This is a genomic window from Hafnia sp., from assembly GCF_036648275.1.
In the GTDB taxonomy this organism is placed as follows: Bacteria; Pseudomonadota; Gammaproteobacteria; order Enterobacterales; family Enterobacteriaceae; genus Hafnia; species Hafnia alvei.
The window spans coordinates 1-56,757 of the sequence record NZ_JAVXIQ010000007.1 but is presented as its reverse complement, the minus strand read 5'-3'; the positions used below and the strand labels follow the sequence as shown (position 1 = coordinate 56,757).

60 protein-coding genes and 1 pseudogene (1 of these 61 only partly in view) are annotated in these 56,757 nt (G+C 49.8%); 26 read left to right on the top strand and 35 right to left on the bottom strand.

Annotation, left to right across the window (positions count from 1 at the left end; translation table 11 throughout):
* Both putA and RSC70_RS08745 read left to right on the top strand, forming a co-directional pair.
* On the top strand, positions 1-1,063 hold the final stretch of the coding sequence (gene putA / locus RSC70_RS08750) for a trifunctional transcriptional regulator/proline dehydrogenase/L-glutamate gamma-semialdehyde dehydrogenase (protein ID WP_332542243.1). It extends 2,912 nt beyond the left edge of the window; the window shows 1,063 of its 3,975 coding nt (coding positions 2,913-3,975); its start codon lies off the left edge, out of view; the stop codon is at positions 1,061-1,063.
* Positions 1,064-1,470: 407 nt separating this feature from the next.
* Positions 1,471-1,620, top strand: a complete 150-nt coding sequence (locus RSC70_RS08745; RefSeq protein WP_332542242.1) for a hypothetical protein — start codon at positions 1,471-1,473, stop codon at positions 1,618-1,620.
* A gap of 24 nt (positions 1,621-1,644) precedes the next feature.
* On the opposite strand, the gene tcyN is transcribed toward RSC70_RS08745, so the two are convergent.
* The 4 genes from tcyN to RSC70_RS08725 all read right to left on the bottom strand — a co-directional run bounded on the left by tcyN (position 1,645) and on the right by RSC70_RS08725 (position 5,398).
* On the bottom strand, positions 1,645-2,427 hold the full coding sequence (tcyN, locus tag RSC70_RS08740) for an L-cystine ABC transporter ATP-binding protein TcyN (RefSeq protein WP_332542241.1): 783 nt from the start codon (positions 2,425-2,427) through the stop codon (positions 1,645-1,647).
* A 203-nt stretch (positions 2,428-2,630) separates the two neighbouring features.
* Positions 2,631-3,146, bottom strand: coding sequence for a flagella biosynthesis regulatory protein FliZ (gene fliZ / locus RSC70_RS08735; RefSeq protein WP_025796587.1), 516 nt, complete (start codon positions 3,144-3,146; stop codon positions 2,631-2,633).
* Positions 3,147-3,190: 44 nt separating this feature from the next.
* Positions 3,191-3,913 (bottom strand): RNA polymerase sigma factor FliA, encoded by a 723-nt coding sequence (locus RSC70_RS08730; protein ID WP_332542240.1) that lies wholly within the window; start codon positions 3,911-3,913, stop codon positions 3,191-3,193.
* Positions 3,914-4,114: 201 nt separating this feature from the next.
* Positions 4,115-5,398, bottom strand: coding sequence for a FliC/FljB family flagellin (locus RSC70_RS08725; protein ID WP_332542239.1), 1,284 nt, complete (start codon positions 5,396-5,398; stop codon positions 4,115-4,117).
* 291 nt (positions 5,399-5,689) lie between these two features.
* Here RSC70_RS08725 and fliD point away from each other — a divergent pair, with 291 nt between their 5' ends.
* The 3 genes from fliD to fliT are packed head-to-tail and all read left to right on the top strand — an operon-like array spanning position 5,690 to position 7,899.
* Positions 5,690-7,108, top strand: a complete 1,419-nt coding sequence (gene fliD, locus RSC70_RS08720) for a flagellar filament capping protein FliD (RefSeq protein ID WP_282807214.1) — start codon at positions 5,690-5,692, stop codon at positions 7,106-7,108.
* A 15-nt stretch (positions 7,109-7,123) separates the two neighbouring features.
* A complete protein-coding gene (fliS, locus tag RSC70_RS08715) occupies positions 7,124-7,537 on the top strand; it encodes a flagellar export chaperone FliS (protein ID WP_025796593.1) in 414 nt (137 codons plus the stop codon).
* Entirely contained in the window at positions 7,537-7,899 is a 363-nt protein-coding gene (gene fliT, locus RSC70_RS08710; protein WP_332542238.1) for a flagella biosynthesis regulatory protein FliT, read from the top strand. Before fliS ends, fliT begins: the two co-directional genes overlap by 1 nt.
* A gap of 205 nt (positions 7,900-8,104) precedes the next feature.
* Here fliT and RSC70_RS08705 read toward each other — a convergent pair whose 3' ends face one another.
* Entirely contained in the window at positions 8,105-8,365 is a 261-nt protein-coding gene (locus tag RSC70_RS08705) for a putative hemolysin (RefSeq protein WP_130999260.1), read from the bottom strand.
* A gap of 271 nt (positions 8,366-8,636) precedes the next feature.
* Between RSC70_RS08705 and RSC70_RS08700 the strand changes: the two genes are divergently transcribed.
* Positions 8,637-9,299, top strand: a complete 663-nt coding sequence (locus tag RSC70_RS08700) for a DUF3313 domain-containing protein (protein ID WP_130999066.1) — start codon at positions 8,637-8,639, stop codon at positions 9,297-9,299.
* A gap of 264 nt (positions 9,300-9,563) precedes the next feature.
* On the opposite strand, the gene RSC70_RS08695 is transcribed toward RSC70_RS08700, so the two are convergent.
* The 5 genes from RSC70_RS08695 to fliE all read right to left on the bottom strand — a co-directional run bounded on the left by RSC70_RS08695 (position 9,564) and on the right by fliE (position 12,437).
* The gene (locus RSC70_RS08695; RefSeq protein WP_040046489.1) at positions 9,564-9,881 is read right to left on the bottom strand and encodes a hypothetical protein; all 318 of its coding nucleotides are present in this window, start codon (positions 9,879-9,881) and stop codon (positions 9,564-9,566) included.
* Positions 9,882-10,005: 124 nt separating this feature from the next.
* Positions 10,006-10,218: a hypothetical protein gene (locus RSC70_RS08690; protein WP_040046488.1), complete on the bottom strand. Its 213-nt coding sequence runs from the start codon at positions 10,216-10,218 to the stop codon at positions 10,006-10,008.
* Positions 10,219-10,425: 207 nt separating this feature from the next.
* A complete protein-coding gene (locus tag RSC70_RS08685; RefSeq protein WP_043493747.1) occupies positions 10,426-10,776 on the bottom strand; it encodes a DUF1869 domain-containing protein in 351 nt (116 codons plus the stop codon).
* Between the two features lie 12 nt (positions 10,777-10,788).
* A complete protein-coding gene (locus RSC70_RS08680) occupies positions 10,789-11,121 on the bottom strand; it encodes a DUF1971 domain-containing protein (RefSeq protein ID WP_040046486.1) in 333 nt (110 codons plus the stop codon).
* 1,001 nt (positions 11,122-12,122) lie between these two features.
* Positions 12,123-12,437, bottom strand: coding sequence for a flagellar hook-basal body complex protein FliE (gene fliE, locus RSC70_RS08675; RefSeq protein WP_025796725.1), 315 nt, complete (start codon positions 12,435-12,437; stop codon positions 12,123-12,125).
* A 296-nt stretch (positions 12,438-12,733) separates the two neighbouring features.
* On the opposite strand from fliE, the gene fliF reads away from it, so the two are divergent.
* From fliF to fliR, 13 genes are all read left to right on the top strand, one after another.
* On the top strand, positions 12,734-14,458 hold the full coding sequence (fliF, locus tag RSC70_RS08670) for a flagellar basal-body MS-ring/collar protein FliF (protein WP_025796727.1): 1,725 nt from the start codon (positions 12,734-12,736) through the stop codon (positions 14,456-14,458).
* Positions 14,455-15,447, top strand: coding sequence for a flagellar motor switch protein FliG (gene fliG, locus RSC70_RS08665; RefSeq protein WP_025796729.1), 993 nt, complete (start codon positions 14,455-14,457; stop codon positions 15,445-15,447). Before fliF ends, fliG begins: the two co-directional genes overlap by 4 nt.
* Positions 15,440-16,201 carry a flagellar assembly protein FliH gene (gene fliH, locus RSC70_RS08660; RefSeq protein WP_332542237.1) on the top strand — a complete coding sequence of 254 codons (762 nt, stop codon included), beginning with the start codon at positions 15,440-15,442 and terminating at the stop codon, positions 16,199-16,201. The genes fliG and fliH overlap by 8 nt, the downstream gene beginning before the upstream one ends.
* Entirely contained in the window at positions 16,198-17,559 is a 1,362-nt protein-coding gene (gene fliI, locus RSC70_RS08655; RefSeq protein WP_332542236.1) for a flagellar protein export ATPase FliI, read from the top strand. The genes fliH and fliI overlap by 4 nt, the downstream gene beginning before the upstream one ends.
* A 66-nt stretch (positions 17,560-17,625) precedes the next feature.
* Complete coding sequence (gene fliJ, locus RSC70_RS08650; RefSeq protein WP_040046484.1) at positions 17,626-18,066, top strand: flagellar export protein FliJ; 441 nt, start codon at positions 17,626-17,628, stop codon at positions 18,064-18,066.
* Positions 18,063-19,412 (top strand): flagellar hook-length control protein FliK, encoded by a 1,350-nt coding sequence (locus RSC70_RS08645; RefSeq protein WP_332542235.1) that lies wholly within the window; start codon positions 18,063-18,065, stop codon positions 19,410-19,412. The genes fliJ and RSC70_RS08645 overlap by 4 nt, the downstream gene beginning before the upstream one ends.
* A 796-nt stretch (positions 19,413-20,208) precedes the next feature.
* Positions 20,209-20,688, top strand: a complete 480-nt coding sequence (gene fliL, locus RSC70_RS08640) for a flagellar basal body-associated protein FliL (protein WP_025802264.1) — start codon at positions 20,209-20,211, stop codon at positions 20,686-20,688.
* A gap of 5 nt (positions 20,689-20,693) precedes the next feature.
* On the top strand, positions 20,694-21,707 hold the full coding sequence (gene fliM, locus RSC70_RS08635; RefSeq protein ID WP_025802266.1) for a flagellar motor switch protein FliM: 1,014 nt from the start codon (positions 20,694-20,696) through the stop codon (positions 21,705-21,707).
* Positions 21,700-22,125, top strand: a complete 426-nt coding sequence (gene fliN, locus RSC70_RS08630; RefSeq protein ID WP_025802268.1) for a flagellar motor switch protein FliN — start codon at positions 21,700-21,702, stop codon at positions 22,123-22,125. Before fliM ends, fliN begins: the two co-directional genes overlap by 8 nt.
* Positions 22,125-22,523: a flagellar biosynthetic protein FliO gene (gene fliO / locus RSC70_RS08625; protein ID WP_332542234.1), complete on the top strand. Its 399-nt coding sequence runs from the start codon at positions 22,125-22,127 to the stop codon at positions 22,521-22,523. The genes fliN and fliO overlap by 1 nt, the downstream gene beginning before the upstream one ends.
* Positions 22,523-23,269 (top strand): flagellar type III secretion system pore protein FliP, encoded by a 747-nt coding sequence (gene fliP / locus RSC70_RS08620; RefSeq protein ID WP_025802272.1) that lies wholly within the window; start codon positions 22,523-22,525, stop codon positions 23,267-23,269. The genes fliO and fliP overlap by 1 nt, the downstream gene beginning before the upstream one ends.
* A gap of 25 nt (positions 23,270-23,294) precedes the next feature.
* Positions 23,295-23,564, top strand: a complete 270-nt coding sequence (gene fliQ, locus RSC70_RS08615; protein WP_008813840.1) for a flagellar biosynthesis protein FliQ — start codon at positions 23,295-23,297, stop codon at positions 23,562-23,564.
* Positions 23,565-23,572: 8 nt separating this feature from the next.
* Complete coding sequence (fliR, locus tag RSC70_RS08610) at positions 23,573-24,358, top strand: flagellar biosynthetic protein FliR (protein ID WP_043493767.1); 786 nt, start codon at positions 23,573-23,575, stop codon at positions 24,356-24,358.
* An 87-nt stretch (positions 24,359-24,445) separates the two neighbouring features.
* Here fliR and flgL read toward each other — a convergent pair whose 3' ends face one another.
* From flgL to flgB, 11 genes are all read right to left on the bottom strand, one after another.
* Positions 24,446-25,426 (bottom strand): flagellar hook-associated protein FlgL, encoded by a 981-nt coding sequence (flgL, locus tag RSC70_RS08605; protein WP_040046479.1) that lies wholly within the window; start codon positions 25,424-25,426, stop codon positions 24,446-24,448.
* A gap of 15 nt (positions 25,427-25,441) precedes the next feature.
* The gene (flgK, locus tag RSC70_RS08600; protein WP_282807220.1) at positions 25,442-27,127 is read right to left on the bottom strand and encodes a flagellar hook-associated protein FlgK; all 1,686 of its coding nucleotides are present in this window, start codon (positions 27,125-27,127) and stop codon (positions 25,442-25,444) included.
* A gap of 321 nt (positions 27,128-27,448) precedes the next feature.
* Positions 27,449-28,387: a flagellar assembly peptidoglycan hydrolase FlgJ gene (flgJ, locus tag RSC70_RS08595; RefSeq protein ID WP_063586877.1), complete on the bottom strand. Its 939-nt coding sequence runs from the start codon at positions 28,385-28,387 to the stop codon at positions 27,449-27,451.
* On the bottom strand, positions 28,387-29,508 hold the full coding sequence (locus RSC70_RS08590; RefSeq protein WP_234619291.1) for a flagellar basal body P-ring protein FlgI: 1,122 nt from the start codon (positions 29,506-29,508) through the stop codon (positions 28,387-28,389). The genes flgJ and RSC70_RS08590 overlap by 1 nt, the downstream gene beginning before the upstream one ends.
* Positions 29,509-29,573: 65 nt before the next feature.
* A complete protein-coding gene (gene flgH, locus RSC70_RS08585; RefSeq protein ID WP_234619278.1) occupies positions 29,574-30,377 on the bottom strand; it encodes a flagellar basal body L-ring protein FlgH in 804 nt (267 codons plus the stop codon).
* A gap of 14 nt (positions 30,378-30,391) precedes the next feature.
* On the bottom strand, positions 30,392-31,174 hold the full coding sequence (gene flgG, locus RSC70_RS08580) for a flagellar basal-body rod protein FlgG (RefSeq protein WP_004092136.1): 783 nt from the start codon (positions 31,172-31,174) through the stop codon (positions 30,392-30,394).
* Between the two features lie 39 nt (positions 31,175-31,213).
* Complete coding sequence (locus tag RSC70_RS08575; protein ID WP_332542233.1) at positions 31,214-31,969, bottom strand: flagellar basal body rod protein FlgF; 756 nt, start codon at positions 31,967-31,969, stop codon at positions 31,214-31,216.
* A 68-nt stretch (positions 31,970-32,037) separates the two neighbouring features.
* A complete protein-coding gene (gene flgE, locus RSC70_RS08570; protein ID WP_332542232.1) occupies positions 32,038-33,282 on the bottom strand; it encodes a flagellar hook protein FlgE in 1,245 nt (414 codons plus the stop codon).
* 53 nt (positions 33,283-33,335) lie between these two features.
* Positions 33,336-34,037: a flagellar hook assembly protein FlgD gene (gene flgD / locus RSC70_RS08565; protein WP_025802292.1), complete on the bottom strand. Its 702-nt coding sequence runs from the start codon at positions 34,035-34,037 to the stop codon at positions 33,336-33,338.
* 11 nt (positions 34,038-34,048) lie between these two features.
* Entirely contained in the window at positions 34,049-34,453 is a 405-nt protein-coding gene (gene flgC / locus RSC70_RS08560; RefSeq protein ID WP_025802294.1) for a flagellar basal body rod protein FlgC, read from the bottom strand.
* A 5-nt stretch (positions 34,454-34,458) separates the two neighbouring features.
* The gene (gene flgB, locus RSC70_RS08555; RefSeq protein ID WP_025802296.1) at positions 34,459-34,872 is read right to left on the bottom strand and encodes a flagellar basal body rod protein FlgB; all 414 of its coding nucleotides are present in this window, start codon (positions 34,870-34,872) and stop codon (positions 34,459-34,461) included.
* Positions 34,873-35,099: 227 nt separating this feature from the next.
* Here flgB and flgA point away from each other — a divergent pair, with 227 nt between their 5' ends.
* The 3 genes from flgA to RSC70_RS08540 all read left to right on the top strand — a co-directional run bounded on the left by flgA (position 35,100) and on the right by RSC70_RS08540 (position 36,705).
* Positions 35,100-35,780, top strand: a complete 681-nt coding sequence (gene flgA / locus RSC70_RS08550) for a flagellar basal body P-ring formation chaperone FlgA (protein WP_332542231.1) — start codon at positions 35,100-35,102, stop codon at positions 35,778-35,780.
* Between the two features lie 186 nt (positions 35,781-35,966).
* Complete coding sequence (flgM, locus tag RSC70_RS08545) at positions 35,967-36,266, top strand: flagellar biosynthesis anti-sigma factor FlgM (protein WP_040044575.1); 300 nt, start codon at positions 35,967-35,969, stop codon at positions 36,264-36,266.
* Between the two features lie 13 nt (positions 36,267-36,279).
* On the top strand, positions 36,280-36,705 hold the full coding sequence (locus RSC70_RS08540) for a flagella synthesis protein FlgN (RefSeq protein WP_332542230.1): 426 nt from the start codon (positions 36,280-36,282) through the stop codon (positions 36,703-36,705).
* A gap of 248 nt (positions 36,706-36,953) precedes the next feature.
* Here RSC70_RS08540 and RSC70_RS08535 read toward each other — a convergent pair whose 3' ends face one another.
* From RSC70_RS08535 to efeU, 9 genes and pseudogenes are all read right to left on the bottom strand, one after another.
* Positions 36,954-37,358: a flagellar protein FlhE gene (locus tag RSC70_RS08535; protein WP_040044577.1), complete on the bottom strand. Its 405-nt coding sequence runs from the start codon at positions 37,356-37,358 to the stop codon at positions 36,954-36,956.
* Positions 37,358-39,478: pseudogene (gene flhA / locus RSC70_RS08530) on the bottom strand (flagellar biosynthesis protein FlhA); the annotation flags it as partial. The gene RSC70_RS08535 and the pseudogene flhA, both read right to left, overlap by 1 nt.
* The gene (flhB, locus tag RSC70_RS08525; protein ID WP_332542228.1) at positions 39,426-40,577 is read right to left on the bottom strand and encodes a flagellar biosynthesis protein FlhB; all 1,152 of its coding nucleotides are present in this window, start codon (positions 40,575-40,577) and stop codon (positions 39,426-39,428) included. The gene flhB and the pseudogene flhA, both read right to left, overlap by 53 nt.
* Positions 40,578-40,757: 180 nt before the next feature.
* Positions 40,758-41,102: a DUF1971 domain-containing protein gene (locus RSC70_RS08520; RefSeq protein WP_040044580.1), complete on the bottom strand. Its 345-nt coding sequence runs from the start codon at positions 41,100-41,102 to the stop codon at positions 40,758-40,760.
* 18 nt (positions 41,103-41,120) lie between these two features.
* Entirely contained in the window at positions 41,121-42,263 is a 1,143-nt protein-coding gene (norW, locus tag RSC70_RS08515; protein ID WP_332542227.1) for an NADH:flavorubredoxin reductase NorW, read from the bottom strand.
* A 10-nt stretch (positions 42,264-42,273) separates the two neighbouring features.
* The gene (norV, locus tag RSC70_RS08510; protein WP_025802316.1) at positions 42,274-43,671 is read right to left on the bottom strand and encodes an anaerobic nitric oxide reductase flavorubredoxin; all 1,398 of its coding nucleotides are present in this window, start codon (positions 43,669-43,671) and stop codon (positions 42,274-42,276) included.
* Between the two features lie 221 nt (positions 43,672-43,892).
* On the bottom strand, positions 43,893-45,191 hold the full coding sequence (gene efeB / locus RSC70_RS08505; protein WP_332542226.1) for an iron uptake transporter deferrochelatase/peroxidase subunit: 1,299 nt from the start codon (positions 45,189-45,191) through the stop codon (positions 43,893-43,895).
* A gap of 65 nt (positions 45,192-45,256) precedes the next feature.
* The gene (gene efeO / locus RSC70_RS08500) at positions 45,257-46,381 is read right to left on the bottom strand and encodes an iron uptake system protein EfeO (protein WP_304186963.1); all 1,125 of its coding nucleotides are present in this window, start codon (positions 46,379-46,381) and stop codon (positions 45,257-45,259) included.
* Positions 46,382-46,425: 44 nt separating this feature from the next.
* Positions 46,426-47,271, bottom strand: coding sequence for an iron uptake transporter permease EfeU (gene efeU / locus RSC70_RS08495; protein WP_304186964.1), 846 nt, complete (start codon positions 47,269-47,271; stop codon positions 46,426-46,428).
* A 428-nt stretch (positions 47,272-47,699) separates the two neighbouring features.
* On the opposite strand from efeU, the gene RSC70_RS08490 reads away from it, so the two are divergent.
* The 4 genes from RSC70_RS08490 to mtfA all read left to right on the top strand — a co-directional run bounded on the left by RSC70_RS08490 (position 47,700) and on the right by mtfA (position 53,371).
* Positions 47,700-47,882 (top strand): YodC family protein, encoded by a 183-nt coding sequence (locus RSC70_RS08490; RefSeq protein ID WP_040044585.1) that lies wholly within the window; start codon positions 47,700-47,702, stop codon positions 47,880-47,882.
* Between the two features lie 275 nt (positions 47,883-48,157).
* The gene (locus RSC70_RS08485; protein WP_282807225.1) at positions 48,158-49,792 is read left to right on the top strand and encodes a phosphoethanolamine transferase; all 1,635 of its coding nucleotides are present in this window, start codon (positions 48,158-48,160) and stop codon (positions 49,790-49,792) included.
* Positions 49,793-50,221: 429 nt separating this feature from the next.
* Positions 50,222-52,414 carry a sensor domain-containing phosphodiesterase gene (locus RSC70_RS08480; RefSeq protein WP_332542225.1) on the top strand — a complete coding sequence of 731 codons (2,193 nt, stop codon included), beginning with the start codon at positions 50,222-50,224 and terminating at the stop codon, positions 52,412-52,414.
* 162 nt (positions 52,415-52,576) lie between these two features.
* The gene (gene mtfA, locus RSC70_RS08475; protein ID WP_115102377.1) at positions 52,577-53,371 is read left to right on the top strand and encodes a DgsA anti-repressor MtfA; all 795 of its coding nucleotides are present in this window, start codon (positions 52,577-52,579) and stop codon (positions 53,369-53,371) included.
* On the opposite strand, the gene RSC70_RS08470 is transcribed toward mtfA, so the two are convergent.
* The 5 genes from RSC70_RS08470 to RSC70_RS08450 are packed head-to-tail and all read right to left on the bottom strand — an operon-like array spanning position 53,364 to position 56,539.
* The gene (locus tag RSC70_RS08470; protein ID WP_332542224.1) at positions 53,364-54,017 is read right to left on the bottom strand and encodes an ABC transporter ATP-binding protein; all 654 of its coding nucleotides are present in this window, start codon (positions 54,015-54,017) and stop codon (positions 53,364-53,366) included. The two genes, mtfA and RSC70_RS08470, sit on opposite strands and share 8 nt — an antisense overlap.
* Positions 54,011-54,823 (bottom strand): energy-coupling factor ABC transporter ATP-binding protein, encoded by an 813-nt coding sequence (locus tag RSC70_RS08465; protein WP_332542223.1) that lies wholly within the window; start codon positions 54,821-54,823, stop codon positions 54,011-54,013. The genes RSC70_RS08470 and RSC70_RS08465 overlap by 7 nt, the downstream gene beginning before the upstream one ends.
* Positions 54,793-55,515 (bottom strand): energy-coupling factor transporter transmembrane component T, encoded by a 723-nt coding sequence (locus tag RSC70_RS08460; protein ID WP_332542222.1) that lies wholly within the window; start codon positions 55,513-55,515, stop codon positions 54,793-54,795. Before RSC70_RS08460 ends, RSC70_RS08465 begins: the two co-directional genes overlap by 31 nt.
* A complete protein-coding gene (locus tag RSC70_RS08455; RefSeq protein ID WP_332542221.1) occupies positions 55,515-56,096 on the bottom strand; it encodes an ECF transporter S component in 582 nt (193 codons plus the stop codon). Before RSC70_RS08455 ends, RSC70_RS08460 begins: the two co-directional genes overlap by 1 nt.
* Complete coding sequence (locus RSC70_RS08450; protein WP_115102372.1) at positions 56,093-56,539, bottom strand: PPC domain-containing DNA-binding protein; 447 nt, start codon at positions 56,537-56,539, stop codon at positions 56,093-56,095. Before RSC70_RS08450 ends, RSC70_RS08455 begins: the two co-directional genes overlap by 4 nt.
* Between the last annotated feature and the right edge of the window lie 218 nt (positions 56,540-56,757).

Here is a 56,757-nt window from a genome sequence, read left to right as displayed (position 1 = left end):
CCGCCATATTCAGGCCATGCGTGCCAAAGGACACGATGTTTATCAGGCTGCCTTTGACCATTCACAAGATAGCCAAGAGTGGCAACGTGGCACCTTCGTTAAACCTACGCTGATTGAGCTTGAAAGCTTTGATGAGCTCGAGCAGGAAGTGTTTGGGCCGGTACTCCACGTGGTTCGCTATAACCGTCAGAATCTTGACGCACTGATCGAGCAAATCAATGCAGCAGGTTATGGCTTAACGTTGGGCATTCATACTCGTATCGATGAAACCATCATTAAAGTCACCGAGCAGGCTAAAGTCGGTAACCAGTACGTCAACCGTAATATGGTCGGCGCGGTAGTCGGTGTGCAACCTTTCGGCGGAGAAGGTCTCTCGGGCACAGGGCCAAAAGCCGGTGGGCCGCTGTATGTTTACCGCCTGCTGTCTAGCCGCCCTAACGACGCCGTATGCCGTACTCTGGCACGCCACGACGGTGAGCAAAACATCGACACCACGCAACGCCAACCGCTATTGACCGCTCATCAAGCACTCTTAACGTGGGCACAGCAAGAGAAAATGACCGAGCTTGCCCAGCATTGCCAAGAGTTCGGTGATTGGTCACAAGGTGGCACGGTTCGTCTGCTACAAGGCCCGACCGGCGAACGCAACACCTATGCACTGCTGCCACGCGAACGCGTACTGTGCCTATTCAGCAATGAACAGGACGCCTTAATTCAGTTAGCCGCCGTACTTGCGGTAGGCAGCCGAGTTCAGTGGATAGACAGCGAGGTTCAACGCACCCTCTATCGCCGCTTGCCAGCACCCATACAGCAGCAGATCAACGTGGCTAAATCATGGGATGCCGACGGTGTTGAGTTTGATGCAGTGATCTATCACGGTGACTCCGATCAGCTACGTAGCCTGTGTGAACAAATCGCTGAACGCCCAGGCGCGATTGTATCGGTACAAGGCTTCTCACACGGTGAAACAGGCATTCTGCTTGAGCGTTTGTTGTTAGAACGTTCGCTGAGCGTGAATACCGCCGCCGCGGGAGGAAATGCGAGTTTAATGACTATAGGATAATGATGGTGAGTTCGGTGTAAGGTTTTATCCGGTGTTAAGTTACGTCCGCCTAATGCACTATTTCTCACATAGGCATTGTGCCGGCGTCCGTGCAAGAGGGCTCAATCGCCGCCCTCTTGCATCTCGGCTTGGCACCGTTCTTCAGCCTGCTTCGCAGGTCCCCTCATCTCGTCATTCCGGCTTTAACGGAGCGAGCGACAATCGGCATCCATGCCTCCGTCGCTCTTTTGCCGACGTCCAGTCGGCAAATCCTAGCCTGCATTCCTCTATTCGGCTGAAGAACAACGTGCCGGATAAGGTCAAAGACAAAAGACAAAAATTTTATCTGTTTTTTAGTCCAAGTCTTGGCAGAAAGAGCAACGCTAACAGGATGTTAGCGTTAGAGGAGGAGGCGCCATGGATGGCGCATGCCGACTCGGCGCGGAGATGGCCTCTCGGATAAAAGCGCGAGAGTGCAGAGACCACGCGCTGGTGGTCTCTGCCCGTATGCCTTCACCGATGCGGCATTGAAACTCGATATGGACAGGCAGGCGGAATCTTTAACCGTTGTGACATAAGCGTCTGACGAACGAAACCATCACTCAAATATAACTCAACGGCTCATCCGCTAACTTCTTCCCTAAAAACTTCTCCAAAAATAGTTTGGTTCTTGGGTGTTGAGGATTGGCAAACAGCTCTTTCGCCGCGCCTTGCTCTACGATCCGGCCTTCGTCCATAAAAATAGCTCGGTTGGCCACATCACGGGCAAAACTCATTTCGTGGGTCACGATCACCATAGTGCGGTTTTCTTCTGCCAGCGCGCGGATAGTGCTTAACACTTCGCCCACCAGCTCAGGATCTAGCGCCGATGTTGGCTCATCAAACAGGATAACTTCCGGCTGCATGGCTAACGCACGGGCTATCGCAACACGCTGCTGCTGCCCGCCCGATAAGCGTTTAGGAAACGCATCTTCTTTGCCCTTCAAACCGACTTTCGCCAGCAATTCACGCGCTCGCGTAACCACTAGGTCGCGCTTTTCTCCCTTCACCACCACCGGCCCTTCAATGATATTTTCCAATACCGTGCGGTGCGGGAACAGGTTGAAGTTTTGGAATACAAATCCTACTTCTTGGCGCAGTTTGCGAATTGCGGCTTTCTGACGCCCCAACGGCTGATCGCCATGGATGGTAACGTCGCCCACTTGAATCGTGCCGCCGTCAGGCTCTTCTAATAAATTAATGCTACGTAACAGGGTCGTTTTGCCTGAGCCGCTTGGCCCAATAATCGTAACCACCTCACCCTTTTCAACCGTCAGATCAACACCGTGCAGCACGGTGTTTCCGTTAAAGGATTTTGTCAGATTTTTTACTTCAATAGTGCTCACTGTAGCTCCTAAACGGATAGGCCTAAAATTAATACTTTCGGGGAGGGATAAGACCAGATTTGCCGCATTCACCCGATATAACCGCAACTGTAGCAACTCATCGCGATGAATAAAAAATTTTGCCGGAATAAGGTTAGATTGATATGGAATAAAAAACAAAAAAGCCACCGCATAACGATGGCTTTTTTATTCTGACAACGAGGCTAGCAGACCGCTTCTTTTTGCCAGTTTAGATACTGATCGTACTTACGTAGCGCAATGCGATAGTTATTTTGATTCGCATCGGCAATATGTTCAATCATATCCCATTGCTTTTCACTGCCGCAGAACTTCTCTGCGGGGAAATCACTGGCACGAAGCATATCGTCCAAGCGACGCAAACGCACAATATACTCGCGAATTGAGCTGTGGCTCATTTCCGTTTGCTCAAACAAATATTGTTTAAAATCGAGAATATCAAAATAGTCTGCGTGGCAATGGCAATAGACATCGCTGCAGAAACGGCACAATGCGGTGAGTTCCTGCTCGAGTTCTTGCCAAACTCGGTCATCAATCAGTTGATCCATACCTGCAAGCACTTCACGATCGAGAATTTTCCCGCGAAATACCAAAGACATACGATCGAGCGATTTACCACAATGAGAGCAATCGCACTGACTATGTTTAAAATCTTTCAAATAGCGACTCAAAGGTCGTCTTTTTTGTAGGGATGCCGTCATGACAACATTTTCCATTTCATTGAATAACTGTTGGCGTTGGCGTATTAGCTTTGGCTAGCCAGCTTAGTGCGCAAGCGTTTGATCGCTTGGCTGTGTAGCTGACTGACGCGAGACTCTCCGACCTCAAGCACCGCACCGATTTCCTTTAGGTTCAGCTCTTCTTGGTAGTAAAGCGTAAGAACCAGTTTTTCACGTTCCGGCAAGGCTTCAATCGCAGTAATCACGTGCTGGCGCAGATCCCCTTCTAACAGCTGTTTAAGAGGATTGGCATCCTCATGCTGTTGGAAAACAGGTTCGGCACTGTCGCCATGCTCTTCTCGCCACTCATCATAAGAAAAAAGATGGCTGGTGTTGGTATCCAACAAAATCTGCTGGTACTCCACCAAAGGCATATCCAATTCTTGCGCTATTTCGGTTTCTGTTGGTGCGCGATGCAGACGCTGCTCGGCACGCTGCATAGCCGCTGAAACTTCACGGGCATTTCGACGCACGCTGCGCGGAACCCAATCACGACTGCGAAGCTCATCGAGCATCGCACCGCGAATGCGCTGAACCGCATAGGTGGTAAAGGCCGTCCCCTGCATGGCATCGTAGCGTTCGACCGCGTGCAACAGCCCAATACCTCCGGCTTGAAGCAGGTCGTCCAGTTCAACGCTTGCGGGCAGGCGAACCTGCAAACGCAGCGCTTCATGGCGCACTAGCGGAGCGTAGCGCTGCCACAGGGAATTTTTGTCGATCACGCCGTCGGCGGTATACAATTCACTCACGTTGACAGAACCCGGGTTGATGGATGCCCGGCTATTATCTAACCCTCACGCGCAAGCCAATGGCGCGATTAGTCAGCAAAAATGCCCCCTTTTCTCACGTTGCCTTTCCGAGAAGACGAAATTGCTCAGTTATTCATCACGTCGTTGATGTGAAAAACCCCGCATACCGCGGGGTTTGATTTATTCAATGCTGGCGAATTATTAACGCAGCAGAGTCAGAACGTTCTGAGTAGACTGGTTAGCCTGAGCCAACACAGAAGTACCTGCCTGCTGCAGAATGTTTGCACGGCTCATGTTAGACACTTCGGTCGCGTAGTCAGCATCCTGAATACGAGACTGGGAAGCAGTCAGGTTGTTAACGGTGCTGTTCAGGTTGTTGATAACAGAATCGAAACGGTTCTGTACCGCACCCAGAGATGAACGCAGGCCATCAACCTGAGACAGAGCATCATCAAGCTGTTTCAATGGATTAATAACATTTGTGTTTTCAGTTGTAGCAGTAACTTTACCGTCAGCAGCAACAGTTGCATCTTTATAAATTGTTTTTCCTGCGGTATCTGTGGTCTTAACGATATATTTATCAGTACCACTGCCATCGTTAAATTTGTGCAGTTCTTCGCCAGAAGCTAGTCCTTTAACAGTAACCGCATCTCCTGCAGGCTTGTTAATTACAGCTGCAGTACTGAAGTCACTATCGGCTTTACCCGTTATTTTTGTCGCAGAGTCATAATCGATATTAGCTTTACCTGAGGCATCTAATGTCACATCATAGTAAGTATTGGTACCAGCATTATCATTTTTAACAGCATATTTGGTGTTACCGCCACCTGCATCATACTGAACAAGAGTGTTTGTACCTGTAGGAGTAGTACCTGACTGAGTGCCCATTGTCGGTGTTATGGTTGTTGCCGCACCAGGGATGCTAGTAACTTTAGCTCCAACTTTATTCAAAGTATCGCTGACATCAAAGTCACCTAACTTCAATGTATCTTTATTCACATTTTTTAAATCAATACTGATAGTTTCACCATCGTTAGCCCCAACCTGAATAGTCAACGACTGGTCTTTACTCAGCACTTTCACGCCGTTGAAATCTGTTTGCGACGAGATACGGTCAATTTCAGATAAACGCTGGGTAATTTCGTCCTGGATGGATTTCAGGTCACTACCAGAGTTAGAACCGTTTTGTGCCTGTACAGCTAAACGACGAATATTTTGCAGGTTGTCGTTCACTTCGTTCAGAGCACCTTCGGTGGTCTGCGCCAGAGAGATACCGTCGTTGGCGTTACGAGAAGCCTGAGTCAGGCCTTTGATGTTCGCTGTGAAGCGGTTAGAAATCGCCTGACCCGCAGCATCGTCTTTCGCGCTGTTGATACGCAGACCAGAAGACAGACGCTCAATAGCGGTACCCAGTGAAGACTGAGATTTGTTCAGGTTGTTCTGAGCCATCAAAGACAGGCTGTTGGTGTTAATTACTTGTGCCATAGTGAGCTTTCCTTACGAATCATCTGCGATAATCGCATCTTAGTTAATGGGTCGGGCCTGATTGCCCTACGGCGTCAGCCACCGTCCACTCAGGTATCGGCGCTCCCCCATTAACCTTTAGGAAATTTTTAAATTATTTTTTTGCGTAATTCCGCTGCTTCGACAATCGCTTAAATAAGGCCCACTTTTCGTCTTCTATCGTCCCATCACTTTTTCATATTATTTTGTAAACTTTTTTCCTACTGAGCCGATAACGCGTATAGCGCATGAAAATATATAAGGAAAATACTGATGGCTTCTATTTCTTCTTTAGGGATCGGCTCAGGTCTCGACTTAAACGGGCTGCTCGACAAACTGTCCACGGCAGAACAGCAACGCTTAACGCCCTATACCACGCAGCAAACCAGCTATAAAGCACAGCTGACGGCGTATGGCACGTTAAAAAGCTCGTTGGAAAAATTCGATAACCTAAGTAAAGATTTGGCCAAAGCCGATTTCTTTAATACCACCAAAGCATCGACTCACGATCAGTTTACTGTGACGACGAATGCTAAAGCGGTTGCCGGTAACTACAGCGTCGAAGTTTTGCAATTAGCACAAGCGCAAAGCTTAACTACGCAACAGACTGTAACTGATCAAGCGGCACAGTTAGGCACATCAGGCGCTAGTGGTCGTTCCATTGAACTAACCCAAGGTACACCGCCGAAAACCACCACCATTCCTTTAGGTGATGGACAGACTTCACTGCTAGAAATGCGTGATGCTATTAATGGTGCAAAAGCGGGAGTTACTGCCAGTATCGTTCGCGTCGGCGATAACAGCTATCAGTTGGCGTTAACCTCTTCATCGACTGGCTCAGCCAATCAGATGACGGTAAAAGTGAATGGCGATAGCAAACTGGGCGATCTGCTTGATTTTGATCCTAGCGCACCATCAACCTCACCAACGGCCATAAAGCAAACGGTAGAGGCTAAAAACGCCGTTATCACCATGAACGGCACCAAAATTGAGCGTAGCAGCAATACCATTACCGATGCCCCACAGGGCACCACCATTGAGTTAAAAGCCAAGACCAAAGTCGGTGAGCCACAAAACCTGATTTTGAGCGCCGATAACTCAGGTGCGATGGACAAAATTAAAAGCTGGGTAGATAGCTATAACTCCCTGCTGGATACCTTTACTTCACTAACTAAATACACGCCGGTAAAAACCGGTGAAGCGCAGTCAAAAACCAACGGTGCGTTATTGGGTGACAACACTTTACGTGGCGTGCAGGCAGCGATTAAAGGTGCTCTGAGTTCAGCTCAGGATAACCCTGAACTCAAAGGTCTCGGTAATTTAGGGATTACCACCGATGGTAAAACCGGCAAATTAACCGTAGACAGCGACAAACTCACTAAAGCCTTTACCGATCATCCAGACCAAGTGGCCAACTTCTTTGCTGGCAACGGAACAGATAGCGGTATGGCAACCAATATTCACAATGAAATTCAAAGTTATATCAAGGCCGGCGGCGTGATCGAATCAACGACAAAAAGTATTAATACCAACTTAGATCGCCTGAGCGTTCGTATCGACAGCGTTAGCGACAGCATTCAGGAAACCATCGACCGCTACAAAGCCCAATTTGTACAGCTGGATACCATGATGTCGAAACTCAACAGCACCAGCTCATATTTAACACAACAGTTCACCGCCATGAACTCATAGCACAGGTAACAACACATGTATAAAGCGACGGGCTCACAAGCATACGCTGAGATTGGTTTGGAGAGTGGCGTGATGAGCGCCAGTCCTCACCAGCTCATCGTAATGTTATTTGACGGGGCGCATAGCGCCCTAGTTCGCGCCCGCCTGCATATGCAGGCGGGACAAACGCAGCTCAAAGGGCAGTCAATCACCAAAGCCATTAACATCATTGATAATGGATTAAAAGCGGGACTTAATCTGGAAAAAGGCGGAGAGCTTGCAGAAAATTTATCAGCGCTGTATGACTATATGGTTAAACGCCTGTTACATGCTAATCTTCATAATGATGAAGTTACAATCCAACATGTCACGGACCTGTTAGATAACATTGCCGATGCGTGGCGTCAGATCGGCCCACAATCTCAACCTACTCAGCAGGACCACTTATAATGTATGGAATACAGCCTTTGTCACACGCGTACCGTCATATCCTTTCGCTCAGCGAAAGCATGCTGGAACTTGCTAAGCGTTCTGAGTGGGACTCGCTCGTTAAACTGGAGATGGAGTATCTGCAAGCGGTGGCAAAAACCACCGAGCTGATGCCAATTTCCGAAGTAGACTCCGCGATGCAGGCGGAGCTGCGCCGCATTTTAGCTAAAATTCTCGATAACGAAGCAGAAATTAAGCGCCTACTTCAGGCGCGCATGGATGAGTTGAGCCAGATAATAGGAAAAACTTCACGCCAACAAGCCGTCACCCACACCTATGGGCAATTTTCTGACAACGAAGGGTATCTTGGCGATTTGCTTTAATTTTTTTATTCAACACCAGTCATTTCCATACTCAGGCATAAATTTTAGTAAAACGCTTTAAACAATAATATTCCAATAAGAAAGACAGCGAATGATTATATCAGCCATATTGCTATGGCATTAATAATCAACATTAATTTTTAGTAAAAAGCGAATACGCTTAACTACATTACTTTTAATAAAAATTATATTCCAGGTGAATTAATTAGGAATGGTCACGTCGGTATAGTGCCCATTCATCTATTCTCTCTCCCGTTGGCAATAAACAGTCCGTGCTCACACCAAGCTCTGTTGTTTTATTAATTTCTTTGCCTCCCAGTTTTAAACAATACACTGAGGCCGGATTTGGCATCCCGATCGCTCCCTTTGCAGGCGTTGCATCTACAGGAGGAACCGTGTTACCTGACACACAACCAGCCAACATAAGGCCGCTCATCCCAACAATTGCCAACATACGTACTTTCATCATTTTGTTAATCATCCTAAGAAAACCAAAAAACATTCTCGTTTTTCTCACCCGCAGAAACAGGTAATTACTCCTGTTCATTATAGGGTTTATCATCAAAAACGTTAACTTTTTATATAAAAAATAAATGAATTATATAATTACATTATTTGAAATAATTTATTGGTTAAAAATAGTGAAACTAACACCACAAAACTAATCAATTTATAGGTAAACCTATGAGATTCTGCTATATCTTAGCTTGCCGCTTCTCTCATTTGGAAAAGGATCTATGGCTACGCTTCGTAATCTTAAAACTGCGCTATTAATCGGCGCATTGGCTCTAACCGGCTGTGCAACCAAAACTGCAACTCCTGAACAGTATTCAGGTTTTTTAAAAGACTATTCAAACCTAACAGAAACTAAGTCATCTTCAGGTTTGCCCGTTATGCGCTGGGTTGATCCAAGCTTTAAATCCAGCCACTACGACAAACTGATTTACAACCCAGTGACCTATTATCCTGAGCCTAAACCTACCACGCAGATTGGTAAAAACGTGTTAGATGGCGTGCTTAACTATACTAATACCAAGCTAAAAGCGGCGGCGGCCCAGCGTTCTACGCTGGTGACACAGCCTGGTCCAAACACGTTGATTTTCCGCGGCGCAATCACCGCGGTTGATACCAGCAAAGAAGGATTACAGTTCTATGAAGTGATCCCAATTGCAATGGTTGTTGCAGGTACACAAGCCGCAACCGGCCACCGCACCATGGATACGAACTTGTTCTTCGAGGGTGAGTTAATTGACTCTCAAACCAACAAAACAGTAATGAAAGTGGTACGTAAAGGTTCAGGCAAACAATTGTCTAACTCAAATCAGCTGCTGACCGTAGATGATTTGAGAACTGTCATTGATAACATGGCAACCGACGCCACGATGTTCGATGTGAAATAATTCATCACAGCGAGCAAAAAAGATATTTCATAGCCAGCCGTAAATCACGGCTGGCTTTTTTTATGCCCTTTTCCGTTGGTAGAACATCGAGGCAAAAAAAATCCCGCACCAAACGGCACGGGAAACCATACTAGAAATTTGAAAACAAACGTTCTGAAGCAATGAGCCATGGGTTTGAGCAATCTGAACGATTCCCCATCGCTGTATACAAGATTATATAGCGAGTGAGTTTAAAGTGCAAACACCCAATGCAAGCTCAATACGTTAGCGTTTTTTTACTGCGTAGGAGCAGGTGTAGGCCATGCGTTTCAGCGTTGGGACAGTGCTTGCTAGCGGAGGAATTTGTGTCGCATTATCAAAGCCATTTTCTTTGCAGTAGCTTAACGCATCGGCGTCCATCGCTGCTTTATTCACTTTTTCAGGATCGTAACGATAGATAACAGCCTGATTGGCTTCATGCTCATCTAATCTCACAAAACCATTTGGTGTACTTACACACCCAACCAAAACGGCAGGTAACAACACGGAGAACAGTGCAGGTAAAGACACGGGTAACAACGGAGAAAGGGTATATTTCTTCATAAGAATCTCACACAAGGTTTGTTCTTATGATAACGGCAAGTTGTTACTTCATAAACCAGATAAATACGAATAACCCGACCAAACTGAAAAAAGACCACTTTCGCGGTCTTTCCACATCACCTGATTACAGTTTAAACAATCCTTTAATCACAATCTTAGCGATGGACGGGTTGTTTTCTTTGGCTCCGTTAATCAAATATTGATTAATCGCGGCCAAAATTTCATGTGGAGAGGGTTCTTCTTTTTCAGCACTGACAAGATGTGAGCCATTCCCCTGATAAATGACTTCGCCATTGATATCTAAACCTTCATAGTAACTAATATAGCTAACCTTCATATCAAATCCCGTATATTTTATCTGATTTATAAATCGCTGTTATGCCTAACAGTACGTTAGGTCATTATTTTATCATCTAAAATTGGGTTAGATATGTAGACTCTCTTACAATTGAATTCAATTTTACAGCACAACAAATATCATATTTTGGTCAGCATAGGTACCGATACGCCAACCACAATATGATATTCTTCCAAACAGATATTGTTACCAACCACACACGTTAGTTTCTTCGTCGGAGTCATAGCCGCGAACGATATTGATGAGATCTTTAAGCGCATCAGATGACGTAGCGGGATCTTTTAAATCTTCAAGCGTTGAAAAATGTTTATCCACTGACACGCCATTATTTTTATTAGTGACTGTCAGTGTAAAACCTGCACCATTATTATTTTTATCATCGAGATTATTAATAAGTTCAATAACCAATCCGGTCGCGACATCTGGAATGTATAATGCCATCGGTTTAAGATACGTTTTCTCTGCGCTATGCTGGCTACTCTCATTAGAGAGAGCAATTGCATAACCTTTATTCTCAACTGTATTTTCAACTGTCATTATACTGCCCTCTTACTCTTCTAATAAAATATTGGGATCAACGTAAAAATCTACGTTAAACACCGTATCATCAGATAAGGCTTCAATCCGGTGCCATTTTTCGGGAGGAAACACGCCAAACTGCCCAGCCTCAATGGTGAGCGTTTCGATAGCTTCAGGGCTGGTTTCGTCTGCATAGCCGTAATAACGAATAGTCCCCTGCATCACACACAGTCGAGGATAGACACCTTGACGAGTGCCCGCGTCTAGATGGCGTTTCCAAATTGAAGCGGGAGCCGTCTCTTTCGTCCACAAGGGCGTCGTGCGTGTATGAACATAGTTGGTTGGTATAATGATGCGTTGCATATTTAAACCTCATATTAACTACCGCTCAGCAAGAATATGGGCAGTACATGTGAATATGATGCATATCATATACCTTTTATTGAACAACGTTAAACGATTAACGTGAAGACATATATTGTTTCAACATTATAAAGCTTATCCTAATACCTCTTTCTATTTACACTAAGAGATAGGCGTCACCCTCTTAAGGGTTATACGCAAGCGCATCACTATTTTTAAAATCCGTGAATAAAATTAAAGTGAGGATAAGAATTATATATTTACAATACTCTGCATGGAATTACATGAATTAAGAATATTCTGAGGTAAATAAAAATTAAACAGAATAGACCTATTGTTCTTTTTTCATACAAACAATCTGAGAAAAACTATCCCACAGTATTAGCATGGTTTTAGAGCAGTCCGTTGCGGACGAAGAATATCGACAGAAAGTGACATCTACGAACCGCTGTGTGCTGGGCGCGTATCGTCGTCTAAACAGTTACAAGGAAGATAAACAGACACTAATCAATGCGATAGCGGATACACCAAAAAGTGAGCCGAGCGCTAATAGCAAATACATCTGTTTGATTTTATAACCCATATTGCCGCCTATGCTTATCTGAAATGAGGCCTACCTAATAGGTTCCGACCATTATCTTCAAATACTAGCCACGCAACGTACACCTTACAATCATACTAATCCGATAATGGTTCCGCTCCCTTTGTTCGGTATAACATTGCAACGCTGTTCATCATTCACACAATACTGACTCAAAGATAAACGCTGTTAACATCAAGTGTAGCTATCAACGACACAACGCCACCTAAACAACTCGATGAGTCGATATAAATAATAATTCGTAAGATTTAAATTGCCTTATTAAATAATCTATACACCCAAAATAATTTAAGTTGCTTAAAGTATGAGGGGGATAAATCACCCAACTTCGCCGCCAGCGTCGCACCAAAGCAAAGTTGAGTGGTTAAGATTAAGCATTACAAACAGATAACTAAGACGATTAGACCTGCATATTCATAATGTCTTGATAGGCCGCAACTAAGCGGTTACGCACCTGAATCCCCATCTGCAGCGAGATCCCTGACTTTTGCAAATCAACCATCACGTCGTTTAACGCTACGCCCGGCACGCCCATTTCAAAGTTTTGCGCCTGAATCTTGGCATTATTCTGCGTATCACTGATACGGTTCACTGCGGCTTTAAGTTCAGCGGCAAACGCCCCCTGTGGGGCCTCACTGTTTTGGCTACGGTTTGCAGCTGATACAGCCGTTGCCTGAAGCTGCTGAAGTACACCTTCAATACCCACTATCGCCACTGCCGATACCCTCTTTGTCTGTGTTTACCAAATGGCTTTTACCCATAAGGCATCACCCTAACATAGAGATCAAAGAGTAAAGCCGCTAAATAGACGCAAAAATAGGGCCTTATTCTCCCATCAAATTCCCTCTCTACGCAGAATAATACCCTGCCTACTTTTGTAAGCCGCAGACCTTCCAAGAAAAGGCTCTGATTGAATACATTTCGCTGATAGCGCGTCAGGGAGTTCGTTTTGCAAGACATCAATTTATTCCGAGATTCTTTCTCGGCCCAACTGAAAGACAAGGTAAGCACATGAACGCTTCAGCCAACGGTAGCGCTGGCACCACAGCAAAAAGCGGGGATGGCGGTTTCGCTAGCATAGTGAATCGTCTGCGTGCTAACCCCAAAATTCCACTGCTCATTGCCGGTGCGATTGCTATCGCCGTTATTGCAGTACTGGCTCTGTGGGCTAAATCGCCTGATTATCGGGTTCTTTATAGCAACATCAGCGATCGGGACGGCGGTGCTATTGTCACCCAACTCACCCAGATGAACATTCCCTATCGCTTCACGGATAATGGCACTGCGCTGTTAATTCCGGCGGAAAAGGTTCACGAGACTCGCCTACGCCTCGCGCAGCAAGGCCTGCCGAAAGGAGGAGCCGTTGGGTTTGAGCTTCTGGATCAAGAAAAATTCGGCATCAGCCAGTTCAGTGAGCAAATCAACTATCAACGCGCGTTGGAAGGCGAACTTTCTCGCACCATCGAAACATTAGGCCCCGTTCAGACAGCGCGCGTCCATTTGGCACTACCAAAACCTTCACTCTTTGTTCGAGAACAAAAACAGCCTTCAGCATCCGTTACCTTAAATCTGCAACCAGGCCGCGCTTTAGATGAAGGACAAATCAACGCCATTGTCTATATGGTCTCCAGCAGCGTTGCAGGCTTACCCGCGGGGAATGTCACCGTGGTCGATCAAGGCGGACACCTGCTGACTCAGTCAGACGGTACTGGCCGCGATCTCAACGCCACACAGTTGAAATACGCGAATGAAGTCGAAAGCCGAATTCAGCGCCGCATCGAGGCTATCTTGCAGCCGATGGTCGGCAACGGCAACGTGCATGCGCAGGTTACCGCGCAAATTGATAACGCGGTTCGTGAACAGACCGACGAAGAGTACAAACCGAATCAGGGCACTAATCAGGCTGCGGTTCGCAGCCAACAGCTGAGCGACAGCTCCCAGTCCGGCGGTCAACTTTCTGGCGGCGTTCCTGGTGCATTGACCAATCAGCCTGCACCGCCTCCGACGGGGAATATCACGAATCCTCCGCAGGCTGGCGCAAATGCCAACGCGGCCAATGCGGCGAATACTCAGCGCCCTGCTTCCACCATTGACACCAACGGTCGCCGGAGTAGCTCAGCATCCAATGCACGCCGTGATGAAACCATCAACTATGAAGTGGATCGTACGATTCGCCACACCCAGCAAAAAGCGGGCAACATCGATCGTCTGTCGGTGGCCGTCGTCGTTAACTATGGCACTAACGCTAGCGGTAAAAGCATTCCGTTAACACCACAGCAAATTGAGCAGGTCACGTCGCTGGTCCGCGAAGCCATGGGCTTCTCCGCAACACGCGGCGACACGTTAAACGTGGTCAATACGCCGTTTACCGCCGATGTTGAAGACAACAGCGCTGTTCCGTTCTGGCAACAAGCAAGCTTCTTTGATCTGCTGATGACGATCGGGCGCTATCTGTTGGTTCTGATTGTAGCCTTCATTCTGTGGCGCAAACTGGTGAAACCGCTGTTGAACAAACAGCTAGCTAACGCGCAGCCTGCTCGTCGGGTTGAGCCAACGCCAATTGTCACCACGCCGGTTCAACCAGCTAAACCAAGCAATGAAGAAGTGCAGAATCGTCGTAAAACACAGCAACGTGCCACTGCTGAACAGCAGGCACAGCGTGTCCGTGATATGGCTGAGCAAGACCCTCGCGTGGTTGCGCTGGTCATTCGCCAATGGATGAGTAACGAGCAATGACCATGACCCCAACTGAAAAAAGCGCCATTTTATTGATGACCATCGGTGAAGACCGCGCGGCAGAGGTGTTCAAGCACCTCTCTACCCGCGAGGTGCAGCATCTCAGCACCACGATGGCGACCATGAGTCAGGTTTCTCACCAGCAGTTAGGCGAAGTGCTCAACGAGTTTCAAGACGAAGCCGAGCAGTACGAAGCGCTCAGCGTCAACGCCAGTGACTATCTGCGTTCAGTATTGGTTAAAGCGTTAGGTGAAGAGCGTGCTTCTAGCCTGTTGGAAGACATTCTGGAATCACGCGAAACCGCCAGCGGCATCGAAACGCTCAACTTTATGGAGCCTCAGGCCGCAGCCGATATTATTCGCGATGAACATCCTCAGATTATCGCCACTATTTTGGTGCACCTGAAACGCGCTCAGGCCGCTGATATTCTGGCTCAGTTTGACGAACGCCAGCGCAACGACGTGGTACTGCGTATCGCAACCTTCGGTGGCGTTCAGCCGACGGCACTCCAAGAGCTGACCGAAGTCCTTAACGGTTTGTTAGATGGTCAAAACCTCAAGCGCAGCAAAATGGGCGGTATTCGCACGGCGGCAGAGATTATCAACCTGATGAAAACCCAGCAGGAAGAGTCTGTCATCGAAGCCATGCGTATCTACGACGGTGAACTGGCGCAGAAAATTATCGACGAAATGTTCCTGTTCGAAAATCTGGTCGACGTCGACGATCGCAGCATTCAGCGCATCTTGCAGGAAGTGGAGTCCGAATCTCTGCTCATCGCCCTCAAAGGTGCCGACGAAGCGCTGCGCGAGAAATTTATGCGCAATATGTCGCAGCGTGCGGCCGATATTCTACGCGACGATCTCTCCACGCGCGGGCCAGTTCGCCTATCGCTGGTAGAAAGCGAACAGAAAGCGATTCTGCTGATCGTTCGCCGATTGGCGGAAAGCGGCGAAGTTGTGATCGGCGGCGGCGAGGATGCTTATGTCTAATCCTCCTAACCCGAAAGATGGATTCCGCAAAGCGGTATTCCCCAAAGCCACCATTGAAGAAACCAATCAGCAATGGCAGCGCTGGGAGATGCGTGATTTTTCAGCGCCGCGTAAGCCTAAAATGCCCGCGTTTAAAATGGAGCCCCTGCCTCCTGCTGCGGAGTCTACCCCCGCAGCCATTGCGCAGGCTGAGTTAGAACAGCTACGTGAAAATGCCCAAATGCAGGGTTACCAGCACGGATTACAACAAGGCGAAAAGCAGGGCTACGATGCAGGCTTTCAGCAAGGCCTCAACGAAGGTCGTTCTCAGGGATTGCAGCAGGCGCAAACTGAGCAACAACCCGTACTCGACCATTGGCGACAGCTTGCTCAAGAGTTCCAGCATTCATTGCAGGCCATGGACAATGTGATTGCCGCACGCCTGATGCAAATGGCGCTGACCGCCGCCAAGCAAATTATCGGTCAGTCGCCGGTGTGCGATGCCAGCGCGGTGCTGCAACAAATTCAGCATCTGATCAATCAAGAACCGCTGTTTAGCGGCAATTTACAGCTGCGGGTGAATCCGCAAGATTTGCCGATTATTCAGCAACAGCTCGGCGTACAGTTAGCACAGCAGGGCTGGCGTTTACTTGCCGATACCCAGCTACACCGCGGCGGCTGCAAAATCAGCGCCGAGGGCGGCGAACTTGACGCCAGTATCGCTACCCGTTGGCAAGAATTATGCAAACTGGCGGCACCGGAGTTGCCACTATGACCCAACGCCTCAACACGTGGTTAGGCACCTTAGATGCCTTTGAAAAGCGCATCCCCCAGATCCCACCTGCGCGGCGCTACGGTCGTTTAACCCGAGCGACGGGGCTGGTTCTCGAGGCCAGTGGATTACAGCTGCCTATTGGCGCAACGTGCCTGATTGAGCGCTATGACGGCGTGAAAATTCAGCAGGTTGAAGCTGAAGTCGTTGGCTTTAATGGGCAGCAGCTGTTTCTCATGCCGTTAGAAGAAGTTGATGGCATTGTGCCTGGGGCGCGAGTTTGCTCACAAAGCGGTGGTTTACAGTCCGGTGGTAAACAGCTTCCGCTTGGCCCGATGCTACTAGGACGCGTGCTCGACGGCGCCGCAAAGCCCCTTGATGGACTTCCTCCACCGGAAGAGGCCGATCTCGGCGGGCTCACCACGCTGCCTTTTAACCCTTTGCAACGCACGCCGATCGTTGACGTGCTCGACGTTGGTGTTCGTGCCATTAATGCCCTACTGACCGTGGGACGTGGACAGCGTATGGGGCTTTTTGCCGGTTCCGGCGTGGGTAAAAGCGTACTGCTCGGCATGATGGCGCGTTATACACAGGCCGATGTCATCGTCGTGGGGCTGATTGGTGAACGTGGCCGTGAAGTTAAAGATTTTATCGAGAATATTTTAGGCGACGAAGGCCGTAAACGTTCGGTGGTTATCGCCGCACCGGCCGATGTCTCTCCCCTGCTGCGTATGCAGGGAGCCTCTTACGCCACGCGCATTGCCGAAGATTTTCGCGATCGCGGCCAGCATGTGTTGCTGATCATGGACTCCCTCACCCGCTATGCCATGGCGCAGCGTGAAATTGCACTGGCTATCGGTGAACCGCCAGCGACCAAAGGATATCCACCGTCGGTATTTGCCAAATTACCGGCGCTGGTTGAACGTGCAGGTAATGGTACTCACGGCGGCGGTTCGATCACCGCGTTTTACACGGTACTCACCGAGGGTGACGATCAGCAAGACCCTATCGCCGACTCGGCGCGCGCTATTTTGGATGGGCACATCGTTCTGTCACGCCGCCTAGCCGAAGCGGGACACTATCCGGCAATTGATATTGAAGCGTCGATCAGCCGTGCCATGACGTCGCTTATCAGCGATGACCACTACGCCCGTGTCAGACGCTTTAAACAGCTACTTTCGAGCTATCAGCGCAACCGCGATCTCATCAGCGTGGGCGCTTATGCCAAGGGTTCTGATCCGCTATTGGATCAGGCCATTACACTTTATCCGCATTTGGAAGCGTTTTTGCAACAAGGGATCTTCGAGCGCAGCGGCTATGCCGATGCCTGCTCAAGTCTTCAGGCTTTGTTCCCTGCATAGGGGCACTAAATAGGCATCTCTGCACGCTGGATAAGCTCAGTGCACACGCAGAGATAGGAGGTAAAAATGTCTTCACCTATGGGCACGCTACGTGACCTTGCACAGCAAGATGTTGATGATGCCACCACCGCACTAGGCAAGTCGCAGCAAGCGTTTTTACATGCAGAACAGCAGCTAACTATGCTGCTCAATTATCAAGATGAATACCGCCAGCGTCTCAATCAGGGGATGAGCGGCGGAATGGATGCATCTAGCTGGCGAAACTATCAGCAGTTTATTCGCACATTGGATCAGGCGATTGACCAACATCGCCTACAGTTAAACCAGTGCAATGTCAGGCTCGCGACCGCCACGCGTTGCTGGCAGGAAAAACAGCAACGCCTGAATGCTTTTTGCACGCTCCACGAGCGCCAAGAACATCAGCTAAAAATGCAGCTCAATAAACAAGATCAAAAACGGATGGATGAGTACGCCCAGCGTGCCGCCATGAGGAGAGAAAAATCATGACGTCCCCACTGCTCGCTGCTGCGATAACAAATCCTACAGCAACCAATGCGAGTGCCTCGTCGGCCAAATCATCGAAGAAAGCGGCTGCGCCTTTCTCTGACGTGCTGTCTCAGGCACATTCACCGAGCAAAGAGAATCGAGCACCACACGCAACAGCCAATAAAACGACTTCAGGTTTAGCCGAAAAAACAGACCTTAAAACGTTGCAGGCAGCGCTGGCCAAAACGCTAGAAAATCAGTCCGCTAAGGGTGAAGATGCACAGAAGCTATTAGGCCAGTTGGCAACACTGGATCCTAAACAGCAGCAGAAATTACTGGCATCACTGAGCACCGCGCTCGCAGATAAAAAACCTGCGGGCAAAGGCGATCATCTGCCTGCGTTGACGGAGACAATAACAGACAAAAGCACTGAACAAGCGGGACAAGCCGCCATCAGCGCTTTGTTTGCTATGCTGCCCGATGCTTTGCCAAAAGTTGCCGTGTCTGACACCGCAAACAGCGCTGAAATCAACGATGCGTTGAATGCAGCCACATCCGATCGCGCATCTCCCCTTATGAATTTGCTTACGGGTGAAGATAAAAAAGATGCCAAGCTAGATCTTGGATCGTTATTGAAATCCGATAAGCCAGATACCGATACAGACAGTCAGCAATGGGATCTCTCGTTAGCCACGGTGCCGGGTAAAAAGAGTGATCCATCAGCGCTTAAATCTAGCGTTGAAACTAGCGCTACACCGCTAAACACCTCCGAGATTCCGCTGAAACTGGCCCCTCAAATAGAGGATGCTCGCCTGCCGCGCAGCGATCTCAATCTTTCGCAGCAGCCAGCACATACGCTAAGCCAAGCGATGCACAATATTGCGGTGAGTAGCCCGGTAGTTGCCCCACAAGCAACCGCGGTTCCTGCCGCGCCGATGCCAACGCCGGTGCTGAATGCTCAGTTAGGCAGCAGTGAATGGCAGCAAGCATTGAGTCAGCAGATCCTCATGTTTAATCGCAGCGGCCAACACAGCGCCGAACTGCGCCTGCATCCACAGGATTTAGGATCGCTGCAAATCAGCCTACGCATCGATGACAACCAAGCGCAGCTGCACATGGCATCGGGTCACAGTCAGGTACGCGCAGCGCTGGAAGCCGCCCTTCCCCAACTGCGTACCGCGTTGGCAGATAGTGGTATTCAGCTAGGACAAAGCAGCGTAGGCAGCGAAGCCCAACCGCAGTGGAACGGTGGCCAGCAAAACGCTTCCGGCGGATTTAGTGTGGATGGGAATAATGACGATAGAATCGTTACTACCAGCGTTTCGGCTAAGTCGGTGAGAGTTGGGGGAGTGGATATTAGTGTTTAAATTTCATTTAATTAGATTGAGTGGAGTTGCGATGTATGGTTTCGGCTGCCTGTTATCTGTGCCATAAGGTGTAAGGTTTCGACCGCCTATCAATAACCGCTTTCATATTTAGCCAAGTCGAAGGCGTCCGATGAGAGCCCCGTTGCGCGGGGGCTCTCAACTCGCGCGCTTTTATCCGAGACGCCATCTCCGCGCCGGGTCGGCATGCGCCATCCTTGGCGCCTCCTCCCCTAACGCTAACATCCTGTTAGCGTTGCTCTTTCTCCCAAGACTTAAACTAAAAAACAGATAAAGGTTTTGCCTTTTGCCTTTTGCCTTTTGCCTTTTGCCTTTTGGGTTTGACCTTTTCCGGCACGTTGTTCTTCAGCCGAAGAGAGGTATGCAGGCTAGGATTCGCCGACAGGGATGTCGGCGAAAGAACGGAGGAGCCAGGATGGCGATTGCCGTTCGTTCCGTTAAAGCCGGAATGACGATATTCGGGCACCTGCGAAGCAGGCTGAAGAACGGTGCCAAGCCGAGGCGTCGGAGGGCGGCGCTTGAGCCCTCCGACACGGACGCCTGCACAATATTGATGTCTGGCTGGATATATTAGGCGTACGTAATATGCACCATGACTAAGATACCTCAGTAGTAGCAATCAACAGCCCAAACATTAACCATCCGCATGGTATCCACCGCAATTAACCCCATTTTCACCCTCTATTCCCCCCATTGAACACCCGCGAGCCAAGGATAATAGACAACACAAGTAAAATTCATGTGCGCTTCTTCGCACCGTAACAGGAATCATCCCCTTATGTCTGAAACCACACTCCCCAAGAACACTAAGCGGCGTGCCAAGTGGGTATGGATACTGTTAATTCTTATTGCTGCGGGTGCTGGTGGCGGTTTTTATGGCTGGAAATACTATCAGCACCAAGAATCCCTCGCCGAAAGCAAACCGGTTCCACCGCCGATGCCGGTATTTATGCCTCTCGATACCTTCACCGTTAACCTGATCAGCGACGGTGAAGATGCCGATCGTGTGCTTTACATCGGTTTAACTCTGCGTTTACCCGATGAAGCAACGCGTAAACGTATGAACGATTATCTGCCTGAAATGCGCAGCCGTTTACTGATGCTGCTTTCGCGCCAACACGCCGCCACGCTGGCCAGTGAACACGGTAAAACTCAGCTAATGACTGATATTAAAGCCGTGCTCATGCCGCCAATTGCTCCCGGTCAGCCAAAGCAGATCGTTAGCGACGTGTTGTTTACAGCCTTTATCCTGCGGTAATCACTATGTCTGATAGCATTCTGTCACAGGCTGAAATTGATGCGTTGCTGAACGGCGATAGCGACAATGGAAAGCCTGACAACGAAATTCCGCTCGCGGGCAGCGAAAGCGACGTTCGCCCCTACGACCCGACCACTCAGCGTCGGGTGGTACGTGAACGTCTGCAAGCACTGGAAATCATCAACGAGCGCTTTGCCCGTCAGTTTCGTATGGGGCTGTTTAACCTGCTGCGCCGTAGCCCTGACATCACGGTCGGTGCGGTTAAAATTCAGCCCTATCATGAGTTCGCCCGTAACCTTCCGGTGCCAACCAACCTCAATCTTATTCACCTCAATCCGTTACGCGGCACCGCGCTTATGGTGTTTGCGCCAAGCTTAGTGTTTATGGCGGTGGATAACCTGTTTGGTGGTGACGGTCGCTTCCCAACCAAAGTCGATGGACGTGAGTTCACCCATACCGAACAGCGCGTGATTAAACGCATGCTGCGCTTGGCGCTGGATGCCTATCGCGATGCGTGGAGCGCCATTTACAAGCTTGAAGTGGAATACGTTCGATCTGAAATTCAGGTGAAATTCACCAACATCACCACTTCACCGAACGATATCGTGGTCACAACGCCTTTCACGATTGAAGTGGGTGCGCTGAGCGGCGAATTTAATATTTGTATTCCTTTCTCGATGATTGAGCCACTGCGCGAGCTGCTGGTTAACCCACCGTTAGAGAACTCGAAACAAGAAGATCAGCACTGGCGCGATACGCTCAGCAAACAGGTTCAGCACTCTGAACTGGAGCTGGTGGCCAACTTTGTTGATATTCCTTTACGCCTGTCCGAAGTCCTTAAGCTTCAACCAGGCGATGTATTACCCATTGAAAAACCTGAAAAACTTATCGCCAATGTGGATGGCGTTCCCGTTTTAACCTGCCAATACGGCAGCCAAAACGGACAATATGCACTGCGCGTAGAACGATTAATCAACCCTATTTTAAATGCTCTGAGCGAGGATCAGCCCAATGAGTGACGTCAACAAGCCGTCTGCCGAAGGTCATGACGACGCCGCCGACCTGTGGGCGGAAGCGATGAACGAACAGCAAACCACCGAAAATACCTCGGCGGGAAATGCTGCGGATGAGATTTTCCAAAATCTTGATAATCCATCGCCGTTAGCCGGCAATCTGCACGATATTGATTTGATTTTAGATATTCCGGTCAAACTGACGGTGGAATTAGGCCGTACCAAGATGACCATCAAAGAGCTGCTGCGTTTGTCGCAGGGTTCGGTGGTTGCGCTTGACGGTCTGGCCGGCGAACCGTTGGATATTCTGATTAACGGTTATCTGATTGCCCAAGGTGAAGTCGTGGTGGTTGCCGATAAGTTTGGCGTCCGTATCACCGACATCATTACGCCATCTGAACGCATGCGTCGTCTGAGCCGCTAATGATCCCCGCTACTTCAACATCCAGCGCGCCTGCGGCACCCGCGGTGCCAACGGGCAGCGTACTGACAGAGGTTGGCAGCACGCTGGGCGCCATACTGCTGCTGATTTTGGTTATCGGCTGGCTGGTTAAACGCTTAGGTTTTGCGCCTAAAAACAGCCGCAATAGCATGCTTAACGTGCGAGCAAGCTGTTCGCTCGGCGCACGTGAGCGCGTGGTGGTGGTTGAAGTGGACAATCAATGCTTGGTGCTCGGCGTAACCAGTCAGAGCGTCACGCATCTGCATACTTTCACCGCCCCCCTTGCTGAAGATGAACCCGTTGAGAAAAAACAGGACTTCAGCCAGATTTTCAAGCAGGTGATACAGCAACAATTTGGTAAGCGCGGAGATAAGTCTTAATGCGCACTCAGCGTTTAATCCTTGGCCTTGGCGCCATAACATTACTTCTGGCTAGCCCATTGGCGCTGGCGCAGCTGCCCGGCATTATTTCACAGCCGCTGGCAAACGGCGGACAAAACTGGTCGTTGCCGGTTCAAACGCTGGTTTTCCTCACCTCATTAACATTTTTGCCCGCTGCATTGCTGATGATGACCAGCTTTACCCGCATCATCATCGTGTTGGGATTATTACGCAGCGCATTAGGCACGCCGTCTGCGCCACCCAATCAAGTGATGCTAGGGCTGGCGCTGTTTCTCACCTTTTTCGTGATGTCACCGGTGTTTGATAAAATTTATCAAGACGCCTATCAGCCTTTTAGCCAAGACAAAATCACCATGGACGTCGCCATGGATCGCGGTGCCCAACCACTGCGCGAATTCATGCTGCGCCAAACCCGTGAAACCGATCTGGCGCTGTACGCCAAATTAGCCAATCTGCCACAGATGTCGGGGCCAGAAGACGTACCGATGCGTATTCTGCTGCCCGCTTACGTCACCAGCGAGTTAAAAACGGCCTTCCAAATTGGCTTCACCATTTTCATTCCCTTTTTGATTATCGACCTGGTGGTTGCCAGCGTGTTGATGGCGCTCGGGATGATGATGGTGCCACCTGCCACCATTTCGCTGCCGTTCAAATTAATGCTGTTTGTCTTAGTCGATGGTTGGCAGTTGTTATTGGGCTCGCTGGCGCAGAGTTTTTACAGTTAACCGCCTCACTCACTGAGTAAAAAATATGACTCCAGAATCCGTAATGGCGCTCGGTTATCAGGCGATGAAAGTGGGATTGGCCTTGGCGACACCGTTGCTGTTGGCCGCGTTAATCAGTGGTTTGGTGATCAGTTTGCTACAGGCCGCCACCCAGATTAACGAAATGACGCTGTCGTTTATTCCTAAAATTCTGGCGGTGTTCGCGACGATGGTCATTGCAGGACCGTGGATGCTCAGCCTGTTGCTAGATTACATGCGCACCCTTTTCACCAGCATTCCCTCCATCATCGGCTAACGCGGGCGATGATCTCATTTGATACTTCCCAACTGGCCTTATGGCTGGGTCAATATTTCTGGCCGTTTGTGCGTATGCTGGCTTTAATCAGCACCGCACCGCTGCTGAGTGAAAAAGCCATCAGCAAAAAGACCAAGGTTGGCTTGGCGATGGCAATTACTTTTCTGTTAGTGCCTAATTTAGGCAGTAATCCGACGCCGGTGGTTAGCATTAGCGGCCTATGGCTGGTTACCCAGCAAATCTTGATTGGTGCCGCACTCGGCTTAACCATGCAGTTTGCTTTTGCCGCCGTTCGCCTCGCGGGCGAAGTGATTGGTCTGCAAATGGGGCTTTCATTTGCCACCTTTTTTGACCCTTCCGGCGGTCCCAACATGCCGATTTTGGCGCGCTTGCTTAACCTGCTGACCATGTTGTTATTTCTTAGTTTTAACGGTCATCTGTGGATGATTTCTATTCTGGCAGACAGCTTTCAAACCCTGCCCATCAGCGAGCAGCCGCTTAACGGCAACGGTTTTTTGATGCTGGCTCAGGCCGGTAGCCTGATTTTCATTAATGGGCTGATGCTGGCGCTTCCTCTCATTACCTTACTACTATCGCTCAATACCGCGCTGGGGCTGCTCAATCGCATGACGCCACAACTCTCTATTTTCGTGGTGGGTTTTCCCCTCACGCTCACCATCGGTATGCTTTCGCTTAGCCTGATGATGCCAATGCTGGTGCCCTTCAGTGAACATCTCTTCAGCGAGATTTTCGAGCGCTTAACCCAAGTGATCGGTGGTATGCAGGGATTGTGATATAGCCGCTTCGCGTAATTCTCTTGCATAAAAAAGCCCCCGTTATTGCTAGCGGGGGCTTTTTGTCTATATCGAGTATGACGGAGATTAGCGAAGCATCTGGAACAGAGACATGCCCTGCATATCCGTAAACGCTTTATACGATGCTTGCAGAGACACCTGGCGCAGGCTGTAGTCTGAAATGGCCTGATACCAATCAACGTCCTGTGTTTGGCTGATACGGCTGGTGTAGGTCATGGCGCGTTCGCTGCCTACCGCATCCAGAGAGTCCAGCTCTTTCAGGTTAGTCCCGAGCTCAGCGCGCACCTGCGAGACGTTATTCAAGGTGTTACGCAGACCGCGGTTGGCTGAGTCAAGTGCATCACTTACGCCCTTTTTCACCGTTTCATCCGCGCCTGCAATCGGGGTTTTTAGCGCATCAATCGCCTTTTGCAAGGTGCTAAAGATATCGCTATTCACCGAACCATCGGGTTCTTTTACCGGATTGCTGGACGCTTGTTGGAACACATCTGAACCGGTGTGGCTGATAGTCATATCCCGCGCAGCATCAACTTTTTGCGTCACAGCGGTATCGCCGCCCTTATAGGTTACGGTCACGCTGCCAGTCACCGGATCGGTCACTTTGGTGAAAGGCGCGGTATCATTTTTGAAGCCGGCAAACACGTAACGGCCATTGCCGTCGGTGCTGTTGGCCAGATTCAGTAGCTGATCGCGAATACCTTCCAACTGTTTGGCGATAGAAGCGCGGTCATCATCACTTTTGCTGCCTGAAGAAGCGCCATCGACGAGTACCGGCGTGGCATCTTGCAGGGAGGATGTCACCTGCTGCAATACGCTCTCTTCCAGCGATACGCCTTGGCGAGCATAGCCGCGCGCCATAGTATATTGGTCGTTTTGAGCCTGAGACTGCTTTAAGCCAACCAGTTGCGATGCCGCTAGCGGATCATCTGAAGGGTTGATCACTCGCTTGCCGCTGGAGAGCTGTTGACCGACGCGCTGCCATTCAGACTGTGCATCGGTGATACCACCCATATTCTGTTGGTACATCATGCTGGTGCTAAGACGCATGGAATAACATCCTTCTTATCGAATATTAAGCAGAGCGCTAAATAGCGTCGTCGCCGTCTGAATAACCTGAGCATTTGCCTGATAATACTGCTGGAAACGCATCAGATTGCCGTACTCTTCATCAAGGTTTACACCTGAAACCGACTGCTGTTGTAGAGCCAGCTGTTTCACTACGTTACCCTGTGCGGTGCTATCCACTTTCGCACTGTTGGTTTGGTTACCGACCGTGCCGACTAACCCTGCATAGGCTTCGTTGAAGGTAGATTTGCCACCCACGGTCTGCGCTTTTTGCAGATCCAACATTTTCTGGGCGTTGGTGTTATCACCTTTACCGGTGGAATCAATCACCAAGTTGCCGCCTGCATCGTACTTCGGCGTACCCGCGCCAATTTTGGCCGCATCGGTAATCGCCACGCCAAAACCTTGTACCGCGCTTGAGGTGGTTTTCAGCGTGAAACTGTCGTTCTTCGCTGCTGCTGGCGCAACCGTGACTTCCAAACCATCAAACTTCAATTTGCCATTCGCATCAGCCGCAAGGTTGGTGATTTTGCTGTTGTCGGAAAGGCGCGTTATCTGCCACTTGCCATCTTTGTCATATTCCAAACGGTAATCTGTTGCCTTCGTTTGGCTAACATCCGTGTAGGTGGCCGAAATAGATGCGCCCGCCGCTTGGCTATTATTGCTGTTAGCGTAAGAAGAAGGCTGACCAATGGTGAAGAACGGCTCGTTGGTCGTGAGATCGCCATTAAGATCGACACCGGCTTGCTGAACTTTATTAAAGCTATCGGCCATAGAAAGCGCGATCTGCCCAAGCTGGTTACGCGCGTTATCCAGCGCGCCGCTGCGGAACTGCAATATGCCGCTCAGGCTGCCGCCGGTGATGCGACCTTCAGGCACTTCGCTGGCCGCTCCTGACCCTCGGTTATAGCCAACCGTCAGGCGCTGAGGGTTGGCGCTCGACGGAATAGCTTCTAGCTTGTAGCTAGTTCCACCCTGTACCAGCGATAAACCACCGGCAAACGAGACGCTCATTGAGCCCTCTTGCATGGTGATTTCTACATTCGCAATCTGATTCAGCTCGGTGGCCATCTGATCGCGCAGGTCGAGAAGATCGTTTGGCGCGTTGCCACCGCTTGCGCCGGTAAGGCGTGAGATTTGATCGTTAAGGCTGGCAATCTGTTTGGTGTAATTATTGATCTGTTCAACGCTGTTACTGACGGTCAGATTCGCGTTGCTCTCAAGATTCTTCAGATATTCATCTGTGGTTTTAAACTGATTCACCAAGCCATTGGCCTTGGCTAATACGGTTTGGCGTGCTGCCGGATCGCTAGGGTTGCTGACTAAATTTTGCAGGTTAGAGAAGAAGTCCTGCATATTCGCCGACAGGCTGTTGTTGCTATCCGCCAACAGGTTATCGATTTGCGATACCTGCTGGTAATACGCAGTGGTCGAAGCGTAATCGCTCTGCCCTTGGCGCAGTTGGTTAACGATAAAAGAGTTATATTCGCGGTTAATGCCGCTCACGTTAACACCGTTGCCGATAAAGCCCGTTGGCGTGCTGGTTCCACCGCTCTGTGCAAAGCTGACGGTTTGGCGGTTATAGCCTTGGGTGTAAACATTGCTCAAGTTATTACTCGCGACGCTCAGCGCGGTCTGTGCGGCGCTTAGTCCACTCATTGCGCTGTTGATTAAGTTAGCCATTCGGGTTCCTTTAAACTTAAAAAAGCCTCACGTCATCACGCGGCAAGGCTCTTGTTGTTGAAATTGTTATCGGCGGGGTGGCGGTAAACTTGAGGGGAAACTGTGGCTCAAAGCGAACTTATTTTGCCGTTTTTTCTCTCTCAGGCTTTCGAGGTTGAAATGAAATACCCCCTCCCAGCCTCCCCCTTGCCAGGGGGAGGAGCATATCGAGATTTCATGCAACTCCAGCGGTTCTCCGAGAGGAAGAACGCACCGAGATTTCATACAACTCCGTTCGGTTCCCTCCCCTGTCAGGGGGAGGGTTAGGGTGGGGGCTACCCACTAAAACAACTTCTCCAAATCCGTGGTATAGGCCTTCACCGCCTGCGCCCCTGCATTTTTAATCTGTCCTATTACCTGCACTAATTTGCTGGCGTAGTTCGGGTCAGTGGCGTAGCCCGCTTTTTGCAAAGCGTGCGCGGCCTGCTCTGGCGTATTGGCATTGGCGACGTTGGCATACCGTGGATTATTGGTAATCAGTTGAACGTAATCGCTGATCGCTTCCAGATAAGATCCATAAACGCGGAACTTGGCCTTCACTTTGTGCGCCGCTCCGTTTTCATATTCCGTGGTGGCGATCTCCGTGGTTGGGCCGTCCCAGCTTTTTCCTGCTTTGATACCAAACAGGTTGTAGCTGCGCGAGCCATCCGGCGTAGGAATTTCACGCTGTCCCCAACCGGATTCCAGCGCGGCCTGTGCCACAATCAGCTGATGTGGAATCCCGCTTTGCTGGCTCGCGACCCGTGCCGCACCGCTTAGCTGAGTGACAAACTCCCCGTTGTTGGTTGGCATCGGTGAACCATTCTGCGGAATACGCGGCATCGCACGGCGCATCACCTGTTCAAGCGCCCGAACCGGCATACTTTGGATAGTCTCGCCATCCAGCGCCATCGGGGTGCTTCCCACGCTGTCTGGAATAGTCGTTTTACTACCGGAGAGCTGCTGAACCAGCATATCGGCAATGCCTAAACTGCCCGACATCTCCTGCGCGATCTGCTGGTCATACATCGACGTATACAGCTTGGTTTGTTCGGTGCTTAGCTCCCCATCCTGAGGCAAGGCCGCACGCATGCTTTTCAGCATCATTTGTACGAACATCCCTTCCATCTGCTTAGCGGTTTCACGAATCGCTTGTTCCGACCCCGCGGCCGTATGGCGTTTGAGCTGGTTTAGCGCCTGCGCGTCATACGCTGCACTTCCTAGAGAGAAGCTATCATTCATCAGATAATTTCCAATTTGGCACGTAAACAACCGGCACTTTGCATGGCTTGCAAAATGGACATCAGATCGTTAGGCGTTGCGCCCAACGCATTCAATGTGCGAACCACGCTGTTTAGGTTGGCGCTAGAACGAACCTGCTGAAGCGAGCCCTGTCCCTGCTGAACCGAAATCTGTGTATTTGGCGTTACCACGGTTTGCCCGCCGCCAAACGGCGTATTTGGCTGGCTGACGGTATTTTGACGATCCACCACTACCGATAAATTCCCCTGCGCAACGGCACAAGAATCCAGCTCAACGTTGCGGTTCATCACCACCGAACCGGTACGCGAGTTAACGATAACCTTGGCGTCAAAGCTGCCGACAGACACTTCAATGTTCTGAATATTCGCCAGCACCCGCACCTGATTACTGTTGCCCTGCGGCACCAAAACCTGCACGGTACGAGCATCCAGCGGCGTGGCCGAACCCATTCCGCCAAAACGATTAATCGAATCGCTGATCCGTTGTGCCAAGCTGAAGTCTTCATCATTAAGCTGAAGGTTGATGATATTGCTGTTACCAAAGGTGCTAGCAATTTCGCGCTCAATGGTGGCACCACCGGTGATACGTCCGCCCGCTAGCTGGTTCACCTGAACGCTGCTGCCGCCCGCCGAGGCTCCGGCTCCGCCAACTAAGACGTTGCCTTGCGCAAGCGCATAAACCTGATTATCAACCCCTTTCATCGGCGTCATCAGCAACGTGCCGCCACGCAGGCTTTTCGCATTACCCATCGAAGAAACGACGACGTCAATGTTTTGTCCCGCGCGCGAAAACGCGGGCAGCTTGGCGGTTACCATTACCGCAGCCACGTTTTTAAGCTGCATGTTGGTTCCCGCCGGCACGGTAATCCCCAGCTGTGACAACATGTTGTTCAGGCTTTGGGTGGTAAACGGAGTTTGCATGGTTTGATCGCCCGAACCATCTAACCCAACGACCAACCCATAGCCGATAAGGGCGTTATCACGTACGCCCTGAACGGTCGTGAGATCACGAATACGCTCGGCGCTCGCGCTTTGTGCCACCAGACCAAGACACACGACCAATCCAACCAATAGCGTTTTTGTCCAGTATGCTGCACGCATAGAGCCATATTTCAGTAAGCTCATTTTTATAAAACCATTCCTTATCAACATAGGGTCAGACCTTATTAATACGGTGAAAGGTTGAGGAAGAATCGCTGCAACCAACCCATGTTTTGCGCTTCGTTGATATACCCGCTGCCAACATATTCGATGCGCGCATCAGCCACCTGCGTGGAAACCACGGTGTTGCTGCCGCTGATGGTGCGAGGATTCACGACGCCGGAGAAACGAATAAATTCGGTTCCTTGGTTAATCGCAATTTGTTTTTCGCCCACCACTTTCAGGTTGCCGTTGGCTAAGACTTCGGCCACGGTCACGGTAATAGTGCCGTTAAAGGTGTTGTTCGCGTTGGCTCCACCCTTGCCGCCAAACTGGTTGTCACCCGACATATTCATATCGGCACGCGCGTTGCCAAACAGCCCTTCCAGATAGCGCGGCGTGGTCGCCACCTCGAAGCTGGATTTGCCGTTACGGCTGGCGTTCGCCGAAGAGCTTTTGCTGGCGCTGACGTTTTCTTGCAGTGCGATGGTGAGCGTATCGCCAACGTTGCGTGGGCGGCGATCCTCAAACAGCGGCTGGTAGCCGTAGTTCATCGGCTGCACGCTTTGGAAGATAGAACCATTGGCAATTGGCGGTGCCGCTGGTGCCGGTGAGGCAGTGGTGGCTCCCTTCACGATTTGATCGTGAGGAATATAGGCACAGCCGGAAAGCAGTAAAGCCGCACTCAGTGCGGCACTTATAATAAGTTTGCTTGAAACCCCCTCCCAGCCTCCCCCTTTGCAGGGGAAGGAGCCGATCGCGTTCCTACCGTCCCCAGACATTAGGGGTAAGGTGGGGTTATAGCGTACGTCTGACGTCTCAATAAACATGCGGCTATCAGTCCTTAGAGCTGCGTTAAGCGCTGCAGCATCTGGTCAGACGTTGTCACGGCTTTACTGTTGATCTCATAGGCACGCTGAGTTTGGATCATGTTAACCAGCTCTTCGGCCACATTAACGTTAGAGGTTTCAACATAGCCTTGATACAACATGCCAGCGCCATTCAGGCCAGGCGTGCTTTCGGTCGGAGCACCGGAGCTTTCTGTTTCTTGATACAGATTTTCACCCACGCTCTCCAAGCCCGCGTCGTTGATAAAGGTGGTTAGCGTCAGCTGTCCAACCTGTGTGGTCGCGGTTTGACCTTGCTGATTCACGCTCACAATACCGTCACGGCCAATGGTCAGCTTGGTGGCGTTAGCAGGGATGGTGATCGCAGGAACCACTTGAAAACCACTTGAGGTTACCAACTGACCATTTTGGTCAACTTGAAATGAACCATCACGGGTATAGGCCAGCGTGCCGTCCGGCTGCTGTACTTGGAAGAAGCCTTGGCCTTTGATAGCAACGTCACGGCTGTTGTCGGTTTGCGACAGGTTGCCTTGGCTATGCAAGCGCTCGGTGGCGACAGGACGCACACCAGTACCAATCTGTAAGCCCGAAGGCAGCGTGGTTTGCTCGGAAGATTGTGCTCCCGGCTGGCGCAGTGTTTGGTACATCAGATCTTCAAATACCGCACGTTGGCGTTTAAAGCCGTTGGTGCTGACGTTCGCCAAGTTGTTGGCGATAACGTCCATGTTAGTTTGTTGGGCCTCAAGCCCAGTTTTTGCGATGTACAGTGAACGGATCATTCAAACACTCCTACAGTTATTCCAATCGCGCAGCGGCTATTAACTCAATGACAACAGCTGGTTGGCTTTTTGTTCGTTGTCATCCACGCTGCGAATGACCTTCATCTGCATTTCAAAACGGCGGGCGTTGGCGATCATATCGACCATCGTATCCACCGGTTTAACGTTGCTTCCTTCCAACACGCCGGGCATCAGACGAACCTCAGGATCGAGCGTCAGCGTGGCACCGCGTTGCTGCTGTGCTTCAGCCGTGAGATGAAACAGGCCATCGTCACCGTGCTGAACTTCCTCCGCCGTGGCTTTCACCAGCTTTAAACGCCCAACCTGAGTCGTGGTGTTCGGCTGGTCGCCCGCGCCGAGCGCGGTGATGGTGCCGTCTGCCGCGATAGTGACTTCAGCGCGATCGGGAATCGCGATTGGGCCGTTATCGCCAATCACCAAATTGCCCTGCGAGGTCAACTGCCCCGCGGTGTTGATCTGCAAATTACCGTTACGGGTATAAGCTTCCGTTCCGTCGGCATTACGTACCGCCAGCCAGCCATCCTGCTGTAAAGCCACGTCCAGAGGGCGTTCGGTATAGTCCAGCTTGCCCATACTCATGTCGTGCATCGGCGTTGACGCCGCGACCAACGTGCGGGTTTCAATGCTATCGCCTTCTACCGGCACGGCGCGTAGCGCTGCCAACTGTGCACGAAAGCCGGGGGTGCTGGCGTTCGCCATGTTATTGGCGGTTATTGACTGCTGTTCGAGGGTTTGGCTTGCGGCCCCCATCGCGGTATAAATCGCGTGATCCATAGCATCTGCCTGTTACCTCTGAGCGCAGCAAGTTTCCTCTGCGCCCAGAAGATGTGGGTAAGTGATAATTAACGCAGGTTAACCAGCGTTTGCAGGATCTGATCCTGCGTTTTGATGGTCTGTGCGTTGGACTGGTAGTTACGCTGGGCGACAATCATGTTGACCAGTTCTTTACTCAGATCGACGTTAGACGCTTCCACTGCGCCGCTGGTCAATGCGCCCAAGCCGCTTGCACCCGGAACCCCCACAATCGCCTGACCAGAAGTCGCGCTCTCTTTCCACATGTTGTTGCCCTCAGACTGAAGGCCTTCTGGGTTGGCAAAGTTGGCCATCACAATCTGAGCAAGAAGCTGAGTTTGCTGGTTGGAGTAAGTACCGGTGATGGTGCCGTCGTCGTTAATCTGATAGCCGGTCATCTCACCTGCGGCATAGCCGTCTTGGCTCTTGGCGGTCACGCCGTCTTTACCGGTGTTTTGCTGCATAGAACCGGTGAAGGTCAGGTTAAAGTTTTGCGCTGGCGCGCCGTTGTTAGCCGCCATGTTCAGTGCTAAAGGCGTGCCGGAATTTTGCAGCGTGCCGTTTTGGTCAAACTCTAATTTACCTGCATTTTGTGGGGCTACGGTCGAGGCTGCGGCGCTATCAACGCTATACACGGTCCACGGAGTAACGGTGCCCGTCGCTGGTGGGGTTGCTGCGGTAGGTGTTCCCTTCACAAAATAGAGATTCATGTTGTGGGAGTTGCCCAGCGAATCGTAGGTGGTGATGGACGTGGCATAGGTATAGGAATCAACGTCGTCCACTTTGAACGGGTTATTCTTCGGTACTTCATGCGCCGAGTTCAGGTTCATGCTCATGTTGCCTGAAGTACTGGCCTTGGCCGGCATCATGCCGGTTGGGATCTGAATCGCTGAAGGCTGCGCACCCTGCTGAATGGTTGGCGGTGAGCCTGCTGCCGGATAGCCGGTCAAGAACACGCCCTGCGCGTTGGTCAGGAAGTTGTCCTGGTTTTTGGTGAACTGCCCATTACGCGAGTAATACACGCCACCGTTGGCATCTTGCATACGGAAGAAGCCGTTGCCGCTGATAGCCACATCCAAACCACGGTTGGTGGTGGTGGTGATACCGTCGGTGAAGTCCTGCTGTACGCTGGCGACTTTTACGCCTAGACCCACTTTTGAGCCTGCAAACATATCGGCAAAAGTTACCGAGCCGGATTTAAACCCTACGGTTTGTGAGTTAGCGATATTGTTGCCGATAACGTCGAGGTTACTGGCGGCGGCGTTTAAGCCGCTGACTGCTTGGTTGAATCCCATGTGAGGTCCTGTATCTGAAGGTCAAAATAAGCGATTAGATAAATCCGTCAGTGCTACAAAATCTGGCGTACGTCATCAAGCGAAGCAGTGCCCGCCATACCGAGTTCCAGCAATGCACCATTGCCGTTTTTGGTCACACCGTTAACCATGCCAAAGTGCAGCGGCTGAACCACCATCGGCTGGCCTTGATTGGTTGCGCTAACGCTGAAGGTGTAAGCACCGTTTGGCACATTAGTGCCGTCGGTTTGCGTACCATCCCAGGTGTAGCTGTGAACGCCCGCAGTTTGGGTGCCCAAATCAATTTGTTTAACGACCACGCCGTTGGCATCGCTGATGCTAACCACAACGCTTTGCGCGCCACTTTCCAGCTCAAACCCAAACGGAGTGGTGCTGGTGGTGGTATCGCCTTCGTTTTTACCAGCCAAAATATTTTTGCCTGGGATCATCACGCCATGACCAATTAAGCTACTGGCCTGTAAAGACTGGTTGCTATTGATCTGGCCGGAGATAGAACCCAGCGTGGTATTGAGTTTTTCAATGCCGCTCACGGTGTTGATCTGCGCCAGCTGACTGGTCAGCTCATTGTTTTGTAGCGGATTAGTGGGGTCCTGATTCTTTAACTGCGCAACCAGAAGCGTCAGGAAGCTGTTGCTTAAGTCCTGACTGTTTTGGCTGGTTAGCCCGTTACTGCTGTTGGTTTTGTTGGTTGCGCTAGAAATATCAACCGGATCATTAAGCGAGACAGAAACTGCCATAGCGCCTCCTGTTATTGGCCAAGCGTTAATGTTTTCATCATTAACGATTTGGTGGTGTTGAGGACTTCGACGTTTGCCTGATAGCTGCGTGAGGCGGCGATGGAGTTCACCATTTCCCCAACAACGTCAACGTTAGGCATCCGCACATACCCTTTGGCATCGGCTAACGGATTACCCGGTTGGTACACCAAACGCTCTGGCGACGGATCGTCCACCAGCTGCGAGACTTTCACTCCGCCGGTTTCCTGCCCTGGCGCAGCCTGAACTTCAAATACCACCTGCTTGGCGCGGTATGGCTCGCCGTCAGGTCCGGTTACGCTGTCGGCGTTGGCCATGTTGCTAGCCGCCACGTTCATACGCTGCGACTGAGCCGCTAGCGCCGAACCGGAAATATTAAAAATGTTGAGCATCGACATGGTCGTTATCCTTGTTGCAACACAGACATCATGCTTTTGATCTGCCCGCTGATAACGGTGAGATCGGTTTGGTAACGCAGACTGTTATCAGCGAACTCTGTACGTTCACGATCCATATCTACGGTATTGCCATCCAGCGAAGGCTGATCGGGCACGCGGTAAAGCATGTCCAATTCAGGCGGCTGGAAATTCTGAGCTGGGATATGACGGCTGGAGGTGGTGGTCAAAGAGACACCGCTGCCGTTCACTCGGCCTTGTTCAATGGCTCGCGTGAGCTGTGAAGAAAAATCAATATCTCTGGCTTGAAAGCCAGGGGTATCAGCATTGGCGATATTGGCAGCCAGGATTTCCTGACGCTGTGCGCGTAGGTTTAAAGCTTCTTGCTGAAAACGTAACGCAGCATCCAGTTTATCGAGCATACCTTCTCCGCTAAGTGGTTTAGGACGCGCTGCCGCCGCATACAACGGGCCAGCAGATCGTCAAGAATGACAATTTGGAGTGGATAGCATAGACGTGGGTGAATACAGACGATGGGAGGAATAAGCGCATAATGCGGCGCTATTTGTGGCCTTTATTTTGCGGTGAAGACGTTAGACTAAGGAACTTAAGTTATCCCAATACCGTCATAATCGCCTGCGGAGGCCATATGTGTTTTGGCTCATTAAAGCCGCTATTCATCCTGAATGCCGCCCTCTTAGGGGGGTTATTCTTGCCAGCCGCTCAGGCGGCATCAGCGCTTGAAGAAGGGTTACACCAATTTTTTAGCCAGCAATACAGCGCTGTGAATCAGCAGGTAAACGTCAATATTCGATCCCCGCAGTCACAATGGCCGAAGTGTGAAATGCCACAGTTTTCTATGGCCTCTTCGGCGCGTCGCTGGGGAACCGTGAGCGTGCTTGCCCAATGTCCGCAAGATAAACGCTATTTGCAGGTGGAGGTTCAAGTCATGGGGGAATACCCCGTTGCTCAGTCTCCGCTGACACGCGGGCAACATATTAGCCCCGCTGATTTTAAAATGACGCAGGGGCGTTTGGATAAACTCCCGGCGGGCAGCATTATGGAAATAAGCCAGCTCGATAGCGCGGTATTAACGCGTGATTTAGCCGCAGGCCAAACGGTCACCGCATCAATGATACGCCGTTCGTGGATAATCAAAGCGGGCCAGTCGGTGCAGATTTTGGCTCAGGGAGACGGCTTCAACGTCACCAGCGAAGGGAAGGCGCTCAACAATGCGGCTATCGCCGACAGCGTTCGGGTACGCTTAGCATCAGGGCAAATTATCACCGGCAAGGCCACCGAACAGGGCTCAATAACGCTGTTAATGTGATCGTTTTAGGTAATGGTCGCGTTTTTTTCGTATTTTTTGAAAAAAAAGTGCAATAAATCGATCGAAACAAGCAATTATGACTAAAGTTATTGGCTGCCGGGCCGATGGTACAAACAGAGAAAACACGTTGTCGCTGTGTTTAATGACAGAACAGGCTAGCGCCAACTAACCAGTGAGATAATGACAATGAGCATAGATCGCACCCATTCGCTGAGCGGTGTAAGCCCGATTCAGCCAAGAGAAGCATCCGAAATTCAGCAACAGAAACGCAAAGAGGCGACCAGCCAACCTGCAGTTGATGGCGCACAAGTTAAATTGAGCGATGCGCAATCACGCTTGATGCAGCCTAACGGCCAAGATATCAACGTTGAACGCGTTGAAGCATTAAAGCTAGCTATCCGCAACGGCGAGTTGAGCATGGACACCGGTAAAATTGCTGACGCGCTGTTGCAGGACACCCACGATTTACTGAAATCAAACGACTGACAGGTAGTCATCTATGCCCGGAACGTTAGACGTGCTGCAACACATGTTGGACACCCTGAAAACGCTTGAAGTTGAGCTTGAAAACGAACAGTCACTATTGTGTGCCGGTCGTGTAGACGCAGTGCGTTTGCAGGCCGCCACATTAGAAAAAGAGAATCTGCTCGCCACGCTTCGCCATCAGGAACAGCATCGTCATAATACCGGCGATCAAGCCCCCTATTCAGAAGATGCCGAACTTTCCACGCTGTGGCAAAACATCATGGATCTCACCAAGAGATTACACGACATGAACCAGCACAACGGCATGCTGCTCAACCAACACCTCACCCGCAACCAAGGCGCGATCGATACGCTGAAAAGCCGTCATGGGCAATCGCTATATGGCCCCGATGGGCAGGCGCAAAGCGGGATGATTACGGGTAGGAAGTTGAGTATTTAGTTCGTACTTTCAAAAATACCCCCTCCCAGCCTCCCCCTTCGCAGGGGGAGGAGCAGATCGAGATATTCTTGTATCTCGAAGATAGCATTTGTACTTCCCCACCTACGGCAAAGATAACTTCCCTTTTTAAAAGAAAAGCAGATCGAGGTTTCTAGATATCTACACGGTTTGGTTCCCTCCCCCATTAAAGGGAGGGGTGGGATGGGTATTAGCGCTCGTCTATGTTTAAAAAGGTGGGATATTTTGCCTCAGCGATAATTCACAATCACCTGCTGACTCACCACACGCACAGGTGGGTAAATCACGCCTTTGCCTGGGATTTGTAGCGTCATTGTTAGCGGAGATATAGCAGATTCGCCTTGTAGCGCCGAGCTTTGTCCATTGGCGCTATCCAGCCAAAAGCAACGTAGCGGAGAGCAAAGCTGCACTGCTAATCCTGCTGGTGCAGGATTTAGTAGCTGATAGCGCCAAACCACATCTTGAATCGTGGCTCCAGCAGGAATTCCCACGCTAGGACTTAACGGGCGTGACGTGACGCTCACGCCTTTATGGCTGAGCGTTGCGCCAGTGCTATCCGCCGACCAACTGCCGCCAGCGGCGCTGGCAGAGCAGGAAAATATCATCAGAAGAGTGAGCGAAATTGCGCGTTTCATTATGCTGAGCCAATGGTTGACGTCATCCGTATCTGGCGGTTGTCGCTGATTTCCATATTCGACAATACCACCAACTGAGGCAACGAGCGGTGTAGGAAGCGCGCGAGCAGTGGGCGCAGCGCGTGGTTGACCAGCAATACCGGCGGTGCGCCGAGCAATTCCTGACGCTGTAATGCCTGTTGCGCCTGCTCTAATAAACGATCGGCCAAGCCGGGTTCTAAACCACCACCGCCTTGTAATGCCTGCAATAACAGGCGCTCAAGCGGTGTGTCCAAACCAATGACCTGAATCTCGCCTTCGCCTGGGAACCACTGTTGGGTAATCGCACGGCCTAGCGCCACGCGGATCACCGACGTCAACTCATAAGGATCGCTTTGCGTCGGCGCATGTTCAGACAGCGTTTCAATAATCGTACGCATATCGCGAATCGAGACTTTTTCCGCCAGCAGATTTTGCAGTACTTTGTGCAACGTCGTGAGGGTGACGGTGCCCGGAATCAGATCGTCGGTCAGCTTAGGCATTTCCTGTGTAACGCGCTCTAACAGCTGCTGGGCTTCTTGGCGACCAAACAGTTCGCTGGCATGATTTCCAACCAAGTGGTTGAGGTGCGTTGCCACTACCGTGCTGGCTTCGACCACGGTGAAACCTTGAATCTGCGCCTGTTCACGCAGGGCGCTATCAATCCAAATGGCAGGAAGCCCAAACGCGGGATCGACCGTGGCTTCGCCTTCTAAGGTTCCCGCCGCACTGCCCGGATTAATCGCCAACCAGCGGCCCGGATGTGCCTCACCGCGTCCCGCTTCAATCCCTTTGAGCAGAATACGGTAGCCTGACGGGCTTAGCTCCAAATTGTCACGGATATGTACCACCGGCGGTAAAAAGCCCATGGTTTGTGCAAACTTCTTACGAATGCTGCGGATACGCCCAAGCAATTCGCCATTTTGTTGGAAATCGACCATTGGAATCAGGCGATACCCCACCTCTAGACCCAGCGGATCTTCAAGCTGGACATCTTCCCATGTAGCTTCAACCACCGGAGGCGCTTCAGGGATAGCTTGTTCGGCCTGCGAAGGTGCCGCACGCCCTTCTCGCTTGCTGATCCAATAGGCAATACCCAGCAATGCGGCGGTGAACAGCAGGAACACCAGATTTGGCATCCCCGGAACAAGGCCTAATAGCCCGAGCACCGAAGCACTTAAAATCATGACGCGCGGATTGCTAAACAGCTGGGTTACCATCTGCTCGCCAACGTCTTGATCGGTACTGACGCGGGTCACGATCACACCTGCCGCAGTGGAGATAACCAGCGCAGGGATCTGAGCAACCAGCCCGTCACCGATGGTTAGCAAGGTGTAGGTTTCAGCCGCTTGCCCAACGGGCATACCGTGCTGAATAACCCCCACCAGCAGCCCGCCGACCACGTTGAGCGCCATGATCATCAGCCCCGCAACCGCATCACCGCGCACAAATTTACTCGCACCATCCATGGAACCGTAGAAGTCGGCTTCCTGCGTCACTTCGGAGCGGCGTTTTTTCGCCTCATCTTCACCAATCAAACCGGCGTTGAGATCGGCGTCAATCGCCATCTGTTTGCCGGGCATACCGTCTAAAACAAAGCGAGCCCCAACTTCAGCAATACGCCCCGCCCCCTTGGTGATAACCATGAAGTTGATCAGCACCAAAATGATGAAGACCACGATACCAATGGCAAAGTTACCGCCAACCAAGAAGTGACCAAACGCTTCGATAACCCGACCCGCTGCGGCACCACCGGTATGCCCATCCAGCAAGATAACGCGCGTTGATGCCACGTTCAGCGAGAGTCGCAGTAAGGTGGAAAACAGCAGGATGGTGGGGAACGCCGCAAACTCAAGCGTGCGCTGGGTAAACATCGCCACCAGCAGAACCATAATCGACAGCGCAATGTTGAAGGTAAACAATAAATCTAGAATGAATGGCGGCAGCGGTAGCACCATCATGGAAAGGATCATCAGGATCAGGATTGGGCCAGCCAGCACCTTCCACTGGGCTCCATTCATTCCCTGTATGCGTAATAACGCAGCCAAATTACTCATCGGTGGTCTTCTCTCCGGCAAAATCCAGTGCTTCCGGCACTGGCAAGTTTTGTGGTTTCTTCGGTGCTAATCCGCCCTCTTTCTGCCAACGTTTTAGCTGGTAGACCCACGCTAAAACTTCGGCAACCGCGGCGTAAAGCGTGGCGGGAATATGGTGCCCAATCTCGCTGTGTTTATAGAGCGCACGGGCGAGCGGCGGTGCTTCTAGCTGAGGGATTAGATGCTGATTCCCCAGCTCTTTGATACGTAGCGCGATTTCTCCGGCTCCTTTCGCTAAAACTTTGGGAGCGCTCATTTTGTTTTCCTGATACTGCAAGGCCACCGCATAGTGTGTCGGGTTGGTCACAATCACATCGGCCTTAGGTACATCGCTCATCATGCGGCGACGTGCGGCAGCACGTTGTTGCTGGCGAATGCGTCCCTTGACGTGGGGATCGCCCTCTTGTTCTTTAAATTCGTCTTTGATTTCCTGCTTGGTCATTTTGAGTTTGCTGATGTTGCTCCAGATCTGGTAGAAGACGTCGAACGCCACCATTGGCACCAGCCCTAATACAATCAACAATCCGCACATGCCAATCAGATGCAGCGCATCGCCCATTGCGTCAAGGGGCGACTCAGCAATAAGCGCCAGCATTTGTCCCCAGTAGTGCCAGATAAACCACCCGGCAACCCAGCTAACCAGAACCACCTTCAGCACGCCTTTCAACAACTCCGCTAGCGCCTGGCTGGAAAACAAGCGCTTTAATCCCGACAGCAGACTCATCTTGCTTAAATCAAACTTGATCGAACCCGGATTAAAGAAAAAACCTCCGATCAGCATCGGTGCCGCCCAGCCGACCATCATCAGACCCAGCAGTACAGGCATGAGCGCCGCCACGGCCTGCTGTAATAAATTGCCAAGCTGGCGCAGCATCTGTTTGTCATTGCTAATTAATAGCTGGTCGAACTGTAAACCCTGCGAAATCATCGCCGAAAGCTGGCGCGCCAAATGCTCTCCGCCGATCAATAGAATAGAAATACCCGCCGCCAGCATCAGCATCGAGGTGAGCTCACGCGAACGCGGTACTTGTCCCTTCTCACGCGCTTTTTCAAGTTTGTGGGATGTGGGGTCTTCTGTTTTTTCTAGATCGCTATCTTCTGACACCGCGCAATCCCAAGGCTTTTGCTAAAGATGAAAATTAGTCAGTGCATAGGATGACAGATGAGAAAAAAAGCCATGGCGAGAATAAAGGGGGGAAATTTAGGTTTATTGCGGGATCGTTTGGGGTTGCTCCTCCCCTTGCTTGGGGAGGAGGTAAAACAAAAAGGGACACGGTGCTAGAGGTTAGCAATCAACCACTTTGGTTAAGTCGCTCTTCTCTGCATCCGCGCTATCTTGAGCGAAGAAATCCAAATTGAAATAGGTGTCTTCGGTTAGCAGCTCGACTTTGTGCCAGTATTGCGGCGGTGAAACGCCAAATTGGCCTGCATTGATAGTGACTTCAATTTCTGGCGTCTGCGCCTGTTCGTTGGCAAAGCCATAATATTTAACTGCGCCCTGCATCACAGAAAGTCGGCCATACACACCGGCTTTGGTGTTGTGGTGGCTTAGCAGCGCCGCAGGTACGGTCTGACGATTGAAGAACGGTGTGCTACGAGTAACATGATAGTTTGCTGGGATCTTGAACATAGTCTTCACCTTTTCACTTTATATTGAGAGCTGACGCAATAGCGCCAAGCCTTGCATCTGTGCGGTGCCGCCCGCGATATAACCCACTAACTTTTCGTCGCGATAGGCTTTTGCCAATAGGCTGTCGGCATCCTGTTCTATCTGCCAATCCACGTCGGCAGCCCGTGTTTCCCCCGCTAGCTGTAACGGGAAACGCGGCGTTTTTACATTGACCGGCATCACCGGCAGCGTGACGTGGGTCGGTTCACCCGCGATCGTTTTTGCCAACGCGGCGGCACACTGAGAAATCGGCTGTAAGAACGGCCACAAGCGACCATCGATCTGCGCCACATCACCCAATGCGTAAATATAGGGGTCGGAGGTGCGAAGCTGGTTATCAACCACGATGCCTCGTTCGACGTTCAGCCCCGCCAGTGCAGCAAGCTCGCTGTTAGGGCGCAGGCCTGCGGCACAAATAACATGGTCGAATTCGCGAGTTTCTCCGTTGGTGAACGTGGCTCGCAGGCCTTGAGGCAGACGCTGTAGCATCTCCAACGTGTTGTTCAGTAACAGATCGCAAGATAGCGTTTGTAACGTTTGTGCCAGTCGCTGCGCGGCAAACTCAGGCAAAAGGCTCGCCAAAAGCTGTGACGAAGGATCGCATACGCTGACCTGTTTACCCGCCACGGCAAGATCGTGCGCAATTTCAGTCCCGATCAAACCGCCGCCGAGCACCAAAACTCGCTCGCCTTGCATCATTCGTTCACGCAGGTGGCGATATTCTTGCAGGCTGTTGAGCGTTTTGATGTCATCACTTGCATCTCCCGCTACCGGAGGAACAAAAGCGCGAGCCCCCGTGGCTAAAACCAGTTTGCTATAGGCCAGCGTGCGGCCGTTGACCACAATCGTTTGTTCTGCTGGGTGGATTTCCTCAACGCGCTGTTCGGTGAGCAGCATCATTTTCAGCTCTTGGCGCAGTTCCTGAGCGGTTTTGCGCGTCAGTTGCTCTGCGCTTTGTTGCTGGCTAAAGGCATGGCTTAGCTGTGGTTTGGCGTAATCCACGCCGTCATCGGCGCAGATCATCACTAACCCTGAGGTCGGTTGTAACCGGCGCACATTGCGCGCCAGTTGCAGCCCTGCATGGCCACTTCCAACAATAATGACAGGATGATTCTCAGCCATAGTCTGTTCCTCAGTCGGCAGGATAGAAGTCGTCTTTGCCCATCAGGCATACTGGGCAGAGGAAACTGTCTGGCACGTCTTCCCATGCGGTACCGGCCGGAACGCCCTGATTTGGCTCGCCCAGTTCAGGATCGTAAACCCATGAACAGGTACGGCAGATCCATTTACCTGAAGAGGATTTTTCTGCGCCTGCACAGCCGCTGTCACAACATGCTGGAGCACCAAGCTGGCGGGCAAATTCAGCGCCGAAGGCTTCACACTGAGCAACTGCGTCTTCGGTCGGTTTCCACTCGGCTTTGATGCCACGCATCATCATAAATCCGCAATCTTGCAGGCGTGAAGAGATACGGTCGACGGCACCACCGCTCCAGCCGTGGCTACCAAACGCCGCCGCGGCTTTGCCGGTAAAGCGCAGGCCCTGCATCTCTTCTAATAACCCTGCCACCTGCGGCAGCATCACGTTATTCACCGTTGGAGATCCCACTAAAATCCCTTTGGATTTAAACACTTCAGTCAGCACGTCATTCTTATCTGAGTTTGCCAAATTGAACTGTTTGACCACCACGCTAGGATCGGCCTGACGAATACCGCGAGCAATCGCCTCAGACATGGTGCGCGTGCCGTTCCACATGGTGTCGTAGATCAGAGTAATTTGGTTTTCCTGATAGCTATCTGCCCATTTGAGGTAGTTTTCAACGATCTGCGCCGGATTATCGCGCCAGATAATGCCGTGCGAAGTACAGATCATATCGAGCGGCAAATTCAGTGATAACACTTCTTCAATCTTTTTCGTGACCAGTTTGCTGAACGGCGTCAGGATATTGGCGTAGTATTTGATGCATTCGTTATACAGTTCGTTTTGGTCAATTTCGTCATTGAACAAACACGCACTGGCAAGATGCTGGCCAAAGGCGTCGTTACTAAACAGCAGAGCGTCTTCCGTCATGTACGTCATCATGCTGTCTGGCCAGTGCAACATTGGCGCTTCAACGAAGACCAATTTTTTGCCGTTGCCGATATCAATAGAATCGCCGGTTTTTACCACGCGGAAATTCCAGTCTTGGTGGTAATGGCCTTTGATAGAGTTCACGCCGTTGGCGGTGCAGTAAATTGGCGTGTTGGGAATTTTGGCCATCAGTGCAGGCAGTGCGCCGCTGTGGTCGCTTTCTGCGTGGTTGGCAATGATGTAATCAATTTTATCGAGATCGATTTCGCGCTCTAAATTCGCCACAAACTCGGCGGCGTAAGGCGTCCAGACGGTATCGATCAGAACGTTCTTTTCTTCTTTAATCAGATAGCTATTGTAGCTAGAGCCTTTGTGAGTCGAGTATTCGCTGCCGTGAAATTCGCGCAGTTCCCAGTCTTGTTTACCAACCCAGTAGACGTTATTTTTTACCTGAATAGCCATGACCCACTCCTGATTATTGCTCTTTCTTAAATATGCATTTCAAATGCGTCTTTGCAATTATAGTATTTAATATGCATTTCAAATGCAACTTAAAGAATGCACTTTTTCTTGAGGTAACCCTTGAGGGGTATCCGCGAGTTTTGGCGGTGAAAACAAAAAACGCCAGCAAGATGCTGGCGTTCGAGTTGTGAGTTTAGGCTCTTATCTCATTAATATTTCGACTAAACCTTCTGGAACAATCCCTCGCCCAGATAGTGGTTTTTATCTTTCACTCCCGGTAGAACAAAGAAATATCCACCGCCGATCGGTTTGATGTATTCCTCTAACGCTTCGCCATTCAGGCGTTTTTGCACGGTAATAAAGCCTTTATCCAGATCGTGTTGATAGCAAACAAACAGCAATCCCATATCCAACTGACCGGAGTTAGATACACCCTGCGAATAACTGTAACCACGGCGCATCATTAAGCTGCTGTGTGTTTCCTGAGTACGAGGATTAGCCAGACGAATATGCGCATCCAGCGGAATCACTTTTCCTTCAGGATCCTGGGTGTAATCAGGCTCGTCGTGTTCATGCGCCATGCCGAGTGGTGCGCCGCTCGCTTTATCGCGACCAAAAATTGTTTGCTGCTCTTGCAACGGAGTGCGATCCCAAAACTCCACGCGAAAACGAATAATACGTACCGCCTGATAGCTGCCCCCCACCGCCCATGCCGGTTCTTTTTGGTCAGCGGTAACCCACACGATGTCGTTCATCAGAGGCTTGTCGTCGGCGTTTGGGTTTGCCGTACCATCTTTGAAACCCAGAAGATTGATCGGCGTTTCTTTGCCATGACTTTGCGCCGCATGGGTTGAGATGAAACCTTCCCGCCGCCAGCGCACGCTGAGTAAGTCGGGCGTATATTTGATAATGTCGCGCAGTGCGTGGATCACGCTGTCGTTGCTGTTACTACAAATTTGTAGCAGCAGGTCGCCGTGGCAGATCGCCGCATCCAACGAATCATTAGGGAAGCGTGTCATTTTTTGCAGTTGAAGCGGCTTCAGCGCAGCCAAGCCAAAACGCTGATCGAACAGCGAATCCCCTACTGACACGGTAATCGTCAAATTATCAGGATAAATATCCGGCCCCATGATACCGGAATCCATCGGTGGCAATTTGGCATCCGCGTGCGGTGCTTCACCGCCGTGCGTCAAAAAGGCAATCCGCTCGGTGAGCAGTTTCATTAAGCGCTGTAAATCTTCAGCATTCGTCGCCAGCACGTCAAAGGCCACCAGCATGGCTGAAGCCTGCTGCGGCGTCAGTACGCCTGCCTGATGTTCCCCATAGAAGGGCTGTTTATGCCAGCGCGCATTCTCAGGGGATTTATCCGTCGCCAGCGGTTTGGTGCCGGTATCTGCTTTTACTGCTCCACCTAATACCAAGGCGCCGCTTAACGCGCCGGCGCCTAACAGTAAACGGCGGCGGGAAGGCATTTCTGCCTCCCCTGTCAGCCCGGTGATCGGGCATCCTTTACCACTCATTTCTCTAACCCCAGTATTTCGAATTCCAGTTTTGTGCAACTAGCGTTCTAAGCGCATCGAGGATCTTAATCGAGCCCTAACACACCACGCAGCTGTGCCAAATCTTCTGCCAACGCAGTGATCGGCCCTTTCATCGCGTTGCGATCTGCAGTGGTGAGTTTTTCGTAAGACTCATAGCCGTCTTTGGTGCGGTATTTGTCTAAGATGGAATCGACGGTTTTAAAGTTGGCGTCAATTTTGGCGAGCAGCTGAGGATTCGCTTTTTCCAGCATCGGACGCAGCAGATTCACAATCTTTTGCGCACCATCGACGTTGGCACGGAAATCCCACAGATCGGTGCGGCTGTAGCGATCTTCTTCACCGCTAATTTTGCTTGCAGCCACTTCTTCGATAAGACCTGCCGCGCCACCGACAACTTTACTTGGAGCAAAGGTCAGCGTCGTCACGCGGGTTTGTAGTTCGAGCACGTCTTTCATCAGACGGTCCGCATAACCGTCCATTCCTTTGGTGGTTTTGTCACCAAACAACACTTTTTCTAGACGGTGGAAACCGGTGAAATTAGGATCTTGAGCCTTTTGTTCGTAGTCGTCTTCACGCGCATCAATGCTGCCATCGAGATCGGAGAACAATTCTGCAATCGGTTCAATGCGTTCATAATGCTGACGCGTTGGAGCATAAAGTTTTTGTGCCGCTGCCAGATCGCCTTTTTTCACTGCATCGGTGAAGGCTTTAGTCTGCTCAACCAGCTGTTTAACTTCTTGCATGACATAAATTTTGTATTCTGCAATCGGCCCCACAAGCGCCATTGCGTCAGTCTTCACTGCGGCTGCGCCGCCGGCAGCTTGAACAATAATTTTTCCTTTTGGATTGCTGAGCAGCCCGCAAGTCATATCGTATTCGCCAGCTTCAAGGGTTGCCGTCATTTTTTGGGTGAACCCTGGGGCGATGTTTTCACGCTCTTCCACCACCATGACGCCTTTAAGGATTTCCCATTCCAGACCCTTTTGGCTGTTGTTATGCACGATGAACTGGGTTTTTCCGGCAGGAATTGTGAGCGTCATCGGCTCACACTGTTTGTCATTGACCGCGATTTTCACCTGCGGCAATGCGTCAGCGGCAAGTGCCGCGGTCGCAGGTAAAGTCAGTAAAGCTAAAGACAGCGCAGTGCGGCGAAAAGTCGTGCTAGACATAGAAATAACTCCCTGAAAAATAGGATAATAGTATTGAAAACTCATTAGCGTGAATGACCCGCTTTACCGTTCACCGCCGCAACATCTGCGCGCTGAGGCATGAAGAAGAAAATCAGAGCTGGGATCAGATACAGGAAATAGACCAACACTTCGCTCACCGAAGGCGCTTCTTGATAGCCTAAAATGCCTTCTAAAAAGGTTCCTAACAGTGAATGGGTTGAAAGCACGTCGGTAAGATTGAAGGCGATATCTTGCAGATAATTCCATAGCCCAGCCTCATGGAAAGCGCGGATAGCGCCTGCGGCAAGGCCTGCAGCAACAAACAGAATGAAGAGGCTTGTCCATTTAAAGAACTTAGCTAAGTGCAGTTTTATCCCACCCCAATAAATCATCATGCCGACGAGAATTGCGCAGACTAGACCCAGTACTGCGCCGATGGGTGCCTGAACGCCAACATCTTGCTGGAATGCCGCCAACAGGAAGAAGACCGACTCTAGCCCCTCTCGCGCCACGGCGAAGAAAACCATCGCTACCAGCGCCCAGCCCTGTCCTTTGCCTGCGCTGAGGGCGTTATCAATCGCACCTTCGAGATGTGCTTTTACCGAGCGGGAAACTTTACGCATCCAGAAAACCATGTAGGTCAGAATGCATACCGCGACCACGGCAACCAGTCCCTCGAACAATTCCTGCTGCTTTTGTGGGAATTCGCCGGTAGTTTCATTGATGAAGATACCCAATCCTAAACAAAGCGCAGCGGCGAGGATGACACCAATCCAGACGACGCCCAGCCACTGCGAACGCTGGGTTCTCTTTAGATAACTGGCGATAAGACTGACGATCAGCGCAGCTTCAAGGCCTTCGCGGAACATAATGAGGAATGGGACAAACATGTTTTTCTCTCTCGCCTGCGCAGGATGCGCATGTAAAGAACCGTAAAAATAATGATACCGATTATCATTACGGTTAATAAAAAAACAAGCGTTCACCTCATATTATTTGTGAATTAAAGTGTGGCTAGTTGTTACCTTCTGGTATTTGAAATGAAAATAACTTTTAAAAACAAAGCAATGAGTTTTTTAAGTGAGCAATTTTTTGTGACATCCGAAAAAGTGATTCGAGTGAACCAATAGGCATCTGCACCAGCGGAAAGTTATTCAATTTTTATCACTATAGACATCGGTTCTTTTCACTATTTATCTGGCCTAGCTTGGTCTATTTTATAATGCATTCGTTATTTGAATATCTTTGAATATCCAAATATTCAATAAGATAAACAGTTTCTGTTTATTATTTAGCCTGATGTATTGAGGAGAGAAGCATGAGTTTTTCAGTTGGTGATAGCGTGCAAAAAACCAGCGGTGGCCCACGTATGACCGTTGTCGCGGTTAACGACAATGAGATTACCTGTTCATGGAATGAACTAGGAAACGAAAAACAGGAAACTATAACGGCTTCCCATCTGGCCCTCTATCAAGAAGACGGTGATTTTGGCGTTTGCTAATTACTGCCAAATTTTCATCTAATCAGCCCAATGATTTAACGCCGCATTGATAACCCAAGCGGCGTTTTTTTATCAAAAAATACCCATTCCCTTTAGTCACCTTGGCTATTTTCACTCATTGAGTTCTCACAACGTTCAGCCTTGATAGCTTAAGGCTATCTTAAGTTTGGCTCGCTAATCTGCCCCACTATAAAGCGGTTTTATTTATTACGCTTAATTCTTGTCCACTGTTGTATAAGACATGGTCATTTAACAGGTTTTGGGGAGCGTTTATCTTGCAGCGAAAGGCGTTGAGAGTCAGTTTTTTATCACTGACCATTATTTTGGCCATTTACTTTACTCTCGTAGTTAACTTACCGATTTTATTGCATTTCTATCGGATTCTGACCTCGCTAGATAACTATAAGCTTGGCTTTGCATTTTCAATCCCACTGGTGCTGATTGCTGCCCTGAACTTTGTTTTTACTCCGTTCACGTTTAAACCGATTTTCAAACCTTTCTTTTGCATCATTCTGGTGGTCAGCGCCTTTGCTAGCTATGCGCAATTGAAATACAAGATCATTTTCGATCGCTCAATGATTGAAAACATTTTTGAAACCAATCCCGCCGAAGCCTCGTCGTACTACAATTTCTCGGTGGTATTGTGGGTGTTATTCACCGGCATTCTGCCCTGCGTGCTATTAATGAGAACCCAGATTATCTATGCGCACGGCTTTCTCGCCCGCTTTGGGCTGCGCTTAGTTTCTATGCTGGTGTCACTTTTGATTATTGCGCTGGTCGCTAGCCTCTATTACCAAGACTACGCGTCCGTTGGCCGTAATAACCGCTCGCTAAATTTGGAGATTGTGCCAACCAACTATCTCTATAGTGCTTCGCAGTATATTAATCGCCGCTATCTGACCAAACCCATTCCGTTCCGTAAGATCGGTGACGATGCAAAACTGGTGCAAAAAACGGGCAGTAAACCAACGCTGGTCTTTTTAATCGTGGGGGAAACTGCTCGCCATCAGAACCAGCAATTACAGGGATATGCTCGCCCAACCAATCCTTATACCAGCCAAGAGCCCGATCTGATTTATTTCTCTAAGGTCAGTTCATGTGGCACAGCAACAGCCATTTCAGTGCCTTGTATGTTCTCGAATATGCCGCGTACGCACTTTGATAATAACATTGCCCGCAACAGTGAGGGATTGATGGATATCTTGCAAAAAGCAGGGGTGTCCACTTACTGGAAAGACAATGATGAAGGATGTAAGGGGGCCTGCGATCGCATCCCAACACAAATAGTGCCAGCGAACAGCGACAAAAATCTTTGCGATGGTGAAACCTGCTACGACGCCGTGCTATTAAACGATTTGGATAAGCTCATTCCAGCAGATGGGAAAAATAAGACGCTAGCATTCCACCTTATCGGCAGCCATGGTCCAACCTACTATAAACGCTATCCTAAAGAGTTTCGTTTCTTTGTCCCTGACTGCCAGCGCAGTGATATTGAAAACTGCACTCAGCAAGAATTAGTGAATACCTATGATAACACCATCAGGTATACTGACTATGTTGTTAGCCAGTTCATTCAACGGCTTAAAGGATATGAAAAAGACTATAACGTCGCGCTGTATTATGTGTCTGACCACGGTGAATCATTAGGCGAAGACGGCTTGTATTTACATGGAACGCCTTATAAATTTGCACCTGATGAGCAAACTAAGGTGCCAATGGAAATGTGGCTATCAGATGGCTTTGTTCAAGTCAATGGAATTGATCGTGATTGTGTCGCCAAGCTTGCCAAGACGAACGACTATTCACACGATAACCTATTCCATACCATGCTAGCCATGATGAATGTGCAAACCAAGGAATACGATCCTAGCTTGGATATTCTTAAAACCTGCCGAGTATCCAAGCCGTGATAACGCCATGAATAGGATGACCGTTATCACAGTTTGAATTATTAGAAAGCCACGTATGCATCGTGGCTTTTTATTTTAATTAAACTACTCATAACAAATATACCACATATCTGTGAGTTAGAGAGCGGAGGAAACCCCGGCAATAAAACTTCCGCCATAATATCTTTGTATTTATAAGTAATAATACTCTTGCGGAATAATCTCTTCCGCAGATTAATACCCTGAATAAACCCGCCTCCACTTCATATTTGTTTTTATAATGTAAATTATTAGTTTAATTGAAAAAACAGATAATAAATGTCACAATTAAGCCATTCAGAGAATATTCAGTTCTACTGTAATCTACAGATATCATTCTCCTATACGCTTGAATGTATGCGGTGAAATTATATTTTTACATTAACTCTAACCGACTAATGCGAACTCGCGATGGCTTTTAAATTCAGCTCAAACTTGAGAAAACAAATAACGGCGTTTATTGTCACTCTGCTTTTTTTCCCCATCGCTCGCAGTATCTCTCCGCATGCCGTTATCTATTACGAGAATGTTCATTTAGCTTATTTACCCGTCAGTTTAGCGACGGCAATGATCCTGCTATTTGGGCGAAATGTATTAATCCCGCTGACGGCCGCGCACTGCATCAGCTATCTGATGATCCCTTTCTTCACACCCTCATCGGCAGTGGTAATGACCTTGAGTATCGTTATCCCCTTGGCTGGCTGCTCATGGATTGTTGAGATAATTTTAGGCAAACGCTGGCGCTATAATATCGGCAATAAAGGGATCGGCGTACGCCTGTTTTGGCTAGGGCTAATTGCCCCATTCTGGATGAAGGTCATGATTGTGGCTTGCGGCACGCTCATCGACGCACCGCCAACGCTTGAGCGCTATTTTAGTCTGAGTGCAGATGTCTATACGCTGATTAATATTCAAAATCTAATCATCGCTGCGGTTATCTTTAGCGTCATATTCTATTACGGCATAAGAATGTTGTTAAATTGGCGCTATGCTCGAACCTTTTTCTTGTTTGACCTAAAGTCGGCAGTGAGCAATGAGGGGCGCTTAATCAATATATGTTGGTTTGTATTACTTGCCCTATTCTTGATTGTATTTTGCTTACCCTTCAATACAGTGTTGTTTTCAGGCTTTGTTGCCCCCGCGATATTTGTTCATTTTAACTACGGCATCAAACGCTTTAGTACCCGCTTAATCATTATGCTATGGTCGTTTACTGCTCTTATGCTACTGACCTATAGCAAAAGTTTTTTGCACATCGCCAATAATGCCTTTGAGCTTACCTTTATCTCCTCGGTATTTATCGCGTTCACGGTTTCTATTTTTTATCTGTCGATGATGTTTAAGAAAAGTGATTGGATGCAGAAAGTCTACGCGCTAATGGCCTTAACCGATCCCATGACAAAGCTACCCAATTTACGTGCGCTCGAACATCATGTCCGCGCACATCCTAAAGGCGTGCTGTGTCACCTGCATCTTTCCAGCCTTGAGTTGCTTAGCCGCCATTATGGGCTTCGCATGCGGATCCATTGTAAACAAAGCATTGCTGCCATCATCAATAGCCACTTAGACAGCGGTGAGCATGTGTATCAATTGCCTAGCTGTGATTTACTTATTTTTCTGTCCGGCAGTGAATACGAGAATATTCCCCGTTTAAATGCACTCCGCCAAAAGCTCAAAGAATATCCGCTAAGCTGGAATAATATTCAGGTTGAACTGCACTATGGATTGTCTTACGGCGAATTCAATCGTGACACCGATAACCTTCATCGCTGCATTGGCCAGCTAAGTTATCTGTGCGAAAAAGCATGCGAAGAGGATCGTCTATTATGCCTCGATGAGGGCAATCAGGTCGTCGCAAGTCAGGTGTCAGACCGTGTGGTGCTATTGCAAAAAATCAAAAATGCCCTTAATGAAAATAACATCATGCTGCATGCACAGCCGATTGAGCACAAAAATGGCACCCGCTATTACGAAATTTTGGCTCGCCTAAAAGATAACAATGAGATTATTACGCCAGATAAGTTTATTCCTTTAATTGCAGAATTTAACCTGAGCCCACGCTTCGATCTGCTGATGGTAGAAAACGTGGTCAAATACATACGGTCGCAAAACCTAGATACAGAAGAAATATGCTTCTCCGTTAATCTGATGCCTCTAACGTTGATGCAGCACCGTATTGCCGAGCGCATCATTGCTATTTTTGAACAACACCACGTTCCCCCTTCTGCCGTTGTTTTTGAAGTGACCGAAGAACAAGGCTTCATCAATGCCGCAGCTGCCCACCATTGCATCAGTACGTTACGCGACTATCATTTTCAAATTGCCATTGACGACTTTGGTACCGGATTTGCCAACTACGAGCGTTTAAAAAAGTTGAATGCCGACATCATCAAAATCGATGGTTATTTCGTCAAAAACATTACTAGCAACCGCGTTGATCAGATGATCATAAAATCTATCTGCGAAATTGCGGGGGAAATGAAATTAAAAGTCGTCGCGGAATACGTGGAAACACAAGAACAGCGCGATGTATTGATCACCTTGGGCGTAGAGTATCTGCAAGGGTATCTTTTAGGCAAACCCGAACCTTTAATTATTACATAGCCAACATATTGATTTATTTATGCAAGCGAGCAACAGCGTGGGCTTAATCACAGACTAATTGTAAAAAAAGTGATTATCTACGCGCCTTAGTTTACTGTTTTATCCTTACGCTTTTTCATGATAAAACAGTGGTGAATAAACCATCATGTTGCGAGCATTCTAATGATTAAGTGGCCTTGGAACGCAGGTGAAAATCGCCCTCTTGCCAATTATCCCTGGGATGAGGCGTTAGCTATTCCTCTGCTTGCAACCCTCACACCAGCCGAATCGCATAAACTAACGCTGATTGCCTCAAAATTCTTACAGCTGAAACGCATCGTTCCATTACAGGAGCTCTGTCTTTCCCCCTTGCTTGAGGCTCGCATCGCGTTACTCTTTTCACTCCCCGTGCTCGAACTTGGTATTGATTGGCTTGATGGCTTTCATGAGATTCTGCTCTACCCTGAGCCTTTTATTTTTCATGAAGAATGGCAAGATGACATCGGCCTCGTTCATACCGGCCCTATGGTGCAAGCAGGACAATGCTCGGCGCAGGGACCGGTTATCTTGAACTTGATGGATGTGAAAGACTCTTTCGATCTTTCTGGCTATAACCTTATCATCCATGAAACGGCACATAAGCTCGATATGCGTAACGCTGGCGTCGCTACCGGCATTCCTCCCATTGCGCTTAAAGACGTTGCTCAGTGGGAATATGATCTGCAAGCGGCGATGAACGCGATTCAAGACGAAGTGGACGTTGTCGGAGAGGCAGCCACCAGCCTTGATGCTTATGCAGCAAGCGAGCCAGCAGAATGCTTTGCAGTGCTTTCTGAATACTTTTTTAGTGCACCGGAACTACTCTACGGACGGTTTCCCGCCATGTATGCACATTTTGTAAAATTCTATCAGCAGGACCCACTTGCTCGACAGCAGCACGCACAGGCAAGCGATCTGTGCGCCATGAATGTTAAATAGCTATTCGCGCTGTTCTCTCATTGACCAGAATAGTACGTTGGAAATGACGCTGGGAGAATTCAGGATCGTGGCTTATCGCTATCACGGTAGTTCCTTGCTGACGATTTTCTGCCAACCACGCGTCAAAAATACCCATCCAATATGGATCAAAATCTCGGCTCGGCTCGTCTAAGAGTAGTAAGGGGGGCTGCATAGCACATAGGCACGCAACGGCGACCATACGGCGCTGTCCGCTGTGTAAATCGAGCGGATGTTTATTCGCAACGTCGGCTAAGCCACATGTTTCGAGGGCATGGTGAACTCGCTCCTCAATAATTGCCGACGACAAATGCTGTAACCGCAGGCCAAACCGGATTTCATCTCGTACTGAACTATGGAACAACTGACGTTCAACTTCCTGAAATAAAAAACCAATGTGGGCCGATTTTTCTACTGACTTCAGTTGCGCAAGATCTACGCCATTCAAATACACCGCTCCACTGCTCGGTTTAAGTAAGCCCGCTGCGAGCCGAAGCAGAGTCGATTTCCCCGCACCGTTTTCTCCGGTAATCACCCATTGTTCACCATGTTTGATATGCAAGTTTACGTCTTGAAGGCAGTCACTCTCTGCCTCCCAACCAAACCCCATATTTTCTATGTTTAGCATCGCTGGCAGCCTCGCATAAAAGGAGTAAACACCTGCGCTATCTCATTGAGACTCTGAGTTTCTTGCAGCAGCACCGTTTTCAGTTGTTCGGGTAATACCACTTGTTGCATTAATGACGCAGGAAGCGCCTCATCAAAAGGGCTAGAACTGCCTTCTTTCAATAATACGCGCTGCGGGCAATAATCTGCCGCAGGGAAAAGGCGATGTTCAAGCATAACCACCGAACACTGCAACTCTTGCACATAGCATTGAATAGCATCCAGCACTTGATACGTTGCCTCTTGGCTTAACCGCCCTAACGCCTGATCGAGCACTAATAATTTTGGATGCATAACCAGAGCACAGGCGAGTAATACCCTCTGAGCCTCCCCACCCGATAACGTTTGGGGGTTACGTAACCTTAGATGTTGGCACTTAAAACGCGTTAGCGCTGTTTCAACCCGAATCATTATCTCAGCGACGGGCAACGCTAAATTTTGTGGACCAAAGGCGATTTCATCCTCAACGGTAAAGCAGCAGCCCGAAAACTGTAAATAGGGCGACGGCTGGACCCATTGCCGAGTATGTTTCATCTCATTCTCGAACAAAATGTTGCTACCCAATACCTCGCCCCTGCCTTGAACATGCCGCAACGAGCGCACCTCAAGCGCGCCAACCAAAAATTTAGCCAGCAGACTTTTTCCAGAACCATTACCCCCCAGAACGGCAAGCCATTGCCCTTCTTCCAACTTTAGGGTTATAGGCCCTAGCTGAAAAACACCATGCACATCCACCACTAACCGATCGATATCGAGTGATAAAGCCAAAACGCACCTCCTTCTACGAGCAAACAGCAAAGTAAAACGACGCGTAAAAGGGGTTCCCAGCGATGTTCGAAGATAGGTTTCAGCACGGTGCGATGTGGATAGCGACGAAATGCCCGCGCATCTAACGCAGAACTTCGCGTGGTTAAATCATTGAGGCTTTGCAGTAGTAGAGGTGAAAGCAATGGCACAATCGTTTTCAGCCGCTGAATAAGGGTGCCATCAAAACTCACGCCACGCGCGCTTTGCGCCTCTTTAATCGCGGCTAATTGCTGCTTAAGCTGCTCCTTAAGTAGCAGAGGGCCAGCACACAAATAAGCGATGCCAACTGGTAAACGACTAGAGAATAAGGCAGCAACAAACAGCTGAGTGGGTACCCTTTGCAGCCACAGTTGGGCGGCGGCAAAGAACACGAGCAGGCGTAGCCACAATTCAACGGCAAAGATGGGAGCGGCAAAACTGATTTTGTCACTATGAGAAAACAACGATTGCAGCCAGTGGCTATGAACGAGCCACAGCCCCATTCCCATGGGGATCATAAATGCCATCACAATTTTGATACGCCAGCGAGCCGCTGGCCACATCATAATCATGACCACAGGCACTATGCCCCACCCCATGAGAATCGGCAGAGGTAGAAACAGCGCGCTAACGGAATACCAGAGCCAGAGCGCTAGCCATGTGAAAGCATGCATTAACGTATCGGAGCGATATGCGGGAAATTATGGCGCGTGCGCTCTGGCATGCGGCGCAGAAGCACCCATACAATCAACACGGTTAAGATTTTATCAATGAGATTCACGCCGACAACGGTGAAGGCAACGGACTCTTGCAGCCCTTCGCCCACAGCATGCAAATAAGCCACCACGAAATCAGCACCGCTTCCTGTCGCACCACCAAACAGATAAGTTCGAATAGGCACGGCGACTACCGTTAAACACAATGTGATAACTACGCCAGTTATCACTACACGGCCAAACGATTTAAACCACCCCGCACGCGCCATCACACCGGCAACACAGCCAATAACCATGGAAACAGGCGCAAAAGCAGCCGCAATCGGGCCAGTTAAAAGCCCCCAGAGTAGGTTAGTCACTAACCCTGTAAACAACGCAACCCAAGGTCCCGCCAGCACCGCGCATAGCACCGTGCCAATCGAATCTAAAAAAAGTGGCAGTTTAAGCATAGAAATCATCTGCCCTGCGATCATGTTAATCGCGACACAAATAACAATCAGAACTAAGCTACGGCTAGAAAATTGGCGTTTCTCTTTCATTTACTCTCATCCTTAAGATTATTGCGGGGTGCGATAGCTAATTCTTCGTAGCCAGATAAAGCACAGTGCTGACGCGAAAAATCGGCATCACACAGCTCACCAATGATGACTTCTAACGTCGTTCTAACGATATTTCCAGGCATAACGTGGCCGCCGATCATCCGTCCAGTTTCATCGGCAACCGACATATGCAGATGTTCGAATTGGCTATCTAAAGTTCCGCCGAGGGCGATAACTTCAAATTTCCCTTCAATTAAGCTAGTGCGCTCGCATCCAGCGTACCGTAATGAAACGGTCGAGAGGCTTCCAACCACCGAAGCGATCCAACCAGCTTTAATATGATTATTGGCAATAAACTGCCTTAACTCGGCAATTAACTCTGTTCCCGGCAGCAGTCTGAGGGGATAGAACTGGCTCGATGAGACTAAATCCTTAGCACGCATAAGTATTCCAGTATGTGATTAAACCGCACAATAGTAAGAAAAATAAAAGAGTTACTTTGCGATAAAGAACAAAGTTTTAGCTTTTTGTGCACTTAATCAGCAATCAATCTCACTATTTTAATTAGCCGTTGACAGTCACCGCCGTGCTCGCTAATATCTGCCCCGTTCAAACGATTCCTCTGTAGTTCAGTCGGTAGAACGGCGGACTGTTAATCCGT

Bases quoted from the DNA above. Each gene is read 5' to 3' on its own strand.
- norV (WP_025802316.1), bottom strand. From the start codon at position 43,671: ATGGCTATTCAGGTAAAAAATAACGTCTACTGGGTTGGTAAACAAGAC.
- RSC70_RS08705 (WP_130999260.1), bottom strand. From the start codon at position 8,365: ATGAAAGTACGTATGTTGGCAATTGTTGGGATGAGCGGCCTTATGTTG.
- fliZ (WP_025796587.1), bottom strand. From the start codon at position 3,146: ATGACGGCATCCCTACAAAAAAGACGACCTTTGAGTCGCTATTTGAAA.
- RSC70_RS08645 (WP_332542235.1), top strand. From the start codon at position 18,063: ATGACGTCCCCACTGCTCGCTGCTGCGATAACAAATCCTACAGCAACC.
- flgD (WP_025802292.1), bottom strand. From the start codon at position 34,037: ATGGCAGTTTCTGTCTCGCTTAATGATCCGGTTGATATTTCTAGCGCA.
- RSC70_RS08460 (WP_332542222.1), bottom strand. From the start codon at position 55,515: ATGCATGCTTTCACATGGCTAGCGCTCTGGCTCTGGTATTCCGTTAGC.
- flgA (WP_332542231.1), top strand. From the start codon at position 35,100: ATGTGTTTTGGCTCATTAAAGCCGCTATTCATCCTGAATGCCGCCCTC.
- mtfA (WP_115102377.1), top strand. From the start codon at position 52,577: ATGATTAAGTGGCCTTGGAACGCAGGTGAAAATCGCCCTCTTGCCAAT.
- fliD (WP_282807214.1), top strand. From the start codon at position 5,690: ATGGCTTCTATTTCTTCTTTAGGGATCGGCTCAGGTCTCGACTTAAAC.
- norW (WP_332542227.1), bottom strand. From the start codon at position 42,263: ATGGCTGAGAATCATCCTGTCATTATTGTTGGAAGTGGCCATGCAGGG.
- fliO (WP_332542234.1), top strand. From the start codon at position 22,125: ATGATCCCCGCTACTTCAACATCCAGCGCGCCTGCGGCACCCGCGGTG.
- flgE (WP_332542232.1), bottom strand. From the start codon at position 33,282: ATGGGATTCAACCAAGCAGTCAGCGGCTTAAACGCCGCCGCCAGTAAC.
- RSC70_RS08470 (WP_332542224.1), bottom strand. From the start codon at position 54,017: ATGCTAAACATAGAAAATATGGGGTTTGGTTGGGAGGCAGAGAGTGAC.
- fliM (WP_025802266.1), top strand. From the start codon at position 20,694: ATGTCTGATAGCATTCTGTCACAGGCTGAAATTGATGCGTTGCTGAAC.
- fliR (WP_043493767.1), top strand. From the start codon at position 23,573: ATGATCTCATTTGATACTTCCCAACTGGCCTTATGGCTGGGTCAATAT.
- fliJ (WP_040046484.1), top strand. From the start codon at position 17,626: ATGTCTTCACCTATGGGCACGCTACGTGACCTTGCACAGCAAGATGTT.
- RSC70_RS08520 (WP_040044580.1), bottom strand. From the start codon at position 41,102: ATGTTCAAGATCCCAGCAAACTATCATGTTACTCGTAGCACACCGTTC.
- fliP (WP_025802272.1), top strand. From the start codon at position 22,523: ATGCGCACTCAGCGTTTAATCCTTGGCCTTGGCGCCATAACATTACTT.
- RSC70_RS08685 (WP_043493747.1), bottom strand. From the start codon at position 10,776: ATGACAGTTGAAAATACAGTTGAGAATAAAGGTTATGCAATTGCTCTC.
- fliN (WP_025802268.1), top strand. From the start codon at position 21,700: ATGAGTGACGTCAACAAGCCGTCTGCCGAAGGTCATGACGACGCCGCC.
- flgB (WP_025802296.1), bottom strand. From the start codon at position 34,872: ATGCTCGATAAACTGGATGCTGCGTTACGTTTTCAGCAAGAAGCTTTA.
- flgG (WP_004092136.1), bottom strand. From the start codon at position 31,174: ATGATCCGTTCACTGTACATCGCAAAAACTGGGCTTGAGGCCCAACAA.
- RSC70_RS08480 (WP_332542225.1), top strand. From the start codon at position 50,222: ATGGCTTTTAAATTCAGCTCAAACTTGAGAAAACAAATAACGGCGTTT.
- flgC (WP_025802294.1), bottom strand. From the start codon at position 34,453: ATGTCGATGCTCAACATTTTTAATATTTCCGGTTCGGCGCTAGCGGCT.
- efeB (WP_332542226.1), bottom strand. From the start codon at position 45,191: ATGAGTGGTAAAGGATGCCCGATCACCGGGCTGACAGGGGAGGCAGAA.
- RSC70_RS08700 (WP_130999066.1), top strand. From the start codon at position 8,637: ATGGCTACGCTTCGTAATCTTAAAACTGCGCTATTAATCGGCGCATTG.
- fliT (WP_332542238.1), top strand. From the start codon at position 7,537: ATGTATGGAATACAGCCTTTGTCACACGCGTACCGTCATATCCTTTCG.
- fliH (WP_332542237.1), top strand. From the start codon at position 15,440: ATGTCTAATCCTCCTAACCCGAAAGATGGATTCCGCAAAGCGGTATTC.
- RSC70_RS08540 (WP_332542230.1), top strand. From the start codon at position 36,280: ATGCCCGGAACGTTAGACGTGCTGCAACACATGTTGGACACCCTGAAA.
- RSC70_RS08690 (WP_040046488.1), bottom strand. From the start codon at position 10,218: ATGAAGGTTAGCTATATTAGTTACTATGAAGGTTTAGATATCAATGGC.
- RSC70_RS08745 (WP_332542242.1), top strand. From the start codon at position 1,471: ATGCCGACTCGGCGCGGAGATGGCCTCTCGGATAAAAGCGCGAGAGTG.
- fliQ (WP_008813840.1), top strand. From the start codon at position 23,295: ATGACTCCAGAATCCGTAATGGCGCTCGGTTATCAGGCGATGAAAGTG.
- RSC70_RS08535 (WP_040044577.1), bottom strand. From the start codon at position 37,358: ATGAAACGCGCAATTTCGCTCACTCTTCTGATGATATTTTCCTGCTCT.
- RSC70_RS08455 (WP_332542221.1), bottom strand. From the start codon at position 56,096: ATGAAAGAGAAACGCCAATTTTCTAGCCGTAGCTTAGTTCTGATTGTT.
- efeU (WP_304186964.1), bottom strand. From the start codon at position 47,271: ATGTTTGTCCCATTCCTCATTATGTTCCGCGAAGGCCTTGAAGCTGCG.
- RSC70_RS08680 (WP_040046486.1), bottom strand. From the start codon at position 11,121: ATGCAACGCATCATTATACCAACCAACTATGTTCATACACGCACGACG.
- fliI (WP_332542236.1), top strand. From the start codon at position 16,198: ATGACCCAACGCCTCAACACGTGGTTAGGCACCTTAGATGCCTTTGAA.
- RSC70_RS08490 (WP_040044585.1), top strand. From the start codon at position 47,700: ATGAGTTTTTCAGTTGGTGATAGCGTGCAAAAAACCAGCGGTGGCCCA.
- RSC70_RS08450 (WP_115102372.1), bottom strand. From the start codon at position 56,539: ATGCGTGCTAAGGATTTAGTCTCATCGAGCCAGTTCTATCCCCTCAGA.
- fliG (WP_025796729.1), top strand. From the start codon at position 14,455: ATGACCATGACCCCAACTGAAAAAAGCGCCATTTTATTGATGACCATC.
- flgM (WP_040044575.1), top strand. From the start codon at position 35,967: ATGAGCATAGATCGCACCCATTCGCTGAGCGGTGTAAGCCCGATTCAG.
- RSC70_RS08590 (WP_234619291.1), bottom strand. From the start codon at position 29,508: ATGCGTGCAGCATACTGGACAAAAACGCTATTGGTTGGATTGGTCGTG.
- fliL (WP_025802264.1), top strand. From the start codon at position 20,209: ATGTCTGAAACCACACTCCCCAAGAACACTAAGCGGCGTGCCAAGTGG.
- flgK (WP_282807220.1), bottom strand. From the start codon at position 27,127: ATGGCTAACTTAATCAACAGCGCAATGAGTGGACTAAGCGCCGCACAG.
- flgL (WP_040046479.1), bottom strand. From the start codon at position 25,426: ATGCGTCTTAGCACCAGCATGATGTACCAACAGAATATGGGTGGTATC.
- RSC70_RS08725 (WP_332542239.1), bottom strand. From the start codon at position 5,398: ATGGCACAAGTAATTAACACCAACAGCCTGTCTTTGATGGCTCAGAAC.
- efeO (WP_304186963.1), bottom strand. From the start codon at position 46,381: ATGTCTAGCACGACTTTTCGCCGCACTGCGCTGTCTTTAGCTTTACTG.
- flgH (WP_234619278.1), bottom strand. From the start codon at position 30,377: ATGTTTATTGAGACGTCAGACGTACGCTATAACCCCACCTTACCCCTA.
- flgJ (WP_063586877.1), bottom strand. From the start codon at position 28,387: ATGAATGATAGCTTCTCTCTAGGAAGTGCAGCGTATGACGCGCAGGCG.
- fliF (WP_025796727.1), top strand. From the start codon at position 12,734: ATGAACGCTTCAGCCAACGGTAGCGCTGGCACCACAGCAAAAAGCGGG.
- RSC70_RS08695 (WP_040046489.1), bottom strand. From the start codon at position 9,881: ATGAAGAAATATACCCTTTCTCCGTTGTTACCCGTGTCTTTACCTGCA.
- fliS (WP_025796593.1), top strand. From the start codon at position 7,124: ATGTATAAAGCGACGGGCTCACAAGCATACGCTGAGATTGGTTTGGAG.
- RSC70_RS08575 (WP_332542233.1), bottom strand. From the start codon at position 31,969: ATGGATCACGCGATTTATACCGCGATGGGGGCCGCAAGCCAAACCCTC.